58 protein-coding genes, 2 tRNA genes and 1 pseudogene are annotated in these 55,075 nt (G+C 41.8%); 60 read left to right on the top strand and 1 reads right to left on the bottom strand.

What is annotated here, in order from left to right:
* The first annotated feature begins 125 nt into the window (after positions 1–125).
* The 13 genes from IEE86_RS17615 to rsmI all read left to right on the top strand — a co-directional run bounded on the left by IEE86_RS17615 (position 126) and on the right by rsmI (position 9,269).
* Positions 126–317: a sigma factor G inhibitor Gin gene (locus tag IEE86_RS17615; RefSeq protein ID WP_191098333.1), complete on the top strand. Its 192-nt coding sequence runs from the start codon at positions 126–128 to the stop codon at positions 315–317.
* Positions 318–445: 128 nt separating this feature from the next.
* Positions 446–1,060 (top strand): 5-bromo-4-chloroindolyl phosphate hydrolysis family protein, encoded by a 615-nt coding sequence (locus tag IEE86_RS17610; protein ID WP_191098332.1) that lies wholly within the window; start codon positions 446–448, stop codon positions 1,058–1,060.
* Positions 1,061–1,080: 20 nt separating this feature from the next.
* Positions 1,081–2,145, top strand: coding sequence for a toxic anion resistance protein (locus tag IEE86_RS17605; RefSeq protein ID WP_191098331.1), 1,065 nt, complete (start codon positions 1,081–1,083; stop codon positions 2,143–2,145).
* 77 nt (positions 2,146–2,222) lie between these two features.
* Positions 2,223–3,632, top strand: a complete 1,410-nt coding sequence (locus IEE86_RS17600; RefSeq protein ID WP_191098330.1) for an aminotransferase class I/II-fold pyridoxal phosphate-dependent enzyme — start codon at positions 2,223–2,225, stop codon at positions 3,630–3,632.
* Positions 3,629–4,267, top strand: a complete 639-nt coding sequence (tmk, locus tag IEE86_RS17595) for a dTMP kinase (protein WP_191098329.1) — start codon at positions 3,629–3,631, stop codon at positions 4,265–4,267. The genes IEE86_RS17600 and tmk overlap by 4 nt, the downstream gene beginning before the upstream one ends.
* Positions 4,268–4,346: 79 nt before the next feature.
* Positions 4,347–4,676, top strand: a complete 330-nt coding sequence (locus IEE86_RS17590; RefSeq protein WP_012008640.1) for a cyclic-di-AMP receptor — start codon at positions 4,347–4,349, stop codon at positions 4,674–4,676.
* A gap of 12 nt (positions 4,677–4,688) precedes the next feature.
* Complete coding sequence (locus tag IEE86_RS17585; protein ID WP_191098328.1) at positions 4,689–5,129, top strand: YaaR family protein; 441 nt, start codon at positions 4,689–4,691, stop codon at positions 5,127–5,129.
* An 11-nt stretch (positions 5,130–5,140) separates the two neighbouring features.
* Positions 5,141–6,130: a DNA polymerase III subunit delta' gene (gene holB, locus IEE86_RS17580; protein WP_191098327.1), complete on the top strand. Its 990-nt coding sequence runs from the start codon at positions 5,141–5,143 to the stop codon at positions 6,128–6,130.
* Between the two features lie 2 nt (positions 6,131–6,132).
* Positions 6,133–6,960 carry a competence/sporulation regulator complex protein RicT gene (gene ricT, locus IEE86_RS17575; protein ID WP_007496230.1) on the top strand — a complete coding sequence of 276 codons (828 nt, stop codon included), beginning with the start codon at positions 6,133–6,135 and terminating at the stop codon, positions 6,958–6,960.
* Between the two features lie 14 nt (positions 6,961–6,974).
* The gene (gene yabA / locus IEE86_RS17570; protein WP_024425629.1) at positions 6,975–7,328 is read left to right on the top strand and encodes a DNA replication initiation control protein YabA; all 354 of its coding nucleotides are present in this window, start codon (positions 6,975–6,977) and stop codon (positions 7,326–7,328) included.
* A 55-nt stretch (positions 7,329–7,383) separates the two neighbouring features.
* On the top strand, positions 7,384–8,127 hold the full coding sequence (locus IEE86_RS17565) for a tRNA1(Val) (adenine(37)-N6)-methyltransferase (RefSeq protein WP_191098326.1): 744 nt from the start codon (positions 7,384–7,386) through the stop codon (positions 8,125–8,127).
* Positions 8,114–8,413: a GIY-YIG nuclease family protein gene (locus IEE86_RS17560; RefSeq protein WP_191098325.1), complete on the top strand. Its 300-nt coding sequence runs from the start codon at positions 8,114–8,116 to the stop codon at positions 8,411–8,413. Before IEE86_RS17565 ends, IEE86_RS17560 begins: the two co-directional genes overlap by 14 nt.
* Positions 8,388–9,269 carry a 16S rRNA (cytidine(1402)-2'-O)-methyltransferase gene (rsmI, locus tag IEE86_RS17555; RefSeq protein WP_191098324.1) on the top strand — a complete coding sequence of 294 codons (882 nt, stop codon included), beginning with the start codon at positions 8,388–8,390 and terminating at the stop codon, positions 9,267–9,269. The genes IEE86_RS17560 and rsmI overlap by 26 nt, the downstream gene beginning before the upstream one ends.
* Positions 9,270–9,313: 44 nt before the next feature.
* Here the strand turns inward: rsmI and IEE86_RS17550 are convergent, their stop codons facing one another.
* Positions 9,314–9,604: an AbrB/MazE/SpoVT family DNA-binding domain-containing protein gene (locus tag IEE86_RS17550; protein ID WP_087975202.1), complete on the bottom strand. Its 291-nt coding sequence runs from the start codon at positions 9,602–9,604 to the stop codon at positions 9,314–9,316.
* Between the two features lie 517 nt (positions 9,605–10,121).
* Here IEE86_RS17550 and metG point away from each other — a divergent pair.
* The 47 genes and pseudogenes from metG (at position 10,122) to lysS (ending at position 54,853) form a co-directional block, all read left to right on the top strand.
* On the top strand, positions 10,122–12,122 hold the full coding sequence (gene metG / locus IEE86_RS17545) for a methionine--tRNA ligase (protein WP_191098323.1): 2,001 nt from the start codon (positions 10,122–10,124) through the stop codon (positions 12,120–12,122).
* An 81-nt stretch (positions 12,123–12,203) separates the two neighbouring features.
* Positions 12,204–12,971 (top strand): TatD family hydrolase, encoded by a 768-nt coding sequence (locus tag IEE86_RS17540; protein ID WP_191098322.1) that lies wholly within the window; start codon positions 12,204–12,206, stop codon positions 12,969–12,971.
* 244 nt (positions 12,972–13,215) lie between these two features.
* Positions 13,216–14,418: a G5 and 3D domain-containing protein gene (locus IEE86_RS17535; RefSeq protein WP_191098321.1), complete on the top strand. Its 1,203-nt coding sequence runs from the start codon at positions 13,216–13,218 to the stop codon at positions 14,416–14,418.
* A 160-nt stretch (positions 14,419–14,578) separates the two neighbouring features.
* The gene (gene rnmV / locus IEE86_RS17530) at positions 14,579–15,139 is read left to right on the top strand and encodes a ribonuclease M5 (RefSeq protein WP_191098320.1); all 561 of its coding nucleotides are present in this window, start codon (positions 14,579–14,581) and stop codon (positions 15,137–15,139) included.
* Entirely contained in the window at positions 15,132–16,010 is an 879-nt protein-coding gene (gene rsmA / locus IEE86_RS17525) for a 16S rRNA (adenine(1518)-N(6)/adenine(1519)-N(6))-dimethyltransferase RsmA (protein ID WP_191098319.1), read from the top strand. Before rnmV ends, rsmA begins: the two co-directional genes overlap by 8 nt.
* Positions 16,011–16,139: 129 nt before the next feature.
* Entirely contained in the window at positions 16,140–17,024 is an 885-nt protein-coding gene (yabG, locus tag IEE86_RS17520) for a sporulation peptidase YabG (protein ID WP_191098318.1), read from the top strand.
* A gap of 212 nt (positions 17,025–17,236) precedes the next feature.
* Positions 17,237–17,494, top strand: a complete 258-nt coding sequence (veg, locus tag IEE86_RS17515) for a biofilm formation stimulator Veg (RefSeq protein WP_003217979.1) — start codon at positions 17,237–17,239, stop codon at positions 17,492–17,494.
* A 163-nt stretch (positions 17,495–17,657) separates the two neighbouring features.
* The gene (locus IEE86_RS17510; RefSeq protein ID WP_012008653.1) at positions 17,658–17,843 is read left to right on the top strand and encodes a small, acid-soluble spore protein, alpha/beta type; all 186 of its coding nucleotides are present in this window, start codon (positions 17,658–17,660) and stop codon (positions 17,841–17,843) included.
* Between the two features lie 146 nt (positions 17,844–17,989).
* On the top strand, positions 17,990–18,859 hold the full coding sequence (ispE, locus tag IEE86_RS17505; protein WP_191098336.1) for a 4-(cytidine 5'-diphospho)-2-C-methyl-D-erythritol kinase: 870 nt from the start codon (positions 17,990–17,992) through the stop codon (positions 18,857–18,859).
* Between the two features lie 55 nt (positions 18,860–18,914).
* Positions 18,915–19,748, top strand: a complete 834-nt coding sequence (purR, locus tag IEE86_RS17500; RefSeq protein WP_024425638.1) for a pur operon repressor — start codon at positions 18,915–18,917, stop codon at positions 19,746–19,748.
* Positions 19,749–19,786: 38 nt separating this feature from the next.
* Positions 19,787–20,164, top strand: a complete 378-nt coding sequence (gene ridA / locus IEE86_RS17495) for a 2-iminobutanoate/2-iminopropanoate deaminase (protein WP_191098317.1) — start codon at positions 19,787–19,789, stop codon at positions 20,162–20,164.
* A gap of 225 nt (positions 20,165–20,389) precedes the next feature.
* On the top strand, positions 20,390–20,686 hold the full coding sequence (spoVG, locus tag IEE86_RS17490) for a septation regulator SpoVG (protein WP_111292670.1): 297 nt from the start codon (positions 20,390–20,392) through the stop codon (positions 20,684–20,686).
* A gap of 196 nt (positions 20,687–20,882) precedes the next feature.
* Positions 20,883–22,253 (top strand): bifunctional UDP-N-acetylglucosamine diphosphorylase/glucosamine-1-phosphate N-acetyltransferase GlmU, encoded by a 1,371-nt coding sequence (gene glmU, locus IEE86_RS17485; protein ID WP_191098316.1) that lies wholly within the window; start codon positions 20,883–20,885, stop codon positions 22,251–22,253.
* A 22-nt stretch (positions 22,254–22,275) separates the two neighbouring features.
* Positions 22,276–23,229 (top strand): ribose-phosphate diphosphokinase, encoded by a 954-nt coding sequence (locus tag IEE86_RS17480; protein WP_191098315.1) that lies wholly within the window; start codon positions 22,276–22,278, stop codon positions 23,227–23,229.
* A gap of 138 nt (positions 23,230–23,367) precedes the next feature.
* Positions 23,368–23,994 carry a 50S ribosomal protein L25/general stress protein Ctc gene (locus IEE86_RS17475; RefSeq protein ID WP_191098314.1) on the top strand — a complete coding sequence of 209 codons (627 nt, stop codon included), beginning with the start codon at positions 23,368–23,370 and terminating at the stop codon, positions 23,992–23,994.
* A 140-nt stretch (positions 23,995–24,134) separates the two neighbouring features.
* Entirely contained in the window at positions 24,135–24,701 is a 567-nt protein-coding gene (gene pth, locus IEE86_RS17470; RefSeq protein WP_034324477.1) for an aminoacyl-tRNA hydrolase, read from the top strand.
* A gap of 55 nt (positions 24,702–24,756) precedes the next feature.
* Complete coding sequence (locus IEE86_RS17465; RefSeq protein WP_003217967.1) at positions 24,757–24,987, top strand: anti-sigma-F factor Fin; 231 nt, start codon at positions 24,757–24,759, stop codon at positions 24,985–24,987.
* Positions 24,988–25,054: 67 nt separating this feature from the next.
* Positions 25,055–28,588 (top strand): transcription-repair coupling factor, encoded by a 3,534-nt coding sequence (gene mfd, locus IEE86_RS17460; protein ID WP_191098313.1) that lies wholly within the window; start codon positions 25,055–25,057, stop codon positions 28,586–28,588.
* A gap of 139 nt (positions 28,589–28,727) precedes the next feature.
* Positions 28,728–29,264, top strand: a complete 537-nt coding sequence (gene spoVT / locus IEE86_RS17455; protein ID WP_034284159.1) for a stage V sporulation protein T — start codon at positions 28,728–28,730, stop codon at positions 29,262–29,264.
* Between the two features lie 199 nt (positions 29,265–29,463).
* A complete protein-coding gene (locus IEE86_RS17450; RefSeq protein ID WP_191098312.1) occupies positions 29,464–31,068 on the top strand; it encodes a putative polysaccharide biosynthesis protein in 1,605 nt (534 codons plus the stop codon).
* Positions 31,058–32,548 (top strand): bifunctional methyltransferase/pyrophosphohydrolase YabN, encoded by a 1,491-nt coding sequence (yabN, locus tag IEE86_RS17445; RefSeq protein WP_191098311.1) that lies wholly within the window; start codon positions 31,058–31,060, stop codon positions 32,546–32,548. The genes IEE86_RS17450 and yabN overlap by 11 nt, the downstream gene beginning before the upstream one ends.
* Entirely contained in the window at positions 32,545–32,805 is a 261-nt protein-coding gene (locus IEE86_RS17440) for an RNA-binding S4 domain-containing protein (RefSeq protein ID WP_008341839.1), read from the top strand. The genes yabN and IEE86_RS17440 overlap by 4 nt, the downstream gene beginning before the upstream one ends.
* Before the next feature lie 74 nt (positions 32,806–32,879).
* Positions 32,880–33,188 (top strand): sporulation protein YabP, encoded by a 309-nt coding sequence (gene yabP, locus IEE86_RS17435; RefSeq protein ID WP_191098310.1) that lies wholly within the window; start codon positions 32,880–32,882, stop codon positions 33,186–33,188.
* Positions 33,185–33,823 (top strand): spore cortex biosynthesis protein YabQ, encoded by a 639-nt coding sequence (gene yabQ, locus IEE86_RS17430; RefSeq protein ID WP_191098309.1) that lies wholly within the window; start codon positions 33,185–33,187, stop codon positions 33,821–33,823. Before yabP ends, yabQ begins: the two co-directional genes overlap by 4 nt.
* An 18-nt stretch (positions 33,824–33,841) precedes the next feature.
* Positions 33,842–34,216: an FtsB family cell division protein gene (locus IEE86_RS17425; protein WP_034324461.1), complete on the top strand. Its 375-nt coding sequence runs from the start codon at positions 33,842–33,844 to the stop codon at positions 34,214–34,216.
* Positions 34,217–34,298: 82 nt separating this feature from the next.
* Positions 34,299–34,694: a S1 domain-containing RNA-binding protein gene (locus tag IEE86_RS17420; protein ID WP_008357409.1), complete on the top strand. Its 396-nt coding sequence runs from the start codon at positions 34,299–34,301 to the stop codon at positions 34,692–34,694.
* 177 nt (positions 34,695–34,871) lie between these two features.
* A tRNA-Met gene (locus IEE86_RS17415) sits at positions 34,872–34,945 on the top strand.
* Positions 34,946–34,970: 25 nt separating this feature from the next.
* Positions 34,971–35,042: transfer RNA gene (locus IEE86_RS17410), tRNA-Glu, on the top strand.
* A gap of 203 nt (positions 35,043–35,245) precedes the next feature.
* Entirely contained in the window at positions 35,246–37,729 is a 2,484-nt protein-coding gene (gene spoIIE, locus IEE86_RS17405) for a stage II sporulation protein E (protein ID WP_191098308.1), read from the top strand.
* A gap of 77 nt (positions 37,730–37,806) precedes the next feature.
* Positions 37,807–38,544, top strand: coding sequence for a vWA domain-containing protein (locus tag IEE86_RS17400; protein WP_191098307.1), 738 nt, complete (start codon positions 37,807–37,809; stop codon positions 38,542–38,544).
* Positions 38,528–39,535 carry a protein kinase domain-containing protein gene (locus tag IEE86_RS17395; protein ID WP_191098335.1) on the top strand — a complete coding sequence of 336 codons (1,008 nt, stop codon included), beginning with the start codon at positions 38,528–38,530 and terminating at the stop codon, positions 39,533–39,535. Before IEE86_RS17400 ends, IEE86_RS17395 begins: the two co-directional genes overlap by 17 nt.
* A gap of 96 nt (positions 39,536–39,631) precedes the next feature.
* Positions 39,632–41,054: pseudogene (gene tilS / locus IEE86_RS17390) on the top strand (tRNA lysidine(34) synthetase TilS).
* A complete protein-coding gene (hpt, locus tag IEE86_RS17385) occupies positions 41,051–41,590 on the top strand; it encodes a hypoxanthine phosphoribosyltransferase (RefSeq protein WP_008357399.1) in 540 nt (179 codons plus the stop codon). Before tilS ends, hpt begins: the two are co-directional and overlap by 4 nt.
* A 95-nt stretch (positions 41,591–41,685) precedes the next feature.
* On the top strand, positions 41,686–43,587 hold the full coding sequence (ftsH, locus tag IEE86_RS17380; protein WP_191098305.1) for an ATP-dependent zinc metalloprotease FtsH: 1,902 nt from the start codon (positions 41,686–41,688) through the stop codon (positions 43,585–43,587).
* Between the two features lie 162 nt (positions 43,588–43,749).
* Positions 43,750–44,526: a type III pantothenate kinase gene (locus IEE86_RS17375; protein WP_191098304.1), complete on the top strand. Its 777-nt coding sequence runs from the start codon at positions 43,750–43,752 to the stop codon at positions 44,524–44,526.
* 14 nt (positions 44,527–44,540) lie between these two features.
* Entirely contained in the window at positions 44,541–45,416 is an 876-nt protein-coding gene (gene hslO / locus IEE86_RS17370) for an Hsp33 family molecular chaperone HslO (RefSeq protein ID WP_191098303.1), read from the top strand.
* 41 nt (positions 45,417–45,457) lie between these two features.
* On the top strand, positions 45,458–46,366 hold the full coding sequence (locus tag IEE86_RS17365) for a peptidyl-prolyl cis-trans isomerase (protein ID WP_191098302.1): 909 nt from the start codon (positions 45,458–45,460) through the stop codon (positions 46,364–46,366).
* A gap of 77 nt (positions 46,367–46,443) precedes the next feature.
* Entirely contained in the window at positions 46,444–47,367 is a 924-nt protein-coding gene (gene cysK, locus IEE86_RS17360) for a cysteine synthase A (protein ID WP_191098301.1), read from the top strand.
* 124 nt (positions 47,368–47,491) lie between these two features.
* A complete protein-coding gene (locus tag IEE86_RS17355) occupies positions 47,492–48,910 on the top strand; it encodes an anthranilate synthase component I family protein (protein ID WP_191098300.1) in 1,419 nt (472 codons plus the stop codon).
* A gap of 13 nt (positions 48,911–48,923) precedes the next feature.
* Positions 48,924–49,517 (top strand): aminodeoxychorismate/anthranilate synthase component II, encoded by a 594-nt coding sequence (gene pabA, locus IEE86_RS17350; RefSeq protein ID WP_191098299.1) that lies wholly within the window; start codon positions 48,924–48,926, stop codon positions 49,515–49,517.
* Positions 49,514–50,362, top strand: coding sequence for an aminodeoxychorismate lyase (pabC, locus tag IEE86_RS17345; protein ID WP_191098298.1), 849 nt, complete (start codon positions 49,514–49,516; stop codon positions 50,360–50,362). Before pabA ends, pabC begins: the two co-directional genes overlap by 4 nt.
* A gap of 9 nt (positions 50,363–50,371) precedes the next feature.
* Entirely contained in the window at positions 50,372–51,229 is an 858-nt protein-coding gene (gene folP, locus IEE86_RS17340) for a dihydropteroate synthase (RefSeq protein ID WP_191098297.1), read from the top strand.
* Positions 51,222–51,584: a dihydroneopterin aldolase gene (gene folB / locus IEE86_RS17335; RefSeq protein WP_191098334.1), complete on the top strand. Its 363-nt coding sequence runs from the start codon at positions 51,222–51,224 to the stop codon at positions 51,582–51,584. Before folP ends, folB begins: the two co-directional genes overlap by 8 nt.
* The gene (gene folK / locus IEE86_RS17330) at positions 51,581–52,084 is read left to right on the top strand and encodes a 2-amino-4-hydroxy-6-hydroxymethyldihydropteridine diphosphokinase (RefSeq protein ID WP_191098296.1); all 504 of its coding nucleotides are present in this window, start codon (positions 51,581–51,583) and stop codon (positions 52,082–52,084) included. The genes folB and folK overlap by 4 nt, the downstream gene beginning before the upstream one ends.
* Entirely contained in the window at positions 52,036–52,269 is a 234-nt protein-coding gene (locus IEE86_RS17325; protein WP_191098295.1) for a helix-turn-helix domain-containing protein, read from the top strand. Before folK ends, IEE86_RS17325 begins: the two co-directional genes overlap by 49 nt.
* Positions 52,262–53,263 carry a tRNA dihydrouridine synthase DusB gene (gene dusB, locus IEE86_RS17320; RefSeq protein ID WP_191098294.1) on the top strand — a complete coding sequence of 334 codons (1,002 nt, stop codon included), beginning with the start codon at positions 52,262–52,264 and terminating at the stop codon, positions 53,261–53,263. Before IEE86_RS17325 ends, dusB begins: the two co-directional genes overlap by 8 nt.
* A 90-nt stretch (positions 53,264–53,353) precedes the next feature.
* Positions 53,354–54,853: a lysine--tRNA ligase gene (gene lysS, locus IEE86_RS17315; RefSeq protein ID WP_191098293.1), complete on the top strand. Its 1,500-nt coding sequence runs from the start codon at positions 53,354–53,356 to the stop codon at positions 54,851–54,853.
* Positions 54,854–55,075 lie beyond the last annotated feature (222 nt).

The raw sequence follows: 55,075 nt of genomic DNA, 5'->3' as shown, positions 1-55,075 counted from the left end.
ACGAAAAGGAACAAACACTCGATCTGGCATGGATACATATACTAAACTATCATCTAAAACATTCTTAATTTTGTATACAATTGAAAGCGCTAGGGCATACTGAAGCTATAAGTGGAGGTGTCACAATGAGCAAAAAAGAGCGAGAAGCGGTTTGTTTGATTTGTGAAGAGAAAAAGACAAATGGAATTTATTTATATCATCAGTTTTTGTGCCGAGACTGTGAGCGAAAGTTAATTTCTACATCGACCTCGGATCCTAGCTATGCCGATTATGTTAGAAAGCTTAAAAATCTTCATACGCCGCCTTTGTATTCATAGACCATTAGATGGTCTTTTTTTATGAACTCTAAAGGATTGGGCCTGTTTTTTGGAACTTAGTTTGGACATCAACCGTAATAAATAATAAGATAAACAGAGAGCCTGATTATTCATAGGAGTCGATGAACATGAAATCAATCTTTTTCACATTTATATGGGCCATCCTCTCTACTCTTTTCTCGATTGTGATTTTGACTGTCAGTATTGGGGTTTTCCATCATCATGTTGGATTATCAATATTGTATGCGATGATTGGGTGGGGCGGGATGTTTGTAGGAAGCAGATGGATTGCTTTCCAGTTATTTTTAAAGAAACACGGACTGTCTCGTAGTGATTATGTATATATCAAACAGCATTTAAAAGAAGCAGGACAAAAGCTGGTGCGTTTAAAGAAAGCTTTATTTGCTGTGAAGAACGTACAGACGATCAAACATAATTATGAAATCCTTCGGCTTGCACGACGAATCTATACGATTACAAAAAAGGAGCCAAATCGATTTTATGATGCACAGCGGTTTTATTTTGAAAGTTTGGATTCTGTCGTTGAACTAACCGAAAAATATGCACTACTGTATAATCAGCCTAATCGTAGTCATGAACTTGAAATGGCACTGAGCCAAACTCGAGTGACGTTGACAGAGCTGCAAAAGCAATTGACGAATGATTTGCAGCAAGTTTTAGGAAGAGACATAGAAGCTCTTCATATTGAACTTGAAGTCGCAGGTAAAATGATCAAAAAATAAAATGAAAGGGGTCAAACGGGATGAAACCAGAAGATCAAGCCACACCATTACCTGCATCTACTACAGATCTTCAGTTTCGGGTGTTTGATACCTTATCTGATGAGGAGAAACAAGAGGCTATTCAGCGTGCTGACAAGATCCCTGACCATCCGCAAAAGCTGCTTTTCTATGGTACACGAGTGCAGGAGCGATTATTGGAACAATCACAACACATGATGAAATATGTTGAGAAAAAAGACATCGATCAAATAGGAGATGTGCTTGAAGCTTTTTTGCAGCAACTACATTTAGTGGAGCCCGAGGATTTACTGCCAAAAAAGCAGGGCTTTTTTTTGAAATTATTTCAACGGGGGAAGCGTTCTACTCAGGAGATCATTTCTCGTTTTAAACAAGCAGAAGCTCAGATGGATAGATTATCAGCAAGGCTCCGTTACGCAAGAGGCGTATTAATCTCGGATCATAAGTTATTAGAGCGTTTATTTGAAGAAAATCAATCATATTTCCAAGAGATGACGCTACAGCTTGCAGCAGTGGAAGTGAAATTGACACAGGTAGAGCAGCAGGCCCTATCAGAAGCGAAACATTCTCATAATCCGACATTAGAGGAGAAATTGATGAGTCAGGAAGTAAATGAGGAAGAATATTTGGAGAGATTGAAAGAACGGAAGTATGATCTGCTGTTAAGCCGGCAAATTGCACTGCAATGTAATGCTCAAATCCGGATGATTCAGCATACGAATCATACATTAGCCAACCATATTCAATCAACTGTTTCCGCTTCTATTCCTCTATGGATTAACCAAATGTCGATTGCATTAACACATATTCATGAGCAAGCCAATTCAGCCCTTGAGCAGCGAATCCAGCAAACATATGAAAAGGTATCGAAGCAGCAAGGACAGCTTCTTGAAGAGGCATCTCTCACACCTATAGAAACGTTGAAAAAAGTTCAACGTCAATTAGCCGAAACATTACAGGAAACGTTAGAGGTCCAAGAACATGGGAGCCAAGAGCGGGCTCAATTAAAAAGCAACATGTACGAAGCAGAGCAAAAGCTGGCGAATCATAAACCAATAAAGGAATGAGAAACCATCTTTCGGTTCACATGTTTGAACGTTATAATAGACATAAGATATTGTTTAAGTGAAAAGGGTCGATTAGTTTGAAAACACCTTTATATACAGCATTAGCACAACATGCGGAAAAGAGACCTTATTCTTTTCACGTTCCAGGACATCACAACGGAGATGTCTTTTTTGATGAGGCACGGTCTTATTATGCATCTATCCTTGAGCTGGATGTGACTGAGCTTGAAGGGTTAGATGATCTCCACCACCCGACTGGTGTGATTCAAGAGGCAGAGGAATTATTGGCAAAGCTATATGGTTCAGATCGAAGCTTTTTCCTTGTGAATGGTACAACCGTCGGAAATTTGGCGATGGTGATGGCTTCATGTGGGCCTGGAGACGAGATTTTTGTGCAGAGAAATTGTCATAAGTCTGTTTTCCATGCGATTGAGCTTGCAGGAGCAACACCTATGATGTTAGAAACTGAGATTGATCCAAAGTTGCACGTGCCAACACATGTTGCTTACGAAACAGTCAAAAAAGCCATGGCAAAACATCCTAACTGCCGGGCAATCGTTTTGACTTATCCGAATTACTACGGACATGCAGCTGATTTATCCAAGCTGATTCATATGTGTCATGAAGCAGGCATGATTGTTTTGGTTGATGAGGCACATGGTGCGCATTTTGTATTAGGCGGCGCCTTTCCTCCATCTGCTCTTTCCTACGGAGCGGACGTGGTGGTACAATCAGCACATAAAACCCTTCCAGCGATGACGATGGGTTCCTATCTTCATCTTCAAGGGAACCGAATTGATGCGAAACGCATGAAAACACTGCTAACGATGCTTCAAAGCAGTTCACCTTCTTATCCGATTATGGCCTCTTTAGATGTGGCGAGAGCTTATGTCGAGGAGATCAAGGAAAAAGGGAAATTGGCTGGAATCATAAGAGGGCTGGAAGAACTGAAAGAACAGTTTAACCGTCTGACTTATCTCGAAGTGATCGAGTCTGACTCGCTACCTATCGATCCATTAAAATGCGTTATTCGTTCAACAACAGGGCTGACAGGCTATGAACTAAAACAAGTACTTGAATCGGTGGAGATTCACCCAGAACTTGCGGATGAACACCAGGTCTTGCTTGTTTTAGGTCTAGAACAGGGTGAGGATATTCCTTTTTCAGTCATAGAGCAGGCCCTTGAGCAAAGTGAATCATTGCTCGAAAAAAATGAGCATCTTCAAAAGGGAACGTCATCTATAGAGATCGATCATCAAAGACAAGACATAGAAGCCGTCCCATTTGAAAAAGCAGCAGGCCGGATCAGTGCAGAATCGGTCATTCCCTATCCGCCGGGCATTCCTTTGATGATTAAGGGAGAGCGTATTGAGGCAGAGCAAATTTCGACGTTAAGCCGTTTGCTTGGACATTACGTTCATATTCAAGCAAGTCAGGTGATTCATCAGAGAAAATTATATGTTTATATAGAAGAGGAGACACTATGAGCGGTATGTTTATTACGTTTGAAGGGCCAGAGGGTGCCGGAAAAACGACAGTGATTCGAAAAGTGTACGAGGAAATGGAACGACAAGGATATGCAGTGATGGCGACACGGGAGCCGGGCGGCATCGAAATTGCAGAGCAGATTCGTGAAGTCATTTTAAATGAAAAAAATACAAAAATGGATGCGAAAACAGAGGCATTGCTTTATGCAGCAGCAAGAAGGCAGCATTTGGTTGAAAAGGTAGAACCGGCATTGCAGCGCGGAGACACGGTCCTATGTGATCGTTTTGTCGATAGCTCACTTGCTTATCAAGGGTATGCGAGAGGGCTTGGAATTGAAGAAGTAAAATCAATTAACGATTTTGCCATTAATGGTACAATGCCGCAAATGACCATTTACTTTTCCATTACACCTGAGGAAGGCCTCAAACGAATCGATGCCAATCAAGGAAGAGAAAAAAATCGATTAGACATGGAGACCCTGAATTTCCATGAGATGGTCAGAGAAGGCTATGAATTGCTGATTGCGCAATCACCAGAACGATTCCGTGTAGTGGATGCGTCTCAGCCGATGCAGGCTGTCTATGAAGAAGTGCTTCAGTTGATCCAGGACACATTAAAGAAAAATCAAAAATGACCTAATTCCCAATCGTTGTTATAATATAGAGGAAGACATCGGCATGTCACCTGTGCCTAAAACGAAGGAGGCCAATCAAATGAAATTAATTGTTGCCGTTGTACAGGACCAAGATAGCAGCAAGTTGTTGAAGATATTGACTGAACATCAATTCGGCGTGACAAAATTAGCTTCAACTGGTGGGTTTTTAAAGTCTGGAAATACGACTTTTATCATTGGTTGTGATGATGTCCGGGTGGATAAGGCATTACAGCTTATAAAGGAAAATTGCCGTAAACGTGATCAAATGATCGCACCCGTATCACCAATGGGTGGAAATGCAGATTCATACGTACCATACCCTGTTGAGGTTGAAGTTGGTGGAGCTACTGTCTTTATTCTGCCAGTTGAACAATTTCATCAATTTTAAGGATGGGTTGCTGTGAAAATTAATCAAGATATGCGGCTGCTTTTAGAAAAGCGTGAGCTTCAAGCGATTAAAGGAGGCCAGACAGCTGGTTCTTTTAAAGCTTCTATGGAGACGCAAAGCGGCAAAATGCGATTAGAACAACTGACGGTCATGTTGAGTGATATCGAAGTGTTCGGTAAAAAGCTGACAAAGTCTCGAAACCTAAAGGATTTGGCGAGGTTTAAAGGACTGGTGAGACGCTTTGTAAAAGAGACAGTCGATAATGGATTGAATATAGAGACGTCAAGAAGCTTTGACCTTTATGGCAACACGCGAACACTCGCTTTAGTCAAAGCATTAGATGAAAAGCTTCTTGAATTAACAGAGGATATGATGGACCAAGAGAAACCCTCTATTGATTTGCTTGAACGTATTGGAGAAATAAAAGGTTTATTGATTAACCTTTACACATAGAGAGTGATAACATGGCAATTAGCTGGGATGACATGAATGATTTGCAGCCGCGCGTCATGCGGCTGATTTTTAATAGTATTGATAAAGACCGACTGGCTCATGCTTACTTATTTGAAGGAAAAAAAGGGACAGGAAAGCTAGATGCGGCGATGCTTTTGGCTAAGAGCTTTTTTTGCTTGGAAGCAGGAGTGAAACCATGTGAGTCCTGTCAAAACTGCAAAAGGATTGAGTCAGGAAACCATCCAGATTTACATGTAGTGCAGCCTGATGGTCAATCAATTAAGAAAGCGCAAGTGCAGGCGTTGCAGGAGGAGTTTACAAAAGCAGGTGTAGAATCGCACCGGAAAATGTATATCATTCTTCATGCGGACAAAATGACGGTCAATGCCGCGAACAGTTTATTGAAGTTCCTAGAGGAGCCTAACCGGGAAACGATGGCGGTTTTAATCACTGAGCAATCGCATAAAATGCTGGATACGATTATTTCAAGATGTCAAATGCTCAGCTTTCAGCCGTTGCAGCCTCAATCTTTGGAGCAGCAGCTTTTACAAGAAGGCGTATCACAGCATCTTGCAAGGCTTTTGTCGAATTTAACGAATAATTTAGCAGAAGCACTCGAATTAAGTCGAAATGATCAGTTTGCAGAGTCGAGAGCGAAAGTGATAAAATTGTATGAAGTCTTACACCAGCGAAAAGAACATGCATTTTTTTATATACAGGATCAATGGATGCCTTTTTTCAAAGAGAAAGACCTTCAAGAAACAGGTCTGGATATGCTTTTATTTATATATCGTGATGTATTGTCGATTCAAATAGGAAATGAAGATAAAGTCATTTATCAAGACTTATTCCAGACAATGAAGCAGCACGCGCTGCATTCCACACAGCAGATGGTGACGAATCAGATCCTTGCTGTATTAGAAGCGAAAAAGAGACTTCAATCCAACGTGAATGCCCAAGGGCTAATGGAGCAATTGGTGTTGATGTTGCAGGAGGGATAAGTTTGTACAACGTAATTGGTGTTCGCTTTAAAAAAGCGGGCAAAATCTATTATTTCGATCCTAATGGATTTCATATAGAAAATGATAGTTGTGTCATTGTCGAAACGGTCAGAGGTGTTGAGTACGGACAAGTGGTCATCGCGAATAAAAAAGTAGATGAACATGATGTCGTCCTGCCTCTACGTAAGGTGATTCGTGTAGCAGACGAACGAGATCGGCTCATCGTTGAGGAAAACAAAGAAGCAGCGATGGCAGCCTTTGATACATGTCTTCAGAAAGTAAGCGAACATGGCTTAGAAATGAAGCTCGTCGATGTTGAATTTACATTTGACCGAAACAAGGTCATCTTCTACTTCACAGCGGACGGCAGAGTCGATTTCCGCGAGCTGGTAAAGGATCTTGCATCGATCTTCAAGACAAGAATTGAACTTCGCCAGATTGGTGTAAGAGACGAGGCAAAAATGCTAGGCGGTATTGGTCCTTGTGGACGAATGCTTTGTTGTTCGACATTCTTAGGAGATTTCGAACCAGTGTCCATTAAAATGGCAAAGGATCAGAACCTGTCGTTAAACCCTACGAAAATTTCAGGGCTTTGCGGCCGTTTGATGTGCTGCTTAAAATACGAGAATGATGAGTATGAAACAGCGAAAGAACAATTACCGGACATCGGTGAAACGATTCAGACGTCTAATGGCTCTGCAAAGGTAGTAGGGCTCAATATTTTAGAACGAATTTTGCAAGTTGAATTAACCGGGCAAGAAAAAGTGATAGAATATACTTGGGAAGAATTATTACAAGAAGGCGTTGTATCTGCACAAACAACTGAGTAACGAGGTGTGCCACCTTGGATAAAAAGGAACTATTTGATACGGTGATCAATTTAGAAGAACAAATCGGTTCTCTTTATCGCCAGCTAGGTGATTTGAAAAATCATATCGGTGAAGTGATTGAAGAAAATCACCAGCTTCAGATGGAGAATCAGCACTTGCGTGAACGTCTGGATCAGTCCGATCGAGACAAATCATCTGAGGCGGAGAATGATTCTGCTCAGAAGCCAAGTCATTCTGATATAGGAGAAGGTCATGATAACCTTGCTCGGTTATATCAGGAAGGCTTCCATATTTGTAATGTACATTATGGGAGCATTCGTAAAGAGGGAGACTGTTTGTTCTGTCTGTCATTTTTAAATAAAAAATGAGAAAAGGCTTCCGCTGAATCGGGAGCCTTTTTCACAGGAAAAGAAAGGATACATCATGGTTTCGTTAAGAGAAGATGAACGTTTAGATTACTTGCTCGCAGAAGATATGAAAATTATTCAAAGTAAAACGGTGTTCGCCTTTTCATTGGATGCGGTGTTATTAGCAAAATTTGCGTATGTACCGATTCAAAAAGGGGAGATCATTGATCTTTGTACCGGAAATGGTATCGTGCCATTGCTGCTTTCAACTCGATCTAAGGCTTCAATTACAGGTGTTGAAATTCAAGAACGCCTATTTGATATGGCAAAGAGAAGTGTGGAGCATAATCAATTAGAACATCAGATTGAGTTGATTCATGGAGATTTGAATGATATGCCAGAACGCTATGGCAATCATAAAGTAGATGTGATCACATGTAATCCACCATATTTTAAGACACCCTCTAAGGATGAAATCAATGAAAATGAATATTTGGCGATTGCACGGCATGAAATTCATTGTACATTAGAAGATGTGATTCGTGTTTCTTCCACTTTGCTGAAGCAAGGGGGCAAACTGGCAATGGTTCACCGCCCAGGACGGCTGCTTGAGATGATTGAAATGATGAAAAAATACCGAATTGAGCCAAAGCGAATTCAATTTGTTTATCCGAAACAGGGGAAAGAAGCCAATACAATCTTAGTAGAAGGTATAAAAGATGGAAAACCAGATTTGAAAATCCTGCCGCCCCTCTTTGTTTATGGAGAAGACCAAGAGTATACAGAAGAAATCAGGACGATACTATATGGAGAAGCATAATCATTACTTTTATGTATTGAAATGTGCAGATGGCAGTTTGTATGCTGGGTATACAAATGACTTACAAAAAAGGCTGGCGACCCACAATAGTGGAAAGGGAGCAAAATATACAAGAGCGAGACGGCCGGTTGAGCTTTATTACCATGAATGTTTTTCTACCAAAAGAGAAGCCATGCAGCAAGAATATCGTTTCAAAACGTGGACACGTCAAAAGAAAGATATTTATATAGAAGAAATGCGAATGGAAAAGGAGGCGGCACATGAAAAAGACACAGAAAAGCTTTGACGGTCAATCAGACATGGGTATTCTTTATCTCGTACCAACCCCAATTGGGAACTTAGAAGATATGACATTTCGTGCGATACAAACGTTAAAAGATGTAGACTATATTGCCGCAGAAGATACAAGACAAACGAAAAAGCTTTGTCATGTCTATGAGATTGATACACCGTTAACGAGTTATCATGAGCATAACAAAGGCAGCAGTGGTTACAAGTTAATCGAGTGGTTAAAAGAAGGCAAAAACATCGCACTCGTGAGCGATGCAGGTTTACCGACGATTTCTGATCCAGGAGCGGAAGTGGTTCGAGACTTTACAAGCATCGGAGGCTATGTCATTCCGCTACCTGGTGCAAACGCAGCATTAACGGCGCTCATTGCGTCTGGGATCGCACCACAGCCATTTTTCTTTTACGGTTTTCTTGATCGTCAAAAAAAGGAAAAGAAAAAACAGCTGGAAGCATTGAAGAAACGCCAAGAAACGATCATTTTCTATGAAGCGCCCCACCGGTTAAAAGAGACGCTGACTGTGATGAAGGAAGTGTGGGGGAACCGGAACATTGCGATTACGAGAGAGCTCACGAAAAAATTCGAAGAGTTTATTCGTGGAGATTTAGAGTACGTGCTGACGTGGGCGGCGGAACAACAAATTCGCGGCGAATTCTGTCTTGTGGTACAAGGAAATGATCAGGATGAAGAAGAACTGAATGAAGAAGTCTGGTGGAAGTCCTTATCTGAAAAAGAACACGTGATCCATTACATAGAGGAAGGATTGACGTCGAAGGAAGCGATTAAACGTACAGCTGTCGAGCGCGGTGTACCAAAGCGTATGATATACGATGCTTATCACATTGAACAATAAAGAAAGGTTCTTGCAAACGATGCAAGAACCTTTTTATATGAACCTTATTTTTGTGATTGAAGTTGGTTTTGGATTTCGTTAATGATTTGCTCTGCACCTTCACGGCTAAGAACTAATTTACCATTAGCAAGTTTAAGGTTATCGTCTGATACTTCACCTGTTACTTGGCAAGTCATGTTTGGTTTATATTTTTTTAGGATAATTTTTTCATCATCAACATAAATTTCCAAAGCGTCTTTTTCAGCGATTCCTAGTGTACGGCGAAGTTCGATTGGAATCACCACGCGCCCTAATTCGTCAACTTTACGTACAATACCTGTAGATTTCATCTTCATTCTCCTCCCAAAGAGTTCTTATTCTTAATATAATATTATCTTCGTCATTATTCGACAAATTCCTTACATTCCTAGCATAACAAGGTTTCCATAAATCGTCAATCATTTTGTTTACTATTGTTTGTAAAATATGACTCTTAAAGTCAAGGACCTTGAAACTATTGGTGTATAAGGATTTTGTGGACTTCATCTATGGAAATATGCGAAATGACGAGAACAGATTGACAAGACTTTTGCCCTAAATTAGCCAATTGTAAATCTGGAAATAGATTTTATACGACAATATTCGACAAAATGTCGAGCGGTTTGTCGTTTTTTTCGAAAAACTCATCTTTTTCGATCATTTCATCTTCTTCTATGTATATATGCTTGATCTTAAAGGCTAAGATGGTATCATAGAGAAAGCACAAGTGCAAAATATAATGAAATGATCTAACATTTTAATGAAGTGAAGATAACCGCTCTCGTCCATTGGGCGGGAGTTTTTGACATTTACACACAAGCAGGAGGTTCCGACATGCCGGAAAAGAAAAAAACGTTTTATCTGACAACACCTATTTACTATCCGAGCGGAAAATTACATATTGGACATGCTTATACGACTGTGGCAGGGGATGCCATGGCTCGTTATAAACGTCTGCAAGGCTATGATGTGATGTATTTAACGGGTACAGATGAGCACGGACAAAAAATTCAACAAAAAGCTGAAGAACAAAATATTACACCGATCGAGTATTTAGATCCGGTCGTTGCAGACATTCAATCATTATGGAAGAAACTCGACATTTCAAATGATGATTTCATTCGTACAACGGAAAAAAGACATACGAAAATCATAGAGCAAGTCTTCCAAAAATTGCTTGATCAAGGGGACATCTATTTAGATCAATATGAGGGCTGGTACAGTATCCCTGATGAAACATTTTATACAGAAACGCAGCTTGTAGATGTTGAACGAAATGAGAAAGGCGAAGTCATTGGCGGGAAAAGCCCTGACAGCGGCCACCCTGTTGAATTGATTAAAGAGGAATCATATTTCTTCCGTATGAGTAAGTATGCGGATCGTTTACTAGACTATTACGAAAAGAATCCATCGTTCATTCAACCTGAATCCAGAAAGAATGAAATGATCAATAACTTCATCAAACCAGGTTTAGAGGATTTAGCTGTATCAAGAACAACCTTCGATTGGGGAATTAAAGTACCTAATAATCCGAAACACGTGATTTATGTATGGATTGATGCATTATTTAACTATTTAACAGCGATTGGATATGGAACAGATCAGGATGAAAAATATAAAAAATATTGGCCTGCCAACGTGCATCTTGTAGGGAAGGAAATTGTCCGTTTCCATACCATTTATTGGCCGATTATGCTGATGGCACTTGATCTGCCACTGCCGAAACAAATTTTTGCACACGGCTGGCTGCTCATGAAAGATGGCAAAATGTCGAAATCAAAAGGGAACGTCGTAGACCCGGTCACATTAATTGATCGCTATGGCCTCGATGCCCTTCGTTATTATCTGCTTCGCGAAGTACCATTTGGTGCAGATGGTGTGTTTACGCCAGAAGGATTCGTGGAACGTGTAAACTATGACCTTGCCAATGATTTAGGAAACTTGCTTAACCGTACGGTTGCGATGGTTCAAAAATATTTTGACGGTACGTTAAGCAGCTATAAGGGTCCTGTCAATGAATTTGATGAGGAGCTTAAAGCGATGGCTGAACAAACAGTGAAAGCCTACGAAGAAGCAATGGAAAACCTTGAATTCTCAGTGGCCCTTTCAAATGTTTGGACATTAATCAGCAGAACCAATAAATATATTGATCAAACAGCTCCATGGGTGTTAGCGAAGGATGAAACGAAACGAAAAGAACTGCATTCTGTTATGTATCATTTAGCCGAATCACTTCGAATCACAGCCGTGCTATTAACACCATTCTTAACTAAAACGCCTGAGAAAATCTTCTTCCAGCTTGGAATTGAAGATGAGAAGCTCAAAAGCTGGGACAGCATTCTTTCTTTTGGTGCGATTCAACAGACAACGGTACAAAAGGGAGAGCCATTGTTCCCGCGTTTAGAGGTTGAAGAAGAAGTGGCGTACATTAAAGAGAAAATGCAAGGAAGTGCGCCTAAGATAGAGGAAGAGAAAGCGGAAATAGAAGAAACGGAATTACCTGAACTGGGAGCAGAGATTGCCTTTGAGGATTTTTCGAAAGTCGATCTTCGTGTAGCACAAGTATTGGAAGCAGCACCAGTGAAAAAAGCGGATCGTCTCTTAAAGCTTCAGCTTGATTTTGGATTTGAAAAAAGACAAATTGTCTCAGGGATTGCCAAGCATTATCAACCAGATGAATTGGTAGGGAAGAAGCTTGTCTGCGTAGCGAATCTCACACCAGTTAAACTAAGAGGAGAAATTTCTCAAGGGATGATTTTAACTGGGGAAACTGGTGGGAAATTGCAGGTCCTTGAAGTAGATCAATCTCTAGCGAATGGAACGAAAATTTTATAAATTAACAAAGGTGTTCCACGTGTAACATTTCGTCGAACACCTTTTGTTTTTTAGAAGAATTGTCGAAAGGAGCAATCAACGATGTTATTTGATACACATGCACATTTAAATGCGGAACAATACAATGAGGACTTAGAGCAGGTAATCGAAAGAGCGAAAAGCGAAAAAGTCGAGAGAATCGTGGTGGTAGGCTTTGATCGACCGACGATTACGAGAGCGATGGACTTAATTGAAGAATATGACTTCATTTATGCAGCAATCGGCTGGCATCCAGTCGATGCTATTGATATGACAGATGATGACTTGGCTTGGATTAAAGATTTATCTCAGCATGAAAAGGTCGTTGCCATCGGAGAAATGGGTCTGGATTACTATTGGGACAAGTCGCCAAAAGATGTGCAAAAGGAAGTCTTTAGACGTCAAATTGCTCTTGCGAAAGAAGTGAATCTTCCAATCGTTATTCATAACCGTGACGCAACGGAGGATGTCGTGACGATCTTAAAGGAAGAGGGAGCAGCTGATGTTGGAGGTATTATGCACTGTTTTACAGGAAGCCTCGAAATCGCAAAAGCCTGCATAGATATGAACTTTTATATTTCATTCGGTGGACCTGTGACATTTAAAAATGCCAAAAAACCGAAGGAAGTTGTAAAGGACATACCAAGTGACCGACTTTTGATCGAAACAGACTGCCCATACTTAACACCAGTGCCATTTAGAGGGAAACGTAACGAGCCAAGTTATGTGAAATATATCGCAGAACAGATTGCGGAGCTGCGAGAAATCAGCTTTGAAGAGCTTGCTGAATTGACAACAGAAAATGCGAAAAAAGTTTTCCGCATAAACTGACAGTATATGATGTCAATCCTTGTTTAAGCCTGTCCAATTGTGAAACATAACGAAAAAGTTCTACACGTTTGCGCCTCCTCATAGGATAAGTTGTCGATAAGTCTTTCTTCCCTTCCTTCCATAAATCTCCCATAATAGGTTTACAATCGAGCATTTTTGTACAGTGGGTGGAAGGGTTGACAGGTTTTGAGATACTCTATATAATCTCTCCGAGGAGAAGGAGGCGTTTTTCATCGTACAAAAAATGAAAAATCTGTTTTCTGTCAAGCTGGGAAAAGGCAAGGTTTTATTACTAGTCGCTTGCTTGCTTTTAGCTGGAACTGGGACGGCTTACGGTGCGCATGAGTTCACTAAGCAGTCTATTACCATCTCAATCAATGGTAAAGAAAAGACAATTCGTACACATGAAGAGACAGTAGCACAGCTGCTTTCAGACCTTGGGATAAGGACCAGGGCGGAGGATCATATCTCTCCAAGTCTAAATACAAAGATTCAAGACAATATGAACATTGTGTATGATGCGGCTATTCCGGTTCATCTGACCCTAGATGGGAAAGAGAAAACGATATGGACAACAGATCAGACGGTTGGAGCATTATTGAAGAATGAGAAGATAGATGTTGGGAAGCACGATCAAGTGACTCCAGGAAAGAATGACAAGATTAAAAAGGATATGAATCTTGTGGTTCAGCAGGCCTTCCAGGTCAGCTTAAAGGATGGAGGAAAGGATAAAAAGGTGTGGACCACTTCGACTACGGTCGCTGACTTTTTAAAGCAACAAGAGCTGAGGCTCAAGAAGCACGATAAGATCAAACCTGCGTTACATAGTAACATTTCTAAAAAAAGCGCAGATATCCAGATCACTCGGGTGGAAAAAGTCACCGATGTAGTGGAAGAGAAGATTGCCTTTGACACCAAACATAAAAAGGATCACTCTCTTGAAAAAGGAAAAGAGAAGGTGCTTAAAAAGGGTGAAGAAGGTAAATTGAAGAAGCACTATGCCATTGTGAAAGAAAACGGCAAAGTGGTGTCTAAAGAATTAATCAAAGAAGTGACTGAAAAAGATAGCAAGGATCGTTTAGTGGCCATTGGTACACAAGTATCCAAAAGGGAGCCTAAAGCTTCCCCTGTGGTTTCAAGAAGCAATGAATCGTCAGGAAAAGAATTCTATGTGACGTCGACAGCCTATACAGCGAGCTGTGCTGGATGTACGGGCAGAACGTCGACAGGCTTTAATTTGAAGTCAAATCCGGGTGCAAAGGTCATAGCAGTTGATCCGAGTGTCATTCCGCTAGGCTCTAAAGTGTATGTGGAAGGCTATGGATATGCCGTTGCATCAGACACTGGATCTGCTATAAAAGGGAATAAAATTGATGTGTTCGTCCCAAATAAGTCGGCAGCTTATCAATGGGGAAATAAACGAGTGAAAATTAGAGTGCTCAAATAAACACATCAAATCATTTATATGAACAGAGGGCTTTGCGCACCCTCTGTTTTTTTGGTTATAATAGAAGCACTGTTTTCTAATTAATTAGACGCAAAAACAGCATGAAAGGTTTCGTTTTTTGACCAAAAAATGTTTATTGTTTTTGCAAGCGGAGGAATACATGAAAATCAAAGAAATCATTGTGGTGGAGGGTCGTGATGACACTGCCAGAGTGAAGATGGCCGTTGATGCAGATACGATCGAAACAAACGGATCTGCCATTGGCGATTCAGTCATTCAACAAGTGCGACTTGCTCAGGAGACGAGGGGGGTCATTATTTTAACAGATCCTGATTTTCCTGGTGAGAAGATCCGTAAAACCATCGCAGAAGCGGTTCCTGGCTGTAAGCATGCCTTTTTGCCAAAGCATCTTGCTAAGGCGAAGCGAGACAAGGGAATTGGCGTCGAGCACGCCTCCTTGGACAGCATTCGGGAATGCCTTGCCCATGTCCATGAGGAAATGGAAGAATCGGAGAGCGACATTACATTAGACGACTTATTTGATGCAGGCCTTATCGGAGGCGATGCATCGAAGCGCCGCCGCGAACGACTTGGCATGCTTTTAAATATAGGATATACGAATGCGAAGCAGCTGCAAAAGCGCCTTCACATGTTTCAAATATCCAAACATGATTTTATTGCGGCCTTAAAGACCGTCATGCAGGAGGAAGCCGATGAATAAAGATATTGCGACACCCATCAGAACGAAGGAAATACTGAAGAAGTACGGTTTCTCTTTTAAAAAGAGCTTAGGGCAGAACTTTTTAATTGATACAAATATTTTAGATCGTATCGTTGATCACGCAGAGATTACGGATGAGACCGGCGTGATTGAAATTGGACCTGGTATTGGCGCATTGACAGAACAGCTGGCTAAACGAGCAAAGAAAGTGACTGCTTTTGAAATCGACCAGCGTTTATTGCCCATTTTAAACGATACGCTTTCTCCATATGATAATGTCACCATCATTCACCAAGACGTATTAAAGGCGGATGTAAGAAAGGTCATTGAAGAAAACTTTGCTGACTGTAAAGAAGTAATGGTTGTAGCAAACCTGCCGTATTATGTGACGACACCGATTATTATGAAATTGCTTGAAGAGAACCTTCCATTGAAAGGAATTGTGGTCATGCTGCAAAAAGAAGTAGCAGATCGTATGGCTGCTGTCCCTTCATCAAAGGAATATAACTCGCTTTCTATTGCGGTTCAATTTTATACAGAGGCGAAAACGGTTATGGTTGTACCTAAAACTGTTTTCGTTCCCCAGCCAAATGTCGATTCGGCTGTTATTAAACTAACCGTTCGTGAAACGCCTGCTGTCTCAGTAGATAATGATGCATTTTTCTTTCAGCTCATCCGTGCGAGCTTTGGCCAGCGCCGGAAAACATTAATGAATAATCTGATGAACAATCTTCCTGATGGTAAAAAACATAAAGCCATCATCGAAGAAGCCCTTCAATCAGCTGACATTGACGGAAAGCGCCGCGGAGAATCATTATCTATAGAGGAATTTGCTCGCTTGTCGAACGTCTTACAAAAAGCCCTGTTTTAAGGGCTTTTTCTCTTGTTTTTCACCACTTCATCTGTTCGGGCATAGGCTAGAAAGAACAGCACATATGAAAGACGACTTCAACGCAAGACGATATCAACAGGATATGAGCCTGATTGTGGAGTGAAAAGCATGCAATTTCAAATAGGAGATATGGTGACGAGGGCATCCTATCAAATGGATATTATGTTTCGTATCATTCGAATTGATGAGACAGATCAGCACGAAGCCACTGCCATATTGCATGGGAATGAAGTGAGGCTGATTGCTGATGCAAAGATGTCAGACTTGGTCTTGATTCAAAAAGAGGAGCAGCTGACAAGAGAGAAGGACGACGAACGAAAAATTAACGAATCGCTCGACTTGCTCAGGCAGGATTATCAGCTGCTACGTGAAAAACAAGAATATTATACTTCTGGACAATATCAGCACCAGGAGCAGTATTTTCACATGCCTGGAAAGGTTCTTCATTTAGATGGAGATGCTTCCTACTTAAAGAAATGCTTAGACGTATATGAACGAATTGGTGTGCCTGTCTATGGCGTGCATTGCCATGAGAAGAAAATGCCAAGCATGATTGATTCTTTAATCGATCAATATCGACCTGATATTTTGGTCATCACAGGACATGATGCGTATTCTAAGCAAAAAGGCGGTGTACATGATATCGGTGCCTATCGCCATTCTCGTCATTTTGTTGAAACGGTTCAAAAGGCAAGAAGGAAAATTCCGCATTTAGATCAACTTGTGATCTTTGCAGGTGCCTGTCAATCTCATTTTGAATCATTGATCCAAGCAGGTGCCAATTTTGCAAGCTCACCTTCTCGTGTCAACATCCATGCGCTCGACCCCGTCTATATTGTTGCGAAGATCAGCTTCACTCCATTTGTAGATCGAATCAACGTGTGGGATGTGCTCCGGAATACATTAACAAGAGAAAAGGGTCTCGGAGGAATCGAAACGAAGGGTGTTTTAAGGATAGGTATGCCATATAAAAGAGACCATGAATCGACATAACCCGACTGATTTCAGTCTGGTTTTTTTATATTTAAAAAGAAATGTCAGACGGATACATAATTCACGGGAATTTGAGAAAAATAGGGAGAAGAAAAGGTAGAAGTTTGTCAAAATTATTTTGTTGACAATGGCTCGTGTTCGTTGATATAATTTAATTTTTATTTGACAAAAACGGGTCGTTGTTGTATAATTATCTCAGTGAGGTGGATGCAATGGCGAAGACTTTGTCCGACATCAAAAGATCGCTTGATGGTAACTTAGGTAAACGTTTGACGTTAAAGGCTAACGGGGGCCGCCGTAAAACAATTGAGCGTTCGGGCATTTTAGCTGAAACGTACCCTTCTGTATTTGTGATTCAATTAGATCAAGATGAGAATTCGTTTGAAAGAGTTTCTTACAGTTATGCAGATATACTGACTGAGACGGTCGAATTAACGTTCGATGATACCGCTAGCTCAGTCGCCTATTAATGGGCAGTGAACTTCTTGTTTACTGCTTTTTGTTTTGCCTTTTTTTCTGTATGGGAGCCTGTCCATTATTTGAAAGGGGTAAAAGAAAGAATTCGATACAAAATAAGAAAGCCACAAAAGCAGTGGCATTGATTCGAATTCTCGACTAAAGGGGCTGTTTCGTTTGGGTAGACGCCGAGGCATTATGTCAGATGAGTTCAAATACGAGCTGGCGAAGGATCTTGGATTTTATGATACCGTCAAAAATGGAGGCTGGGGAGAGATTCGCGCACGTGACGCAGGTAATATGGTCAAACGTGCCATTGAATTAGCTCAACAGCACATGGCTCAGGATGAGAATCAACGATAGATAAATGGTCAGGGATACCTAGGGTGTCTCTGGCTTTTTTTGTTCGAAAAGTCAGTGTGCTAGGCGCAAAAGCCAATATTCATCAGATCCATCAAATGTGATACAATATTGATACTTATGTTTAGATGGAGAAGTAGGTGAAATGTTTGCGTATTTTAGAAAAAGCACCGGCAAAAATTAATCTTTCACTTGATGTTCATGGAAAAAGACCGGATGGATATCACGAAGTGGAGATGGTGATGACAACAATAGACCTTGCAGATCGACTAGAGCTGACGGAGCTGGACAAAGATGAAATCCGTGTATCATCTCATAATCGATTTGTGCCAGATGATCAGCGTAACTTAGCTTATCAGGCGGCTAAATTACTAAAAACAAGGTTTGGTATTCAAAAGGGCGTATCAATTGTCATCACAAAAGCAATTCCTGTCGCAGCAGGTTTAGCTGGAGGTAGCAGTGATGCCGCAGCAGCGCTTCGCGGCTTAAATCGTTTGTGGGAGTTAAATCTCACGTTAGATGAACTAGCTGAGCTTGGAGCGGAGATTGGCTCAGATGTCTCTTTCTGTGTACACGGAGGGACAGCGCTAGCGACAGGACGCGGAGAGAAGCTGAAGCATATTGCGACACCTCCGCATTGCTGGGTGATTTTAGCGAAGCCGGTGATTGGGGTATCTACAGCTGAGGTCTACAGACAATACGACGCAAGCAAAGTAGAACACCCAAATGTACAGCGTATGATAGAAGCAATTGAAGCGAAAGATTATAAAGAGATGTGCGGGTCACTCGGTAACGTTCTGGAGTCTGTGACATTAAAGATGTATCCAGAAGTAGATATGATTAAGAGGCAAATGAAGCGATTCGGTGCAGATGCCGTTTTAATGAGCGGAAGCGGCCCAACTGTATTTGGCTTGATTCAATATGAATCGAAGGTACAAAGAATATATAACGGACTGAGAGGATTTTGTGATCAAGTATACGCTGTCCGCATGATCGGCGAACAAAATGCCCTTGATTAAATCCGTATATTAAGTTATATTATTCATAAATTATTCGGGTTCTGGGGGTAAGTTCATGAAGTTTCGTCGAAGCGGCAGATTGGTGGACTTAACAAATTATTTGTTAGCCCACCCGCACGTATTAGTTCCGTTAACATTTTTTGCAGAGCGATATCAATCTGCGAAGTCCTCCATTAGTGAAGACTTAACGATTATTAAACAGACCTTCGAACAGCAGGGCATAGGCACATTACTGACTGTCCCTGGAGCTGCTGGCGGAGTGAAATATATTCCAAAGATTCACCTGAAAGAAGCAGACGATGTCGTAAACGATATCGGAGAGGCTTTATCGACTCCTGAACGTGTACTTCCTGGCGGTTACTTATATTTAACCGATGTTCTCGGCAATCCATCGATTCTTGCAAAAATCGGTAAGCTTTTTGCAACCATCTTTGCGGACCGTGCGATTGATGTTGTCATGACCGTTGCAACGAAAGGTATTCCAATTGCCTATTCTGTTGCAGGTTATTTAAATGTACCTGTTGTGATTGTTAGAAAAGACAATAAGGTAACTGAGGGATCAACTGTTAGTATTAATTATGCGTCAGGCTCTTCTAACCGAATTCAAACCATGTCACTTGCAAAGCGCAGCTTAGATAAAGGGTCCAATGTTCTGATCATTGATGACTTTATGAAAGCGGGCGGAACCATTAATGGCATGATGAATTTGCTTGAGGAATTTAACGCAAATGTTGCAGGGATCGGTGTTCTTTTAGAAGATGAGGGCGTAGATGAACGTCTTGTCGATGAATATGTATCGCTTTTAAAGCTGTCAACCATTGATATGAAGCAGAAGATCATCGAGATCAATGAAGGCAATTTCCACGAGTTTTTTCATTCGAAAGCTTAAGTTTTGATCAAACATGTATTTGAATGGGAGAGATTGATATGACAAAAGTTGTTCAAACCAAAAACGCACCAGCAGCCATTGGACCTTACTCTCAAGGAATTATTGTCAATAACATGTTTTACAGCTCAGGCCAAATTCCATTAACGCCAGCTGGAAATTTCGTAAACGGAGACATTAAAGAACAAACACATCAAGTATTTCGTAATCTTGAGGCTGTACTTGAAGCAGCAGGCGCTTCATTTGAAACTGTCGTGAAGGCCACTGTTTTCATTAAGGATATGGACCAATTCGCTGAAGTGAATGAAGTCTATGGTGAGTATTTCCATACTCATAAGCCAGCACGTTCATGTGTAGAAGTAGCAAGACTTCCAAAGGATGCGCTTGTAGAAATTGAAGTTGTTGCATTAGTGAAATAAACAGACAGTCTTAATGAAAGCCGTTTGGTATCATCATATGCAGGAAAAGGCATCATCATGATGTCTTTTTTTCACGCAACAGATGTAAGCGTCGCCATTAAAATGACAAAAAATGTATAAATATCCCGATATTTCAAAAAAAGTTTAAAAAAAGAGCAGGAGAATCACCACGATCGTTGAATACCTAAGTAATGCTTTTATATTGGGAAAAGGTGGTGAACTACTGTGGAAGTTACTGACGTAAGATTACGCCGCGTGAATACCGATGGTCGCATGAGGGCGATTGCATCCATCACGCTGGACCACGAATTTGTTGTTCATGATATTCGTGTGATTGATGGAAACAATGGGTTGTTTGTTGCAATGCCTAGCAAACGCACGCCTGATGGAGAGTTTCGCGATATTGCACATCCAATTAATTCAAGCACTCGGGGTAAAATCCAAGATGCTGTTTTAAATGAATATCATCGCTTAGGCGAAGAGGAAGAAACAGTTGAATATGAAGAAGCTGGAGCTTCTTAATCATATGTAACCTAAAAGACAGCTTTAAGAGAAAATGAATGTTTTCTTTTAAATGCTGTCTTTTTTGCGTTTTTTCTCTTGTTTCTTATATGCTTCATCCATTAGAAAATTATTGTACTTCCCCTTGTATCCTTGAAATCAGTCCTTATTTAGGATATATTTTTCTATGGATAATAGGGATATTGGAGGCCAATCAATGGATAAGCGGTTCGCAGTGATTTTAGCAGCGGGAAAAGGAACGAGAATGAAGTCAAAGCTATACAAAGTACTTCATCCAGTTTGCGGAAAGCCAATGGTCGAGCATGTGGCAGATGAAGCGCTAAAGCTTTCTTTAGCCAAACTTGTGACGATTGTCGGTCATGGAGCAGAGGACGTCAAAGAGCAGCTTGGAGAAAGAAGTGAATATGCACTTCAAGAAGAACAGCTGGGAACAGCCCATGCCGTCAAACAAGCAAAGTCGTTCCTTGCGCAGGAAAAGGGAACAACCATTGTCATTTGTGGAGATACGCCATTATTGACAGCGGAAACAATGGAAGCCATGTTAAGTGAGCATCAAAAACTTCAAGCGAAAGTCACAATTTTAACAGCACGTGCGGATGATCCAACAGGCTATGGCCGTATTATTCGTGACGAAACAGGTGCTGTTGTGAAGATTGTAGAGCATAAAGATGCGAATGATGCAGAACGTCAAGTGAATGAAATTAATACAGGGACCTATTGCTTTTCAAATGAAGATCTCTTCCGTGTGATTGAGCAAGTGTCGAATGAAAATGCACAGGGTGAATATTATTTGCCAGATGTCATTGAAATTTTAAAGAATGAAGGTCAAACAGTTGCAGCTTATCAAACACCGCATTTTGAAGAAACACTTGGAGTAAATGATCGTATTGCTCTATCACAAGCAGAGCAATTCATGAAGCGACGTATTAATCATCAGCATATGAAGAATGGTGTGACCTTGATTGATCCTGAGAACACGTACATCTCGCCAGATGCTGTCATCGGTGAAGATACAATCATTTATCCTGGAACGGTCATCAAAGGGAATGTAAAAATTGGTGCAGACGCCACTATTGGGCCGAACACTGAAATTGTTGATAGCCTTATCGGAGATCGAACAGTGATTAAGCAATCTGTCGTCTGCGATAGTGAGGTTGGAGTCGATGTGACAATGGGGCCGTTTGCTCATATTCGCCCGTTGTCGAAAATTGGCAATGAAGTGAAGATCGGAAATTTTGTCGAAATCAAAAAAACGGTTTTCGGTGACCGCAGCAAAGCATCTCACCTAAGCTATATTGGAGATGCAGAAGTCGGAACGGATGTAAACCTTGGCTGTGGATCAATTACAGTCAACTATGATGGGAAGAACAAATTCTTAACAAAGATTGAAGACGGCGCCTTTATTGGCTGTAATTCCAATCTCGTTGCACCAGTCACTGTTGGAAAAGGGGCATATGTTGCAGCCGGTTCAACGGTTACAGAAGATGTGCCGCAGGATGCATTGTCTATTGCTAGAGCAAGGCAAGTCAATAAAGAAGATTATGTGAAAAATATTCATAAAAAATAATCCAAATACCCGGAGGTTTACCATGTCTAATCGTTATGCTGATGCGAATTTAAAGATATTCTCTTTGAATTCAAACCCTGAACTTGCTAAAGAAATTGCCGATCGTATCGGAGTTGATGTAGGAAAGAGCTCTGTTAAACGTTTTAGTGACGGTGAAGTCCAAATCAATATTGAAGAAAGTATTCGCGGCTGTGATTGTTATGTCATTCAATCAACAAGTGCGCCAGTTAATGAGCACATTATGGAGCTTCTCATTATGGTTGATGCGCTAAAACGTGCTTCTGCGAAAACTGTCAACATTGTGATCCCTTACTACGGATATGCACGTCAAGATCGTAAGGCAAAACCTCGTGAGCCAATCACTGCGAAGCTTTTTGCCAACTTACTTGAAACAGCTGGTGCTACACGTGTGATTGCACTTGATCTACATGCGCCGCAAATCCAAGGTTTCTTTGATATTCCAATCGATAACTTAATGGCTGTGCCAATTTTAACAAATTATTTCGAACAGAAAAACTTAAATGATATCGTCGTTGTGTCTCCTGACCACGGTGGTGTGACACGCGCGCGTAAAATGGCAGACCGCCTGAAAGCGCCAATCGCAATTATCGACAAACGTCGTCCAAAGCCAAATGTTGCTGAAGTGATGAACATCATTGGGAACATTGAAGGCAAAACGGCAATTCTGATTGATGATATCATTGATACAGCTGGTACCATTACACTTGCAGCAAATGCGCTTGTCGAAAATGGAGCAGCTGAAGTATATGCTTGCTGTACGCACCCAGTATTGTCTGGACCAGCAGTAGAACGCATCACAAACTCTAAAATCAAAGAATTGGTTGTCACTAACAGTATTCACTTAACAGATGACAAGAAAGTTGATAAATTTATTCCACTTTCAGTTGGGCCTTTGCTTGCAGAAGCCATCATCCGTGTACATGAAGAAGAATCTGTGAGCTACCTTTTTAGCTAATTCTTTTATTGAAAAAGGCCCTAGGCATCAGCTTAGGGCCTTTTTGCTTTCATCAATCACAGTCAAACATGTTTAAAATGATTCGGTTATGGGTAATTATGAGAGTAGTGACAAAAAAGAAATAGGATGGTGCTGAATATGGCAACTTTAAAAGCAAATAAAAGAACTGATTTCAAACGTTCCACACTGCAAAAAATCCGTCATTCAGGACACGTTCCTGGTGTCATTTACGGAAAAAATACAGACAACCTGGCTGTTTCATTAGACAGCATTGATTTATTAAAGACCTTACGTGATGAAGGGAAGAATACAATCATCACATTAGATGTGAGCGGTGAAAAAAAATCTGTGATGGTCACAGAATTACAAACAGATCCGCTGAAAAATGAGCTGGTCCACGCTGATTTCCAAGTGGTCGACTTACAGCGAGAAATTGAAGCAGATGTACCTGTACAGCTGATTGGTGAGTCTAAAGGGGTAAAAGATGGCGGTGTGCTTCAGCAGCCACTATTTGAACTATCTGTTACAGCAAAACCGAAGGATATCCCGCAACATATTGAAGCTGACATTACAAACTTAGAAGTGAATGATGTACTAACAGTCGGTGATTTATCTGTTCAGTCATCTTATCAAATTAATAATGATCCAGAAGAAGTCGTTGCATCCATTCTGCCGCCTCAGCAATCCGAGGTTCCTGAGCCAAATAGCGAAGAGGAAACACAAGAACCTGAAGCTATTAAAGAAAAGGATAACGATGGCGAATAACGAATCATTTAGAGACGTAACCCTCCCGCGGTTACGTCTTTTGTGCTAGAATGAAAAGAATTCATACGTTTTTGCATGAGGCAATCCTATTGGCTCATTTTTTAGGCGTGTGCATTGTGATAAAGGAGGTTATCGGTTTCATGATTGCATTCGTTGGATTGGGTAATCCAGGACGAGAATACGAAAAAACAAGACATAATGTCGGTTTTATGACAATAGATGAATTATCAAAAAAATGGGACATCCCATTAAATCAATCAAAATTCCATGGACAATTTGGAACTGGGTTTGTTTCAGGACAAAAGGTTCTACTTGTTAAGCCGCTTACATATATGAACTTATCAGGAGAATGCGTGCGTCCACTTTTGGATTACTATGATATTCCCCTTGAACATTTAAAAGTCATCTATGATGATCTTGATTTACCAACTGGCCGGATTCGTCTGCGCACAAAGGGAAGTGCAGGAGGACATAATGGGATTAAGTCGTTGATCCAGCATTTAGGTTCACCAGAATTTGACCGTTTCCGTATCGGGATTGGCCGCCCGCAAAATGGCATGAAGGTCGTCGATTACGTACTAGGACGCTTCTCAGAAGAGGAACAGCCTGACATCGCGTCAGCTATTCAAGCGTCTGTTGAAGCTTGTGAGGCGGCTTTAACAAAGCCATTTTTAGAAGTGATGAATGATTTCAATAAGAAGGTATAAGAATCATATGCAAGGCACATACTGATCATAAAATCTCAGCATGGGAGGATCACGTATGGCTTTGCATTATTACTGCCGGCACTGTGGTGTAAAGGTTGGCAGTCTAGATGAATCCGCTGTTCAAAGTGAAGCGCTTGGATTTCATCACTTAACAAATGAGGAAAGAAACGATATGATTTCTTATAGGGAAAATGGTGATTTACATGTACAAACCATTTGTGAAGATTGCCAAGAGGCGCTTGAAAGAAATCCTGATTACCATCAGTATCATACTTTTATTCAATAAAAAGCTTTGGTGTAGATATTAGACCAAAGCGTTTTTCTGTTTGAAACAAGCAGGGAGGAGGAGCCAAATGAAAAACATACAATCATTTATCAAACAAAGTGACGATTTTCAGTCCATTTTGAATGGACTAAAAGAAGGGTTAAAAGAACAACTACTTGCCGGACTATCAGGCTCCGTCAGATCTTTATTTACAGCCGCCATATCAGACGAGCTAAAGCGGCCGATGTTTATTGTGACCCACAATTTGTATCAAGCGCAGAAGGTCACAGATGATCTAGCAAATGTGATGCCAGATCGCTCGGTCCTTCTTTATCCTGTCAATGAACTCATTGCATCAGAGATTGCTGTGGCAAGTCCAGAGCTTAGAGCCCAGCGTCTAGATGTCCTGAATCGACTAGCGAATGGAGAAAACCCCATTATCGTTACCCCGGCAGCTGCGGTGCGCAGAATGCTTCCGCCAGTCGAGCTCTGGAAGGAGAGTCAGATCCATTTAAAGCTAGGTGAAGAAATTGATTTGGAGGCGTTTTCAAAACAACTCGTGCAAATCGGTTATGACCGGACGTCTATGGTTGCTGCGCCCGGAGATTTTAGTGTGCGCGGAGGGATCATCGACATTTATGCGTTAACAGAAGATCATCCGATTCGTATTGAATTGTTTGATACAGAAGTAGACTCGATTCGGACCTTCCACTCTGACACGCAGCGTTCACTAGAAACGCTTCAAGAGATCAAGATAGGCCCGGCAAAAGAACTGATTGTGAGAGGCCCTGAACGAGTGAGAGCCATTGAACAGCTTGACCAAGGACTTGCGAAGAGCTTAAAGAAATTCAATTCAGACCAGCAAAAAGAGCTGCTGCATCAACATATTTCTGCTGATCGAGAGAAGCTGTTAGAAGGCATCGTAACACAGGAAATGACGAAGTACCTGTCCTATTTCTATGAAAAGCCTGCTAGTTTGCTAGATTACACCTCACAGGATGCGATTATTATTTTAGATGAAATCAGTAGAATTCAGGAGATGGAAGAACAGCTTGAGCAGGAAGAAGCTGATTGGACAATTAGTCTGCTTGAAGAAGGTAATATTCTTCATGATCTATCTCTTTCCTTCTCGTTCCAAGAACTGATCAATCAGCAATCAAGGTCCATTCTCTACTACTCCTTATTCTTGAGACATGTCCAGCAGACAAACCCGCAAAACATCGTCAATGTATCTAGTAAGCAAATGCAGAATTTCCATGGACAGATGAATGTACTTGCGAGTGAAATTGAACGCTACAAAAAACAACAATACACGGTTGTTTTTTTAGGTGCAGATGAAGAGCGAACAGAAAAGCTTTCGTCTGTCTTACACGATTATGACATTGAAGCCGCTCTTGCCAAACCGGATGCTGATCTTGTAAGCGGGCAAGTGTATATTTTACAAGGTGAGCTGCAAACAGGCTTTGAACTGCCATTGTCGAAAATTGCTGTGATCACAGAAGGTGAGCTCTTCAAGAAACGTGTGAAGAAGCAGGCCCGTAAGCAAAAGCTGACAAACGCAGAGCGAATCAAGAGCTATTCAGAGCTTCAAGTCGGTGATTATGTGGTGCACATTAACCACGGAATCGGGAAGTATTTAGGAATCGAAACGCTTGAGATCGGCGGCATTCATAAAGATTATTTAAATATTCATTATCAAGGAAGCGACAAGCTTTATGTACCGGTTGAACAAATTGATCAGGTGCAGAAATACGTAGGATCAGAAGGAAAAGAACCCAAGCTGTACAAACTAGGCGGCAGTGATTGGAAACGCGTGAAGAAAAAAGTGGAATCTTCTGTTCAGGACATTGCAGATGATCTCATTAAGCTGTATGCAGAACGTGAGGCAAGCAAAGGGTATGCCTTCTCGCCTGATCATGAGATGCAGCGCCAGTTTGAATCGGCGTTCCCTTACCAGGAAACAGACGACCAAATTCGTTCTATTCATGAAATCAAACAAGACATGGAGCGGGAACGTCCGATGGATCGCCTGCTTTGTGGCGATGTGGGATATGGAAAAACAGAGGTGGCTATTCGTGCGGCCTTCAAAGCGATTGCTGACGGAAAGCAGGTTGCACTGCTTGTCCCGACAACGATTTTAGCGCAGCAACATTTTGACACGATTATGGAACGATTCCAAGACTACCCTGTCAAAATCGCTCAGCTTAGCCGTTTCCGTACGCGGAAAGAAACAACTGAAACGTTAAAAGGGCTGAAGAACGGAACCATTGATATGGTCATTGGGACACACCGCCTCCTTTCAAAGGACATTGTCTACAAGGATTTAGGACTCCTAATCATTGACGAGGAGCAGCGTTTTGGCGTCACGCATAAAGAAAAAATTAAGCAGATGAAAGCCAATATCGATGTCCTGACATTAACGGCTACGCCAATACCGCGTACGCTTCATATGTCGATGCTTGGTGTGCGAGACTTATCCGTTATTGAAACACCGCCTGAAAACCGATTCCCTGTTCAAACCTATGTTGTCGAGTACAATGGCGCATTAGTCAGAGAAGCGATCGAGCGAGAGCTAGCACGCGGCGGGCAAGTATACTTCCTTTACAACCGTGTTGAGGATATTGAACGGAAAGCAGATGAAATCTCAATGCTTGTCCCAGACGCAAAAGTCAGCTATGCGCACGGGAAAATGAGTGAGAACGAGCTAGAATCAGTCATGATCAATTTCCTTGAAGGTGAATCTGATGTATTGGTCAGTACAACCATTATTGAAACGGGCGTCGACATTCCAAATGTGAACACACTCATTGTCCACGATGCTGATAAAATGGGGCTTTCTCAGCTGTACCAGTTAAGAGGACGAGTCGGGCGCTCGAACCGAGTTGCTTACGCTTATTTCACTTATCGAAAAGACAAAGTTCTTTCTGAAGTAGCAGAGAAGAGACTTCAAGCCATTAAAGAATTCACAGAGCTCGGATCAGGATTTAAAATTGCGATGCGTGATTTAACGATTCGAGGAGCCGGGAATTTACTTGGTGCACAGCAGCATGGATTCATTGATTCTGTCGGGTTCGACTTGTATTCTCAAATGCTGAAAGAAGCGATTGAAGAAAGAAGAGGCGACACGACAGCTCAAGAAAAATTTGAGCCGGAAATCGATCTACAAATTGATGCTTACATCCCTGACACATATATTTCTGATGGTAAGCAAAAGATCGAGATGTATAAACAGTTTAGAGCAATTGGGTCGATTGAAGAGCGAAAAGAGCTTCAGGATGAAATGATTGACCGATTCGGTGAATATCCTCAAGAGGTCGCTGATTTGTTCACTATTGCGACGATGAAGGTGTACGCTGTGCAGGAACGTGTCGAGCTAATCAAGATGGAGAAAGGCATTGTTAGACTCACCCTAGATGAGAAAGCCAGCAGTGAAATTGATGGGCAAAAATTATTTGAGCTCGGCAGTAAATATGGACGTGATATTGGCCTTGGAATGGAAGGCAGCAAGCTGATTATTTCTGTCCAAACGAAAGGCAAGAAGACCGGGGAATGGCTGGAGATCGTTCTTAGCATGTTACGAGGTCTTCAAAGTGTGAAAAAAGAAACCATTCCATCTTCATAAAATTTTGTTGGTCTCTCGTGTATATTACGTTTGATGTGACGGATACTAAACTCAGGGTCAAGTGGTGAATGTTGCATAAAGTGGACGCTTTTGTTCCATTCACCCAACACATCATCAAACGAAAGAGAGGCAGCAGTGAATGAAAGCAACTGGAATTGTACGCCGCATCGATGATCTAGGTAGAGTGGTTATTCCGAAGGAGATCCGCAGAACATTGCGCATCCGGGAAGGAGATCCACTTGAGATTTTTGTCGACCGCGATGGAGAAGTGATTTTGAAGAAGTATTCACCGATTAGTGAGCTAGGAGACTTTGCGAAGGAATATGCTGATGCATTATTCGATAGTTTGGGTCATTCCATCCTGATCTGTGATCGTGATACGTATATTGCTGTATCCGGCAGTTCGAAAAAAGAGTATTTAAACAAATCCATCAGTGATTTACTTGAACGAACAATGGATCAGCGTAATTCTGTGTTAGAGGAAAGTAAGAAAGAAATCCAACTTGTCGATGGTATTGATGATGACGTATCGTCTTATACCATTGCACCTATTGTTGCAAACGGAGATCCAATTGGCGCCGTCGTCTTATTTTCAAAGGAGCGTTCAATGGGAGAAGTGGAGCATAAAGCGGCAGAAACGGCAGCTGGCTTCTTAGCCCGTCAAATGGAACATTAGGTCTAATAATATCATTTTGATAAAACGAAAAAATGCCGATGAAATCATTTGATTTTGTCGGTGTTTTTTATATGGAATGAAACAAACAAAGGAATGTGTCGTCTACTTCTTAGAAAGAAACGGTTCTTCGGTAACGTATGATATAATGAGTGCGTTTAATTGTAGATCTATTTTTTGATTGAATATAAAGGAGTCATCCATGAAAAATGCTGTGAATCAGCCGCATTGGCTTTTCCAAGGTGCGGTAATTTTGACCATCGCAGGCTTGCTATCAAAGGTACTCAGTGCCGTTTATCGTGTCCCTTTTCAAAACATCGTAGGAGACACAGGTTTTTATATTTATCAGCAGGTTTATCCCTTTCTAGGCATTGCCATCATGCTTGGGACAACAGGGTTTCCTGTTATGGTGTCCAAGCTCCTGAGTGAGCATGGAGAAGAGAATCGACGAATCATTACAAGGGTATCCTTGGTGTATATCACTTTATTGAGTTTGGTCTTATTTCTTTGTCTTTACATAGGAGCAGGCAGGATTGCGAACCTCATGGCGGACAGCCATTTAATTCTGCTCATCCAGATGAGTGCATTTGTTTTTCTATTTCTGCCGCTCACTGTGATGCTGAGGGGTGTTTTTCAGAGTGACGGCATGATGCTCCCAACCGCTATTTCTCAATTGGTTGAGCAGCTGATGAGGGTAGGCGTTCTACTTGTTTTATCCTTCTATTTCGTGAGGCACGGCTATTCGCTTTATGAAACAGGAGCAGGTGCAGTGTTCTCCTCTATAGCGGGAAGTGCGGCCTCACTCATCCTGCTTCTTGTCATTTGGCTGACGTATCGAAAACAGTCTCCTGTCAGTATGTCAGGCAAACAGGCGACACTTCGGATAAAAGATGTTTTAAAGAGTTTGGCGTTGTATACAGTGACAATTTGTGTCAGCGGATTGCTTATTTTGTGGATGCAAATGATTGATGCCTTTCACCTCTATGCTTTGCTGCGCAGTGAGGGTCTGAGTGAAGCGGCGGCAAAGGCGGCAAAAGGTGTGTATGACCGAGGTCAGCCTTTCTTGCAGCTAGGGACGGTGTTTGCCATTAGTATCGGAACCTCTCTAGTTCCATTTTTATCGACAGCCATGAGGAAAGGGGAGCATGAAGCGATTCGGCAAAAAGTCCGTACATCGTTTAAGACAACATCAGTATTAGGAATTGGTTCAGCGGTTGGGCTGATTTGTATTCTATCGTCAGTGAATACAATGCTTTTTCGTAATGACTTAGGGACAGATGCGCTGCAAATATTCTGTATATCGATCGCATTTACGTCGATTGCGATTACGCAGACCGCTTTACTTCAGGGGCTTGGGCATACCGTGTATCCGGCTGTTGTGGTGATCTTTAGTGTGCTCGTAAAATGGGGTCTGACGCTGACGCTTGTGCCGCTATTTGGCATACACGGCGCCGCATGGTCAACTGTATGTGGCTTTCTTTCAGCAGCCGTGCTCAATGCGGTTTACTTGAAGCGGAAAGGGTGGATTTCAATGAGAGAGCTGCTCCCAGTGAAAATTCTTATATCAGCGGCCTTCATGGCCATTGTTTTAATAGGGTATCAGGCCTTGTTTTCTTGGGTCATTCCCTTTGAAAAACGTCCGTTTTCCGTTTTAGAGAGCCTGACGTCAGTTTTTATTGGTGGTTTCGCCTTTTTATATAGTATTCTTAAGCTAGAAGTATTTACGGACGAGGAATGGAGACTCATTCCATTAGGAGAAAAGATTTTATATTTTAAACAGATGAGAGGGAATAGAAATGGCAGGTAAGATTACCGTCGTCGGTCTCGGGGCAGGCGACATGGATCAGCTGACGCTCGGTGTATATAAGCAGCTGAAGCAGGCGACAGAAGTATTTATGAGAACGCAGGATCATCCGCTTACCGCAGAGCTGATGCAGGAGGTCCCATCTCTGACCTTTTTTGATGAGATATATGAAAAGCATGATCAGTTTGATTCGGTGTATCAAGAAATCACCGAAATTTTATTTGCAAAGGCTGCGGAAAAGGATATTGTGTACGCAGTACCAGGCCATCCATTTGTCGCAGAAAAGACCGTACAGCTGCTTGTCGCTCAGCAAAAAGAGCGCGGGGTTGAGGTGTCTGTCGCTGGTGGACAAAGCTTTCTAGATGCGACATTTAACTCCTTGCAGATTGACCCCATTGAGGGATTACAATTTGTTGATGCAGGGGATATGAGAGCCGATGATCTGAAATTAACCCAGCATGTCTTGATTTGTCAGGTGTATGATCAGATGACAGCTTCGAACGTGAAGCTCACGCTGATGGAGAAGCTACCTGACGATTATGAAGTCTATATTGTGACTGCCGCTGGAAGCAGTCAGGAACAGATTACCGCCGTTCCTATATTTGAACTTGATCGAGATGTGTCGATAAATAACTTAACGAGTGTTTATGTACCTCCGATTCAAGATGAACAGCTGCTTTATCAACAATTTGACACTTTCCGTGACGTCATTCGTACATTAAGAGGTCCAGGCGGCTGTCCGTGGGATCAAAAACAAACGAATGAGTCGCTCAAACCGTACTTAATTGAAGAGTGCTATGAACTGCTTGAAGCGATAGATGAAGACGACCCAGATCATATGGTGGAAGAGCTCGGAGATGTGCTGCTGCAAGTTTTACTTCACGCACAAATTGGCGAAGATGATGGCTATTTCTCAATCGATGACGTCATCCAGCATGTCACAGAAAAAATGATTCGGCGACATCCACATGTGTTTGGTGATACGAATGTCTCTGAGGCAGCAGATGTGGTTGCCAACTGGGAAAAAATCAAGCAGCAGGAGAAGCCAGAGCGGGCAGGAGAAGCATCTATTTTGCAATCTATCCCGGCGACGCTTCCAGCGTTAACAAAAGCATATAAGCTCCAAAAGAAAGCCGCTAAGGTGGGCTTCGATTGGACGGACGTAGAAGATATTTGGAACAAATACGAAGAAGAAAAGCAGGAATTCCTTGTTGAAGTGGCAGAGAAAACGGCCGAGGGTGCAACGAAGCAAATGAAAGATGAATTTGGAGATCTTTTATTTGTACTTGTCAATATTGGCAGGTTCTATCAGCTTGAGCCTGAAACAGCTCTCTCTTCCGCAAACACAAAATTCATGCGGCGCTTTCAACATATCGAACAAAAAGCAAAGGATATGGGACGTTCATTAGATGACTTAACGCTAGAGGAAATGGACGATCTATGGAATGAAGCCAAACGTATAGAAAGAGGTGAACACATATGAGACTAGATAAATTTTTAAAAGTATCTCGTTTAATTAAAAGAAGAACTTTGGCAAAAGAAGTAGCCGATCAAGGCAGAATTTCCATTAACGGAACACAGGCGAAAGCAAGCTCTGACGTGAAAGAAGGAGACGAGCTTCAAATCCGCTTTGGTCAAAAACTTGTGACTGTTCAAGTCAACGAGTTAAAGGACACGACGAAAAAAGAAGAAGCCGCTGGCATGTATACTGTGCTAAAAGAAGAAAAAACAGCAGAATAGGGCTTGTTCTAAATGATCCTCCTATCACATACAATGCAGTAACAATGCAAGTATGAGATATGGGGGATGTATAAATGAATCAATATTATAATCAACCTCAAGGCACGAAGCTGTCATCAGAAGCGGAGCACAATATCACCATGCGAAACAGAAAGCATTTAGATATTACCGGCGTCAAACAGGTAGAAAGCTTTGATAATGAAGAATTTCTACTTGAGACGGTCATGGGGGTTCTTGCGATCCGCGGAGAAAATCTGCAAATGAATAATTTAGACGTAGAAAAAGGCGTTGTGTCCATCAAAGGGCGTGTCTTTGATTTAATCTATGTAGATGAGCAGCACGGGGAGAAAGCTAAAGGATTTTTTAGCAAGCTGTTTAAATGACGCTGACAGTCCAGTTTTATACGATGCTTTCGATGGCGGCGATGGGCATCTGGCTGGGCGCATCGCTGGATACGTACAAGCTGTTTGTGAACCGGGAGAAAACAGCAAAATGGCTTCTGGCCATACATGATCTCCTTTTTTGGATCGTGCAAGGTCTCCTATTCTTTTATGTGCTGCTGCTGACAAATGAGGGAGAATTCAGGCTTTATATCTTTCTGGCCGTTGCTCTAGGTTTCTCAATGTATCAGGCATTGATGAAACAGCTATATATCAATATTCTCAAGTTTATTATGATGTGTATTTATCAGACCGTTCTCGTCCTTAAACGGCTAGTCATGTCGATCATCTTCCAGCCGATCCGTTGGATGGTCAAATTGATCATAAGTGCTATACTGTTCTTGTTCCACTCGCTTTTACGTCTTGTTCGTTTTGCGTTTCGGCTCGTGTGGAAGGTGCTATGGATTGTTTGTTATCCGCTCATCTGGTTACTCAATGTGACCATTATTCATCGGATTCCCGAAAAATGGCGAACATCCGTTAGATTGTTTTTCTCAAAAGGAGCAGGAGTTTTACAAGGGACCAAGAAATTGTCTCATACCATCAAAACGAAATGGAAACAATTCTGGACAAAGTAAGAGAGGAGGCCTTCATCCTTGAACAAGAGAAAAAGAAATATCGCACAAATTCAAAATGATTACCAAAAACAAATGGAACAGCAAGCTCAGCGCTTAAAACGCAAACGCCGTGGACTCCTAAGAAGGCTTACCGTGTTTGGTGTGATTGCGCTCATGTTTGCTGTGCTAGTGACAAGTGCTCTCTGGTCGCAATCTTCCGCATTAAAAGAAAAAGAAGAGAAAAAGGTTGCGCTAGAAAAAGAATTGAAGCAATTACAAACAAAGCAGGAAGATATTTCTGATGAGATCAAGAAGCTCAAAAGCAAGGAATACGTACTCGAACTGGCACGACGGGACTATTATATGTCCAAAAAAGGCGAAAAAATCTTTGATGTGGGCAATAAGAGCGATTAGCCTTGTTGACACTTAAAATTCAGTTTATGTATAATTGAACAAATGAGATTTTTTTATAAGTCTAAGGAGGAGCACTTTTTTTATGTCGATTGAAGTTGGCAGCAAGTTACAAGGGAAAGTTACGGGCATTACAAATTTTGGAGCTTTTGTGGAGTTGCCAGGAGGTTCAACTGGTCTCGTTCATATCAGTGAGGTAGCCGATAACTATGTAAAAGATATTAATGAGCATTTAAAAGTCGGTGAACAAGTTGAAGTGAAAGTGATTAACGTTGAAAAAGACGGTAAAATCGGCTTGTCCATTAAAAAAGCAAAAGATCGTCCTCAACAACAATCAAGACCGAGCAGAAATGATTTCCGTCCGAAGGAATCGTTTGAGCAAAAAATGAACAAATTCTTAAAAGATAGCGAAGACCGCTTAACATCTTTAAAACGAAACACGGAATCAAAACGTGGGGGGCGCGGAGCAAGAAGAGGTTAACTTGTTGCTGCTTTCTATATATTTTTACAACAAAGCATCTGCTGTTCAGCGGGTGCTTTTTTTCTTTATCAACTCGACACTTTTTGAGTTTTCGTCATTTAATTTAAAACTTTCTATTGACGGACAAGCGAATCCTTTGTATTATAGTTCTTGTGCTTCTTAGCGCATTTTCATTATGGCGGTGTAGCTCAGCTGGCTAGAGCGTACGGTTCATACCCGTGAGGTCGGGGGTTCGATCCCCTCCGCCGCTATCCTTTTAAGTAGAACATTAAGCAAGGCCCGTTGGTCAAGCGGTTAAGACACCGCCCTTTCACGGCGGTAACACGGGTTCGAATCCCGTACGGGTCATCTTTCGAGCAGCTTTCTATAGGAAAGCTGTTTTTTTGTGCTTTCGTAAAATTCTGATGAAAGACATCGACTTTCATGAAAGTATGCCTCTTTGACGAATAAAGAGTCGAACGTTTTATGGAAACGACAACTTCTTTTGACAAAATTTCTTTTTCACCTTCGCTATAATGACAAACAACGAATATCAGGTGGGGGATGAAAAGATGGAAAAACTAGAAAGAAGAACTGATTTAACAGGAGCGGGCTTTGAAAGAATCAGTGCAGGTTTGAAAAAGATGAAAAATCTGTTTCTTCATCATACGCATTCTCTTTTTTTCTATAAAGGGTTTATTTATGTTGTTCTTGGCTTTTTATTAGGACGAGCCTTTATTTTATCTGAAATTATGCCGTTTGCTTTGCCTTTCTTTGGTTCCATGCTGCTCATTAAAAGGGATAAGGCGATGCTCGCTTGTCTTGCTTTACTCGCTGGGGCGATGACCATATCACCTCAAAACGCATTATTTGTGTTTGCGTCATTGATCGTATTTCTTCTCATGTCAAAAGTTGTTTCTTACATCATCAAAGATCCAGTAAAAACATTACCAGTTGTCATTGTTCTTTCGATGCTAATCACCCGAGGTGCTTTTGTTTACCTTGAGCAAGGCGCAGTGCAAAGCTATGATTACGTCATGGCAGGCGTTGAAGCAGGACTTGCCTTCATATTGACATTAATTTTTCTTCAAAGTCTACCCATATTTACAGTCAGGAAAATCAAACACTCCTTAAAGGTCGAAGAAATCATATGTTTTATGATTTTAATTGCTTCTGTTTTAACAGGCTTAGCGGGCATTTCCTTTCAAGGAATGCAGGCGGAGCATATTTTGTCGCGTTATGTAGTGCTTACCTTTGCCTTTATTGGCGGAGCCAGTATTGGGTGTACGGTTGGTGTCGTGACAGGTTTAATTCTCGGTCTCGCCAACATTGGAAACCTGTATCAGATGAGTCTTCTTGCCTTTTCAGGCTTATTAGGCGGATTGCTAAAAGAGGGAAAGAAAGCAGGAGCAGCCATTGGTTTAATTGTGGGTTCCTTGCTCATTTCACTGTACGGGGAAGGATCAGCAGGTCTTGTGACCACGCTCTATGAATCACTCATTGCTGTTGCACTATTTCTACTCACGCCACAATCAGTGACCTCTAAGGTGGCGAAATATATACCTGGTACCGTAGAGCATGTACAGGAACAGCAGCAATATGCGCGGAAAGTACGAGATGTGACAGCAAAAAAAGTAGATCAATTCTCGAATGTATTTCATGCGCTGTCTGAGAGTTTTGCAACATTTTATGATTCCATTCCTGAAGAGAAGAAGCAGGAAGAGGATGTAGATCTTTTTTTAAGTACGATCACAGAACGATCCTGTCAAACGTGCTATAAGAAAAATAAATGCTGGGTGCAGAACTTTGATACAACCTATGAACTGATGAAACAAGTTATGCATGAGTCTGAGGAAAAAACGTATGAGCATAACCGGAAATTGAAAAAGAAATTTAGCCAGCACTGCTCAAAATCAACACATGTCGAGGAATTGATCGAGGAGGAGATTGCTTACTACAAAGCAAATCAGACCCTTAAGAAAAAGGTCCAAGACAGCAGGCGCCTTGTGGCAGAACAGCTGATGGGTGTCTCACAAGTGATGGAGGATTTTTCCCGGGAAATAAAACGGGAAAGAGAACAGCATTTTATTCAGGAAGAGCAAATGATAGAAGCGCTTCAGAACTTTGGAATTGAAATTCAACAAGTAGAAATTTATAGCTTGGAACAGGGGAATGTCGATATAGAAATGAGAATTCCATATTGCCAAGGTCATGGGGAATGTGAAAAAATTATCGCTCCAATGCTCTCTGATATTTTAGAGGAACAGATTTTAGTAAAAGCGGAACAATGTGCAGAGCATCCAACAGGCTATTGTCATGTTGTATTTGGTTCTGCAAAATCGTATCGAGTCACTACAGGCGTAGCGCATGCAGCGAAAGGTGGAGGCTTAGTATCCGGAGACAGCTATAGCATGATGGAGCTGGGTGCAGGTAAATATGCCGCAGCAATTAGTGATGGGATGGGGAATGGAGCAAGGGCTCATTTCGAAAGCAATGAAACGATTAAGCTTTTAGAAAAAATATTGGCGTCTGGTATCAACGAAAAAGTGGCAATCAAGACCATTAATAGTATTTTATCTTTACGGACGACTGATGAAATCTACTCAACATTAGATTTATCAATCATTGATTTACAGGATGCAAGCTGCAAGTTCCTAAAGATTGGTTCAACCCCTAGCTTTATTAAAAGAGGTGACCAGATAATGAAAGTGCAAGCTAGCAACCTGCCGATTGGGATTATTGATGAGTTTGACGTGGAGGTTGTAAGCGAACAGATGAAGGCAGGAGATCTGCTCATTATGATGAGCGATGGCATTTTCGAAGGGCCAAAGCATATAGAAAATCACGATTTATGGGTAAAACGGAAAATGAAAAGCTTTAAAACGGAGGATCCGCAAGAGATTGCTGATTTGTTAATGGAGGAAGTCATTCGAACAAGAGCGGGTCAAATTGACGACGATATGACGGTTGTTGTCATTAGACTCGACCACAACACGCCAAAATGGGCATCCATTCCGACTGGAACTTTCTATCTTGAGAAACAAGAGATTTCTTAAAATATCGTATAATATGAATTTCTTCTGGCGATGATGGGGGGTATAAGCATTCAGTTACAATCCCAGGAGGAATGAAGATGCGAAAAGGTCACGTAAACCAAATCCTATTGATTACAGATGGCTGCTCAAATCACGGGGAAGATCCACTTGCGATTGCCTCATTGGCAAAGGAACAAGGGATTACAGTCAATGTCATTGGCATTATGGAAGAAAACAGACACGATCATGAAGCAATGAAAGAGGTAGAGGGGATTGCTCTCGCAGGCGGAGGCATCCATCAGGTTGTGTACGTGCAGCAATTGTCTCAAACGGTACAAATGGTTACAAAAAAGGCGATGACACAAACTTTGCAAGGTGTCGTCAATAAAGAATTGCAGCAAATTCTCGGCAAAGATGCAGACATTGAAGAGCTTCCGCCTGATAAACGCGGAGAAGTGATGGAGGTTGTCGATGAGTTAGGTGAGACTGTTCATCTTCAAGTGCTCGTGCTTGTTGATACAAGTGCAAGTATGAAACCGAAGCTGCCGACCGTCAAAGAAGCACTCATTGATCTCTCCATTAGTTTAAATTCAAGAATTGGTGAGAATCAGTTTGGGATGTGTGTATTTCCCGGGAAAAACTCAGATGCAGAAATTGTGTTGAATTGGACGCCTCGATTCGATTCATTATCATCTATTTTCCCAAAGCTGACCACTGGAGGAATTACTCCGACTGGGCCAGCGCTCCGAGAAGCACTCCAGCATTTCAAATCCGTTCGTTCACGTAGAGGGCTACTTGAAGCAAAGGAAGAGCATGATGATGAATTCGGCTTCTAACATCCCGCTGGGCACGGTGATTAAAGGGAAATGGCACCACCATCATTACCGCATTGTAAAAGAGCTGGGAAAAGGGGCGAACGGTGTTGTCTATCTAGCCGAATCGCCAAACGGGCAAGTGGCCCTTAAAGTGAGTGATGACAGTATGCTCATTGCATCTGAAGTCAATGTATTAAAATCCTTTTCAAAGGCTCCTGTGAAAACCATGGGGCCTTCTTTTTATGATATGGATGATGCCATTTATCCTGGCATGCCTCAAAAGCGTTCATTTTATGTGATGGAGTATGTCAGAGGGCCGCTGCTGCTCGAGTTCGTTAAACAAAAAGGTGATGAGTGGATCGTCGTCTTAATGATTCAGCTTTTGTCTAATCTGGCTCATTTACATAAGGAAGGCTGGATATTTGGGGACTTGAAGCCAGATAACCTCATTGTTTCAGGTCCTCCAGCTGCTATTCGGTGTATTGACGTTGGAGGAACAACGAAGGCAGGCAGAGCAATCAAGGAATATACCGAGTTTTTTGATCGAGGCTACTGGGGATTTGGTACAAGAAAGGCAGAACCTTCCTATGATCTATTTGCCTTAAGTATGGTGATGGTGAACTGTGCGTATAAAAAGGAATTCAAAAAAGGGGCAGAACCAGAAAAGCAGCTTTATCGAGCGATTGAAGGACATCCTTTATTAAAACGATATGAAAGGGTGTTGAAGGCAGCCCTTCAAGGTAAGTACCAATCAGCGGGAGATATGAAGCGTGCCATGCTGAAAGAAGGACAGCTGCTCGCTTCAAGAAAAACACCCCAAAGGAAGCAAGCACAAAAAAAGAGGCAAAAGCAAGCTGTTAGTCAACATCAGCAGGTGACTTCACGATCGAGAGTTGCTGCGGCAAAAAGAACGTCAGTACGCAAAAAATCTGGCGGGCTTTTTGAAACTATTCTCATCGTGTGCAGTGTACTCGCTCTTTACTGTGCATATGTGGTTTTATTCCTATTGTAGAGCTGTAAAAAAGCAGGCTTCTTCTTTGCTTGGAGCTACTGAAAGTGATAGGATATGTATATCTTTAAATTACCTGCTCTTTGCGAGGAGGCAGTTGTGAATAGAATTGAATCTTTTTTGAAAAAACATGATGTTTTCCTTGAAAATACGACAGTCATTGTCGGGGTTTCCGGCGGACCGGATTCTATGCTTTTACTGCATGAACTAAACAAGCGTCGAAAAGGTTCCTTTCAGCTGATTGCAGCCCATGTAGATCACATGTTCAGAGGAGAAGAATCCTTTGCTGATTTGGCCTTTGTTGAAGCTTACTGCAAGGAGCAAGAGATCCCTTTGAAATCGGCCCGCATACAGGTCACCCAATATGCAAAAGAAAACCGCTTAAACAAACAGGCAGCTGCAAGAGAGTGCAGATATGCTTTCTTTCGTCAATTGATGGAGCAGTACAATGCGCAATTTATAGCGCTTGCACATCATGGAGACGACCAAGTAGAAACAATGATGATGAGGCTGACGCGAGGGACTGTTGGGATAGGCCTCGCAGGTATACAAGCAAAACGACCTTTTCAAGAAGGTTGGCTGATTCGTCCGCTGATTGGATATTCTAAGGACGAAGTGCTAAAAGCTTGTAAGCAAGAACATGTTCCCTATGTCATTGATCAAAGCAATCACACAGATGACTACTTGAGAAACCGGATAAGAAGACACATTCTTCCCGTGTTAAAGGAAGAGGCGCCTCATGTACATGAAAGCTTTCAGTTTGTAAGTGACATGCTGACTGAGGATGAGCAATACTTACAGGCATTAACAAAGGAACAAATGAACCAAGTGATAACGAATCAATCGCCTAAGCAAATCGAGATCAAAACGAAGCCTTTGCTTGACCTGCCTTTGCCTTTACAAAGAAGAGGCATTCAACTAATATTAAACTATCTTTATGAAAACACTCAATCAGCGTTTTCAAACCAGCATATTCTAGGGACTTTGGACTGGTTATCTCATACGGAACAACCGTCTGGATCATTAGATTTGCCAAAGGGTTTACAAGCTGTCAAGTCTTATGACCACTGTATGTTTACCTTTGAACGATCGCTTGTAATAGATCCGTCCTATACCCATCGCTTAAAGGGTGAGTTAGGAGAGGAGCTTTTTCTCCCAAATGGACAGTCTATCGTGGTATCAAATCAAGTTCCGAAGGATGCACGGGACGGGAATCATTTTTTCTTGCTTCAAAAAGATCATGTTCGTCTCCCTTTGATCATTCGCTCACGAAAAAATGGTGATCGAATCAAACTTAAAGGGATGAATGGATCAAAAAAGGTGAAGGATATATTTATTGATAAAAAAGTGCCTCTTGCAGAAAGAGACAGCTGGCCGATCGTCACTGACTCGGATCATCAAATCATCTGGATACCAGGTCTGAAAAAATCCGTTTTTGAAGAAATTGATATGACAAACAGCGATCTCATTGTATTACAATATAGACAGCACGAAAATTTGTAGGGGGCAAGCAAAAGCATGAAACAAGATATTGAAAAGATTTTGATCTCAGAAGAAGAGATCCAGCAAAAAGTGAAGGAACTGGGTGCAACATTAACCAGCGATTATGATGGTAAATTTCCCCTGGCTATTGGTGTTTTGAAAGGGGCTCTTCCATTCATGGCAGACCTGATCAAACACATTGATACATATTTAGAACTTGATTTTATGGATGTATCTAGCTATGGAAAGTCTACCGTATCTTCTGGAGAAGTGAAGATCATCAAGGATCTAGATACTTCTGTTGAAGGAAGAGATATTTTAATTATGGAAGATATCATCGACAGTGGGTTAACTTTGAGCTATCTGGTAGAGCTTTTCCGATACCGTAAAGCAAACTCCATTAAAATTGTGACATTGCTTGATAAACCAAGCGGCCGCAAAGCAGACATCAAAGCAGATTATGTTGGATTTGAAGTGCCAGATGCATTTGTTGTCGGCTATGGATTGGATTTCGCTGAACGTTACCGAAACCTCCCGTATATTGGAGTGTTAAAACCATCTGTTTACGAAGGCTAATCAGCATGCGTATACATGAGGTTATTGGTTGTATTGGAATGATTTTCTATGATACTATTGAACATAGTTGTGCTTACTGTGGGAGGAGGTAAGGAATGAATCGGGTTTTTCGTAATACGATTTTTTATATACTTATTTTATTACTTGTAATAGGGGTTGTTAGTTGGTTAGGATCCCCTAATCAAAAGCCTGAGAACATGTCTTACAGCAAATTTTCGCAAAATTTAAGTGCGGGAAAAGTGGAGAGTATCTCCATTCAGCCTGTAAGAGGGGTTTATGAAATTCGCGGTCAATTAGATGGCGCGAAGAAAGATGAATACTTCATTACCCACGTTCCAGATGGTCAAGGTGTTGACCAAATTTACAGTGCACTGAAGAATACAGATGTAAAAGTAGAACCAGCACCTGAAACAAATGGATGGTTGCAAGTTTTGACAACCATCATTCCGTTTATCATCATCTTTATCCTGTTCTTCTTCTTATTGAACCAAGCTCAGGGCGGTGGAAGCCGAGTCATGAACTTTGGTAAAAGTAAGGCAAAGCTTTACACAGAAGAGAAGAAGCGTGTGAAATTTAAAGATGTTGCCGGTGCGGATGAAGAAAAGCAAGAGCTTGTAGAAGTAGTAGAATTCCTGAAGGATCCGCGTAAATTTGCGGAGCTTGGCGCAAGAATCCCTAAAGGGGTTTTACTAGTAGGACCTCCAGGTACAGGTAAAACGTTGCTTGCGAGAGCATCTGCAGGAGAAGCAGGCGTTCCTTTCTTCAGCATCAGTGGTTCTGACTTCGTCGAGATGTTCGTCGGTGTCGGTGCATCACGTGTACGTGATTTGTTCGAAAATGCGAAAAAGAATGCACCTTGCTTAATCTTTATTGATGAGATTGATGCAGTTGGGCGTCAGCGTGGAGCAGGTCTTGGCGGCGGTCATGATGAACGTGAACAAACGCTTAACCAGCTTCTTGTTGAAATGGATGGTTTTAGTGCCAACGAAGGGATTATTATCATCGCTGCGACGAACCGAGCAGATATCTTAGATCCTGCATTGCTACGTCCGGGACGTTTTGACCGTCAAATTACGGTTGACCGCCCAGATGTCATTGGCCGTGAAGAAGTACTGAAGGTTCATGCGAAAAACAAACCGCTTGATGATACAGTCAACTTAAAAGCCATTGCAAGCAGAACACCAGGGTTCTCTGGAGCAGATCTTGAGAACTTACTAAACGAAGCAGCACTAGTTGCTGCCCGTCATAACAAAAAGAAAATCGATATGCGTGATATCGACGAAGCGACTGACCGTGTGATCGCTGGACCAGCGAAGAAAAGCCGTGTCATTTCGAAGAAAGAACGTAATATCGTGGCTTACCATGAAGCAGGTCATACTGTCATTGGACTGATCCTAGACGAAGCGGATATGGTGCATAAAGTAACCATCGTTCCTCGTGGTCAGGCAGGCGGGTATGCGGTTATGCTTCCAAGAGAAGATCGTTATTTCCAAACGAAGCCAGAGCTTCTTGATAAAATTGTCGGATTACTCGGCGGTCGTGTTGCAGAGGAAATTACATTTGGTGAAGTAAGTACAGGCGCTCACAACGACTTCCAGCGTGCAACAGGCATTGCAAGAAGAATGGTGACGGAGTTCGGTATGTCTGATAAACTTGGTCCGCTTCAATTCGGTCAAGCACAAGGCGGTCAAGTGTTCCTTGGTCGTGATTTCAACAACGAGCCGAATTATAGTGAAGCGATTGCTTACGAAATTGACCAAGAAGTTCAGCGTTTCATCAAGGAGAGCTATGAACGTGCGAAACAAATTCTCACTGAGAATAAAGATAAGCTAGAAATCATCGCACAAGCCCTTCTAGAAGTTGAAACATTAGATGCTGAGCAAATTAAATCTCTTTACGAAACTGGAAAGCTTCCAGAGCGTATATACGCAGATGACGAAGAGAAAAACGATGATGTGAAAGTAAACATCAAGAAAAAAGAAGATGAGGAGATTTAATCTCCTTCTATGAAAGCTGCCGGGATCACCGGCAGCTTTTTTTATTTCAATTCGTGAATGGATCGGTTTCGAATTGTTTACAAATGGAACTCGATTCGTGTATGGTATGATAGAAAGTCGAAAAATGATCTTTTTGAGAAACTATTCAAAGTGGTGATGAAGTTGTTACTCGTGATAGATGTAGGAAACACAAATACCGTTTTAGGTGTTTATCATAAAGGCGATCTAAACTACCATTGGCGAATTGAAACAAGCCGTCATAAAACAGAAGATGAATTTGGTATGGCCATCCGGTCTTTATTTGACTATGTCGGGCTGATGTTTGACCAAATAGAAGGGATTATCATCTCCTCTGTTGTCCCGCCAATGATGTTTGCGCTAGAAAGAATGTGCGAAAAGTACTTTCACATTTCACCCCAAATTGTAGGGCCTGGGATGAAGACTGGATTAAACATTATGTGCGACAATCCAAAGGAAGTTGGTGCTGATCGAATTGTCAATGCGGTGGCGGCGATTCATCTATATGGGGCGCCTCTTATTGTGGTAGACTTTGGAACAGCCACAACCTACTGCTATATCAATGAACAAAAACAATACATGGGTGGAGCCATTGCACCGGGTATTACTATCTCAACAGAGGCTTTATATACAAGAGCGGCTAAGCTGCCGAGAATTGAAATCGTCCGCCCAGATCACATCGTTGGAAAAAATACCATTAGCGCGATGCAATCAGGTATCCTGTATGGATATGTCGGCCAAGTCGAGGGAATAGTGAAACGGATGAAGCAGCAAGCCAAAGAAACACCGAAAGTCATTGCAACAGGCGGTTTATCTACATTGATTGGAAATGAATCAGACTGTATTGATATTGTCGATCCGTTCTTAACATTAAAAGGACTCCAATTAATTTATGAACGTAATCGTGTCGGTGTACTATAGGAGGTTTAAATCAAATGGATTACTTAGTTAAAGCGTTAGCATATGACGGTAAAGTCCGTGCATATGCTGCAAACACAACAGATACAATCAATGAAGCGCAAAGAAGACACCATACGTGGCCAACTGCGTCAGCAGCGATTGGGAGAACCATGACGGCTACAGTCATGATGGGTGCTATGCTCAAAGGCGAGAATAAGTTAACCGTCAAAATAGAAGGCGGCGGACCAATCGGAGCCATCATCGCTGATGGAAATGCAAAAGGCCAGGTTCGCGGATATGTGTCTAACCCACAAGTTCACTTTGACTTAAATGAACATGGCAAGCTAGATGTCAGACGTGCAGTTGGCACAACAGGAACACTAAGTGTTGTGAAAGATATTGGGCTGAAGGATCATTTTACAGGACAAACGGAAATCGTCTCAGGTGAAATTGGAGATGACTTCACTTATTACCTAGTCTCATCTGAGCAAGTACCTTCCTCTGTAGGTGTAGGCGTCCTTGTCAATCCAGACAACTCGATTCTCGCAGCAGGTGGTTTTATCATACAATTGCTACCTGGAACAGAAGATGCAGTCATTGAAAGGCTAGAAAAACGTTTATCAACAATCGAACCAATTTCTAAACTCATTGAAAAAGGAATGACACCAGAAGAAATTTTAGAAGAAGTACTTGGTGAAAAACCTCAAATTTTAGAAACTGTACCTGTCGAATTCTCTTGTAATTGCTCAAAAGAACGGTTTGCTAATGGCATTATCAGCCTAGGACAAGCCGAAATTGAGGATATGATTGAACAAGATGGACAAGCAGAAGCTCAATGCCATTTTTGTAACGAAACGTATGTATTTACAAAAGAAGAGCTAGAAGAGCTACGTGAAGAAATAACCCGCTAAGCTCTAAGCAGCGGGTTTTCTTTTTAGAAAGGAGACGAAAGATGAGACTAAAAGCAAGAGTGGTATGGACATTTATCCTTGTGTTGCTCATGATCAATGCCGTTGTCATTGCATATGTATTAACAAAGTCACAAATGTCACAGGCTTCTACAAGCGGGAAGAGCGGCGAAGAAATTGCGTCCATTGGAAAAGAGAAGGTGACGCGTCAGGAATGGTTAAAGAAGATGGAAGACCGCTACGGAAAGGCAACACTTGAACAAATGATCAATCAGAAGGTGGTCAATCAGCTTGCCAAGGAAAACAAGCTGGAGGTGTCTTCAAAAGAGATCAATCGTGAATTACTCATGCTTAAAGCGGTTTCTAATAATTTCTACGAAGATGGACATACAAGTGAAAAGGAATGGAAAGAGCAAATTCGTTATCAAATTTTATTAGAGCAGCTCTTAACGAGAGACGCCGTCGTTTCTGAAAAAGAAGCCAAAGCCTTTTATGAAAAAAACAAGGACCTGTATCAATATGATGATTCATACCGTATTCGCCATATCGTCGTGAAGACAAGAGGCGAGGCAGAAAGCGTGTTGAAGGATTTAAAAGGCGGATCTAGCTTCGAAGCCGTGGCGGCTGAACGCTCGATTGATCGCTACACCTCACCCTATGGCGGAGATCTTGGCTTTGTGACAGAAGAGCAAGAGAGTATCCCAGCCCTATACATACAAGAAGCCCAAAAGCTTCAACCAGATGAATGGACGAAAGAGCCGATAGAGACCAAAAATGGGTATGCCATCATTCAATTAAAAGAAAAATTAAATGGCCGTTCCTTCTCCTATGAAGAAGTCAAAGATCAGATCAAAAGACAGATCGCCATGGAAGATCTAGGTGAAAAGGCGAATGTCAAAACCCTGTGGAAAGAAGCAAAAGTCACATGGTTTTACGATGGAGAGCAGGACTAAAAGCATTGACAAAATTTTTTGAAATTGATAATTTAATATTAATACAATAAAATTACTCGGAGATAGAGGTGTTAGTGATGGCTCGTATTGCAAATTCAGTTTTTGAACTAATAGGAAATACACCAGTCGTTAAATTAAACCGTTTAGTAGAAGAAGACAGTGCGGATGTCTACTTGAAACTTGAATATATGAACCCAGGCAGCAGTGTGAAAGATCGTATTGCGTTAGCAATGATCGAAGATGCTGAAGCAAAGGGTATATTAAAAGCTGGCGACACGCTCATTGAGCCTACAAGTGGAAACACGGGAATCGGTCTTGCGATGGTAGCGGCAGCTAAAGGAATCAATGCGATATTGGTTATGCCAGACACAATGAGTCAGGAGCGCCGCAACCTTTTACGCGCTTACGGTGCAGACCTTGTATTAACACCAGGTGCAGAAGGAATGAAAGGTGCTATCAAAAAAGCGGAAGAGCTGGCAGAAGAGCACGGTTATTTCATGCCTCAGCAGTTTAGCAACGAAGCCAATGCGGAGATTCACCGCCGCACAACTGGAAAAGAAATTCTTGAACAGTTTGATGGTGAGCTTGATGCGTTCATTGCAGGTGTTGGCACGGGCGGGACGATTACAGGGGCTGGTGAAGTCCTGAAAGAAGCCATCCCATCTATTCAGCTTTATGCGGTAGAGCCAACAGATTCTCCGGTCTTATCAGGAGGAAAGCCAGGTCCGCATAAAATTCAAGGAATTGGAGCAGGGTTTGTTCCTTCCATCTTGAATACAGAAGTATATGACGGCATTATCCAAGTGAAAAACGAAGATGCATTTGAGCTTGCAAGAAAGGCAGCAAAAGAGGAAGGAATCCTTGGCGGTATTTCTTCAGGAGCAGCCATTTACGCAGCGCTTCAAACAGCGAAGAAGCTTGGTAAAGGGAAAAAAGTGTTAGCGATCATCCCAAGTAATGGAGAGCGTTACCTCAGCACACCTCTTTATCAATTCGATTAAACCACTCACCCCAGCATTTGCTGGGGTTTTTTCATGAATTCTGAAGATGGAAAGCAAATACTATTTTCTAAATAAAATGGATTGCATTACAATAAGATTAATGAAAATGAAAAAGGATGATAACATGACACAACGCAGGCCGATGGGCATCAAAATTCCTTTTGCGAAAGATGCATTCTTGAAAAGATACGAACAACTAGCTGCACATGAAACACACCATGTCCTCCTTGAAAGTGCACGTGGCGGAACATACAGCATTGCGGGCATTCACCCCATTGCTAAAGCGAAGGGGAAAGACGGGATGACAACCATCCATTATCAAGATGAGGTGCTGTTTAAAGAAGGCGATCCATTCAGAGCCTTTACGGAGTGGTTCCAAACCCTTCACACTGAAACGAACGAGGAATACCCTGACTTTCAAGGCGGGGCGATTGGCTTTTTAAGCTATGACTATGCAAGATATATCGAGCATTTTAAGATGCTGTCAATTGATGACCTTAACACACCTGATCTGTATTTCCTCGTGTTTAATGATGTTGCGGTCTTTGATCATGAAGAAAATGTGCTATGGCTGATCACTCACACAGAGGGAGCAGAACCTGTGAGTGAAGCTCATCAAAGACTCGAAGAATTGAAGCTAAGCTGGACAAGTACTTCAGAAGAATCCGTACAATCACCTGTCAGTGTATCTTCTTCAGAATTTGTGCCAGCAGCACCTTTTACTGAAGAAACCTTTGGAGAAGCAGTAGAGAAAATTAAGCAATATATCGCAAACGGTGATGTGTTCCAAGTGAATCTATCCATCAGACAAGACGAACCGCTTCATACTCACCCGTATGATTTATACAAAACATTACGTCAAGTGAACCCATCTCCTTATATGTCTTATCTGCACACGCCTGATTTCCAGATTGTTTGTGGATCTCCAGAGCTGCTTATTAAGAAAAAAGGCACTCAACTAGAAACAAGACCGATTGCCGGCACAAGATCACGAGGCAAGGACGATGCTGAGGATCAAGCGCTGGCAAAGGAACTCATTGAAAATGAAAAAGAACGGGCAGAGCATGTAATGCTCGTTGATCTTGAGCGAAATGACCTTGGACGCGTGTCTACTTACGGCTCTGTAAAGGTGAATGAGTTTATGGCCATTGAAAAATATTCACACGTGATGCACATTGTATCGAATGTACAAGGGGAGCTGCGTGCTGAATGTGATGCAGTAGATGTCATGCATGCAGTATTCCCAGGCGGAACGATCACTGGTGCTCCAAAAGTGAGAACGATGGAAATTATAGAAGAACTTGAGCCAACAAGACGTGGGCTTTATACTGGATCTATAGGCTGGTTTGGATTCAATCAAGATATGCACTTTAATATCGTCATTCGTACGGCATACTGTACAGAAGGCAAAGCCTTTATGCAGTCAGGGGCTGGTATTGTGATTGATTCTGTATCAAAGCACGAATATAAAGAATCCATTAAAAAAGTCTATGCAGTAAAAAAAGCATTACAGCTGAGCAAAGAAGAGACTATTTTGAGTTAGAGGTGAGCAGAGTATGATATTAATGATTGATAATTATGATTCATTTACGTACAACCTGGTCCAGTATTTAGGAGAGCTTGGAGAAGAATTGATCGTGAAACGGAATGATCAAGTAACCATTCAAGAAATCGAAGAGCTTAATCCAGATTTTCTGATGATTTCTCCAGGGCCATGCAGTCCTGATGAAGCGGGAATTAGTATGGAGGCAATCAAGCACTTTGCCGGAAGCATTCCGATCTTTGGTGTGTGTTTAGGTCATCAATCCATCGCGCAAGTCTTTGGCGGAGATGTGATCCGTGCAGAGCGGTTAATGCATGGTAAAACGTCAGAGATTGAACATGACGGCAAGGGAGTCTTCACCGGACTCCAAAATCCGCTCGTCGCCACGAGGTATCATTCATTAATTGTGAAAAACGAGACGCTGCCGGAGTGCTTTATCGCAACAGCTAGCACAAAGGAAGGCGAGCTCATGGCCATTCGCCATAAAGAACTGCCAATTGAAGGTGTTCAGTTCCATCCTGAATCCATTATGACGTCCTTCGGAAAAGAAATGCTTAAAAATTTCATTGAAACCTATCGTAAAAAGGGGCATGAAGTAAACGCATGATCATTTATCTGAACGGTCAGTATATAGAGGAGAAAGACGCGACTCTTTCTCCTTTTGATCATGGTTTTCTATATGGCATCGGTGTATTCGAAACATTTACCAGCCTGGCAGGACAAGTTTTCCTGTTAGATTGGCATCTTGAAAGGCTCAATCAATCGTTATGTGACCTTTGCATCGAATCCACAATAGAGAAACCATTTGTACTCGACATCATTCATACCTTACTGAACAAAAACCATATAGCAGGTGGTCATGCGAGAATTCGCCTCAACGTCTCTGCGGGCAGAGGTAGAGGTAATGGATTTTCTGCAGATCCTTATGAAGAGCCTGTCGTTTTCGTCATGATCTCTCCATTCCGGCCCGAATCTATTTTAGATGAGAAGCAGGGAGTCATTCTTCAAACGAGGAGAAACACACCGGAAGGGCCAAGACGCCTCAAGTCTCATCATTATATGAACAACCTGCTCGCTAAAAGAGAAGTAGGGAACGACCCGTCGATAGAAGGCATCTTTTTAACAAAAGAAGAGGATGTGGCAGAAGGAATTACCTCGAATGTATTTTGGCGAAAAGAAGATGTGGTCTATACACCGTCACTTGATACAGGTATCTTAAGCGGGGTAACCCGTCGATATTGTATAGAGATGCTTCATGCTATGGGGGCCTCGCTGGAAGAAGGGCGGTACCCAGTGTCACATTTACTATCGGCTGATGAGGCATGGATGACCAATTCTGTCCAGGGAATTGTGCCTTTCGGGCGTATAGGAGAGACTGTGTTGACAAACCGAACGATCTCAACACAGCTGAGAACACAATATACAAAAGAACGTCTAGAATATAAAGAGTAGGTGGACACAATGACACAACAAGTGATAAAACAGCCTAAAATCATACAAGCCAAGCACCACACCCTTAGTTATGAAGAAAAGACATTGGTCATGGGCATTTTAAATGTCACACCTGACTCTTTTTCAGATGGAGGAAAGTTTAATCAAATAGATAAAGCGCTAGCTCATGCAGCGCAGTTGATGGAAGACGGAGCACATATCATCGATATTGGCGGAGAATCGACTCGGCCGGGAGCGGCACTTGTCTCAGAGCAAGAGGAGCTTGCAAGAGTGATTCCAGTGATTGAGAAGATCACAAAAGAATTAGACGTGCCTATTTCCATTGATACGTATAAAGCCCGTGTCGCAGATGAGGCGGTGAAAGCGGGAGCCTCCATCATTAATGATGTATGGGGAGCAAAAGCTGATCCTCAAATGGCACATGTGGCAGCGAAGCACAATGTGCCAATCATTTTAATGCACAATCGACCAGAGCGAAATTACACACACCTGATTCCAGATATGATCGCAGATTTGAAAGAAAGTGTTCAAATTGCCAAACAAGCGGGTGTCCATGATGACATGATCATATTAGATCCAGGTGTCGGATTTGCGAAAAATAAAGAGGACAACCTGATGGTCATGAATGAGCTCGAACATTTTTGTCATCTTGGTTATCCGCTGCTTCTTGCTACATCTCGAAAACGATTCATCGGCGCTGTCTTAGACCTGCCGCCTGAAGAACGTACAGAGGGAACGGGGGCCACGGTCTGTCTTGGGATTCAAAAGGGCAGTGCGATGGTTCGTGTACATGATGTGAAAGAAATTGCGAGAATGGCAAAAATGATGGATGCCATGCTGAATAAAGGAGGCGCTTATCATCGATAAAGTATATGTAAACGGTATGGAATTTTACGGCTATCATGGAGTATTTGCTGAAGAAAATAAATTAGGGCAGCGATTCCGTGTAGACTTAACAGCTTCACTTGATTTAAGCAAAGCAGGACAAACGGACGACTTAAACGAAACCATCAACTACGCAGAGCTCTACCAAATCTGCAAAAGCATTGTAGAAGGAGAGCCGGTTAACCTTGTTGAAACGCTGACAGAAAGAATTGCAAACCAAGTGTTAAAGGACTTTCATGCAGTTCAGGAATGTACAGTGAAGGTGATTAAGCCAGACCCGCCAATTCCAGGACACTATCAGTCCGTTGCCATTGAAATGACGAGATCACGCACATGAACAATACCGCATACATCGCTTTAGGTTCGAACATCGGTAAAAAGGAAACCTATCTAAAAGAAGCAGTCAAAAAACTGCACGAACACCCAGATGTTCAAGTGGAGTCGATTTCATCTATATATGAAACAACACCGGTAGGCTACGAGAACCAAGATGACTTTTTGAATATGGCTGTGAAAATTTCCACCTCGCTTCGTCCAGAAGAACTGCTAGCACTTACTCAGAACATTGAACAAGAGTTAGGCAGAACAAGAGAAGTGAGATGGGGTCCGCGAACGGCTGACCTTGACATTTTACTTTATAATCGTGAAAATATTGAAACAGAACAACTTGTAGTGCCGCATCCTAGAATGTACGAACGTTTATTCGTTCTTGTTCCGATGAGTGAGATTTGCCCAGAAATCGGCGAAGTACAAATAAATGCCGTAACAGACCAAGAAGGTGTTAGCATATGGAAAAAGACATATGGGGTAGAAGAATTCGTGCATACCGAAAGCTAAAAGGGTATACTCAGGAAGGGTTCGCCAAAAGACTGGGTATCTCTGTCTCTGTCTTAGGAGAAATTGAGCGAGGCAATCGATTACCAACAAACCAAATGGTTGGTCAAATAGCAGATGCTTTAAATATAACGGTGGAAGAACTTTCACCAATACTCGAAGAAGAAAGGAGGGGGAAAGATGTTTAAAATCGGAGATATCGAGATAAAAAACAAAGTGGTGCTCGCACCAATGGCTGGTGTATGTAACTCTGCTTTCAGACTCACTGTCAAGGAGTTTGGAGCAGGCTTAGTCTGCGCAGAAATGGTCAGTGACAAAGCGATTCTGATCAACAATGCCAGAACGATGGGAATGCTATACATTGATGAACGTGAAAAGCCTTTGAGCCTTCAAATATTTGGAGGAGAAAAGGACACACTCGTAGAAGCGGCAAAGTTTGTAGACCAGCATACCACGGCGGACATTATTGATATCAATATGGGCTGTCCTGTACCGAAGATTACAAAATGTGATGCAGGAGCGAAATGGCTGCTTGATCCAAACAAGATTTATGAAATGGTCTCAGCTGTTGTAGAAGCAGTAGACAAACCTGTTACGGTAAAAATGAGAATGGGCTGGGACGAAGACCATATCTTTGCTATTGAAAATGCCCGTGCTGTTGAACGAGCAGGTGGACAAGCTGTTGCACTTCACGGCCGGACCCGCGTGCAGATGTACGAAGGGACAGCGAATTGGGATATCATTAAAGAGGTAAAACAATCTGTTTCAATTCCTGTGATCGGGAATGGCGATGTCAAAACCCCTCAAGATGCAAAACGAATGCTTGATGAAACAGGTGTGGATGCTGTCATGATCGGAAGAGCCGCACTAGGAAACCCGTGGATGATTTATCGTACGGTTCACTATTTAGAAACGGGCGAACTGAAAGAAGAACCAAACGTGCGTGAAAAAATGTCTGTGTGCAAACTTCACTTAGACAGACTCATTGACCTGAAAGGCGAACATGTCGCTGTCAGAGAAATGAGAAAGCATGCAGCGTGGTACTTAAAAGGTGTCCGAGGCAACGCAGACGTTAGAAATCAAATCAATCAAAGTGAAACGAGAGCGGAGCTTGTACAAGTTCTTGATGACTTTACGATCGAAGCCGAGGCAAAAGAGCTTCAAAGTATAAAAGTAGGATAAGACTATTTTTCTTTTTGTAGCTCACTGCTAGTGCGTGTACTGGCAGTTTTTCTGCTTTTCTCTGCAAAATACATTATTGGAGTGATATAAATGAGTAATGAAGGGCTTAATAACGAAGAATTAAATGACCAATTCCAAGTTAGACGTGACAAAATGAATAAAATGAGAGAAGAGGGTATCGATCCATTCGGTGAACGATATGACCGTTCTCATCAATCTGCGCAAATTATTGCCGAATATGACGAGTTTTCAAAAGAAGACTTAGAAGAAAAAGCGGCTCAAGTAACAATCGCTGGCCGTATGATGACAAAGCGTGGAAAAGGAAAAGCTGGCTTTGCACACATTCAAGATTTAGAAGGGCAAATTCAAATCTATGTTCGCAAAGATAGTGTAGGAGAAGAAGCCTACGAATTATTCAAAAGCTCAGATCTAGGCGATATCATCGGTGTAACAGGAACTGTGTTTAAAACGAATGTAGGAGAACTTTCTATTAAAGCGTCTAGTTTTGAGGTTCTCACAAAAGCACTTCGCCCGCTTCCTGATAAATATCACGGATTAAAGGATGTAGAACAACGCTATCGTCAGCGCTACCTTGACCTGATTGTCAATCCAGAAAGTAAGCAGACGTTCATCATGCGAAGCAAGATCATTCAATCCATGAGAAGATACTTAGATTCTAAAGGATACCTAGAAGTTGAAACACCAACAATGCATAGCATCCCTGGTGGTGCATCAGCACGTCCTTTCATTACTCACCATAATGCACTTGATATGCCGCTTTATATGCGTATTGCGATCGAGCTACACTTAAAACGCCTAATTGTCGGTGGTCTAGAGAAAGTATACGAGATTGGCCGTGTATTCCGTAACGAAGGTGTATCAACTCGTCATAACCCAGAATTCACTATGATCGAGCTGTACGAAGCTTACGCAGATTACAAAGACATCATGAACCTAACTGAAAACCTGATTGCTCATATTGCCGAAGAGGTTCTAGGGACAACAACGATTCAATACGGAGAAGATGAAATTGACCTCAAGCCTGAATGGAAGAGACTCCATATGGTTGAAGCGGTCAAAGAAGCAACTGGTGTAGATTTCTGGCAGGAGATGTCTGTAGAAGAAGCGAAACAGCATGCTGCTGATCACGGAATTGAAATCACGAAAAACATGACAGTGGGTCATATCATCAATGAGTTCTTCGAGCAAAAAGTAGAAGAAACATTGGTTCAGCCTACATTTATTTATGGACACCCAGTGGAGATTTCTCCTTTAGCGAAGAAAAACCCAGAAGACCCTCGCTTCACAGATCGCTTTGAGCTATTTATCGTACGCCGTGAGCATGCAAATGCATTTACAGAGCTAAACGATCCAATTGATCAAAGAGAACGCTTTGAAGCTCAATTAAAAGAACGTGAAGAAGGAAATGACGAAGCGCATCTAATGGATGACGATTTTGTTGAAGCATTAGAATATGGTATGCCGCCAACAGGTGGACTAGGAATCGGTATTGACCGATTAATCATGCTATTAACAAATTCTCCATCAATCAGAGATGTACTGCTTTTCCCGCAAATGAGAAACCGTTAATACATCAATCAAAGCGCCATGTTATCCGTGGCGCTTTTTATTTTTCATAAAATGAAACTTTTTTTAAAAAAACTATTGCAAGGAAAGAATCAAGATGGTATATTATTATTCGTTGCCGCAAAACAGCAATGAGGTTAAAAAAAGAAATTGAAAAAGTTCTTGACTTTAACCGATACGAAATGTTAAGATATTAAAGTCGCTTACGAGCGATAACGAACATGA

Source organism: Bacillus crepusculi, from assembly GCF_014764715.1.
Classification (GTDB): domain Bacteria; phylum Bacillota; class Bacilli; order Bacillales; family Bacillaceae; genus Bacillus.
This window is presented reverse-complemented; position numbering and strand designations above follow the sequence as displayed.

What these genes read in the sequence shown, in the direction of transcription:
- IEE86_RS17615 (WP_191098333.1), top strand. Translation starts at nt 126, where the DNA reads ATGAGCAAAAAAGAGCGAGAAGCGGTTTGTTTGATTTGTGAAGAGAAA.
- IEE86_RS17610 (WP_191098332.1), top strand. Translation starts at nt 446, where the DNA reads ATGAAATCAATCTTTTTCACATTTATATGGGCCATCCTCTCTACTCTT.
- IEE86_RS17605 (WP_191098331.1), top strand. Translation starts at nt 1,081, where the DNA reads ATGAAACCAGAAGATCAAGCCACACCATTACCTGCATCTACTACAGAT.
- tmk (WP_191098329.1), top strand. Translation starts at nt 3,629, where the DNA reads ATGAGCGGTATGTTTATTACGTTTGAAGGGCCAGAGGGTGCCGGAAAA.
- IEE86_RS17590 (WP_012008640.1), top strand. Translation starts at nt 4,347, where the DNA reads ATGAAATTAATTGTTGCCGTTGTACAGGACCAAGATAGCAGCAAGTTG.
- holB (WP_191098327.1), top strand. Translation starts at nt 5,141, where the DNA reads ATGGCAATTAGCTGGGATGACATGAATGATTTGCAGCCGCGCGTCATG.
- IEE86_RS17565 (WP_191098326.1), top strand. Translation starts at nt 7,384, where the DNA reads ATGGTTTCGTTAAGAGAAGATGAACGTTTAGATTACTTGCTCGCAGAA.
- IEE86_RS17560 (WP_191098325.1), top strand. Translation starts at nt 8,114, where the DNA reads ATGGAGAAGCATAATCATTACTTTTATGTATTGAAATGTGCAGATGGC.
- rsmI (WP_191098324.1), top strand. Translation starts at nt 8,388, where the DNA reads ATGAAAAAGACACAGAAAAGCTTTGACGGTCAATCAGACATGGGTATT.
- IEE86_RS17550 (WP_087975202.1), bottom strand. Translation starts at nt 9,604, where the DNA reads ATGAAGATGAAATCTACAGGTATTGTACGTAAAGTTGACGAATTAGGG.
- metG (WP_191098323.1), top strand. Translation starts at nt 10,122, where the DNA reads ATGCCGGAAAAGAAAAAAACGTTTTATCTGACAACACCTATTTACTAT.
- IEE86_RS17540 (WP_191098322.1), top strand. Translation starts at nt 12,204, where the DNA reads ATGTTATTTGATACACATGCACATTTAAATGCGGAACAATACAATGAG.
- IEE86_RS17535 (WP_191098321.1), top strand. Translation starts at nt 13,216, where the DNA reads ATGAAAAATCTGTTTTCTGTCAAGCTGGGAAAAGGCAAGGTTTTATTA.
- rnmV (WP_191098320.1), top strand. Translation starts at nt 14,579, where the DNA reads ATGAAAATCAAAGAAATCATTGTGGTGGAGGGTCGTGATGACACTGCC.
- rsmA (WP_191098319.1), top strand. Translation starts at nt 15,132, where the DNA reads ATGAATAAAGATATTGCGACACCCATCAGAACGAAGGAAATACTGAAG.
- yabG (WP_191098318.1), top strand. Translation starts at nt 16,140, where the DNA reads ATGCAATTTCAAATAGGAGATATGGTGACGAGGGCATCCTATCAAATG.
- veg (WP_003217979.1), top strand. Translation starts at nt 17,237, where the DNA reads ATGGCGAAGACTTTGTCCGACATCAAAAGATCGCTTGATGGTAACTTA.
- purR (WP_024425638.1), top strand. Translation starts at nt 18,915, where the DNA reads ATGAAGTTTCGTCGAAGCGGCAGATTGGTGGACTTAACAAATTATTTG.
- ridA (WP_191098317.1), top strand. Translation starts at nt 19,787, where the DNA reads ATGACAAAAGTTGTTCAAACCAAAAACGCACCAGCAGCCATTGGACCT.
- glmU (WP_191098316.1), top strand. Translation starts at nt 20,883, where the DNA reads ATGGATAAGCGGTTCGCAGTGATTTTAGCAGCGGGAAAAGGAACGAGA.
- IEE86_RS17480 (WP_191098315.1), top strand. Translation starts at nt 22,276, where the DNA reads ATGTCTAATCGTTATGCTGATGCGAATTTAAAGATATTCTCTTTGAAT.
- IEE86_RS17475 (WP_191098314.1), top strand. Translation starts at nt 23,368, where the DNA reads ATGGCAACTTTAAAAGCAAATAAAAGAACTGATTTCAAACGTTCCACA.
- pth (WP_034324477.1), top strand. Translation starts at nt 24,135, where the DNA reads ATGATTGCATTCGTTGGATTGGGTAATCCAGGACGAGAATACGAAAAA.
- IEE86_RS17465 (WP_003217967.1), top strand. Translation starts at nt 24,757, where the DNA reads ATGGCTTTGCATTATTACTGCCGGCACTGTGGTGTAAAGGTTGGCAGT.
- mfd (WP_191098313.1), top strand. Translation starts at nt 25,055, where the DNA reads ATGAAAAACATACAATCATTTATCAAACAAAGTGACGATTTTCAGTCC.
- spoVT (WP_034284159.1), top strand. Translation starts at nt 28,728, where the DNA reads ATGAAAGCAACTGGAATTGTACGCCGCATCGATGATCTAGGTAGAGTG.
- IEE86_RS17450 (WP_191098312.1), top strand. Translation starts at nt 29,464, where the DNA reads ATGAAAAATGCTGTGAATCAGCCGCATTGGCTTTTCCAAGGTGCGGTA.
- yabN (WP_191098311.1), top strand. Translation starts at nt 31,058, where the DNA reads ATGGCAGGTAAGATTACCGTCGTCGGTCTCGGGGCAGGCGACATGGAT.
- IEE86_RS17440 (WP_008341839.1), top strand. Translation starts at nt 32,545, where the DNA reads ATGAGACTAGATAAATTTTTAAAAGTATCTCGTTTAATTAAAAGAAGA.
- yabP (WP_191098310.1), top strand. Translation starts at nt 32,880, where the DNA reads ATGAATCAATATTATAATCAACCTCAAGGCACGAAGCTGTCATCAGAA.
- yabQ (WP_191098309.1), top strand. Translation starts at nt 33,185, where the DNA reads ATGACGCTGACAGTCCAGTTTTATACGATGCTTTCGATGGCGGCGATG.
- IEE86_RS17420 (WP_008357409.1), top strand. Translation starts at nt 34,299, where the DNA reads ATGTCGATTGAAGTTGGCAGCAAGTTACAAGGGAAAGTTACGGGCATT.
- spoIIE (WP_191098308.1), top strand. Translation starts at nt 35,246, where the DNA reads ATGGAAAAACTAGAAAGAAGAACTGATTTAACAGGAGCGGGCTTTGAA.
- IEE86_RS17400 (WP_191098307.1), top strand. Translation starts at nt 37,807, where the DNA reads ATGCGAAAAGGTCACGTAAACCAAATCCTATTGATTACAGATGGCTGC.
- IEE86_RS17395 (WP_191098335.1), top strand. Translation starts at nt 38,528, where the DNA reads ATGAATTCGGCTTCTAACATCCCGCTGGGCACGGTGATTAAAGGGAAA.
- hpt (WP_008357399.1), top strand. Translation starts at nt 41,051, where the DNA reads ATGAAACAAGATATTGAAAAGATTTTGATCTCAGAAGAAGAGATCCAG.
- ftsH (WP_191098305.1), top strand. Translation starts at nt 41,686, where the DNA reads ATGAATCGGGTTTTTCGTAATACGATTTTTTATATACTTATTTTATTA.
- hslO (WP_191098303.1), top strand. Translation starts at nt 44,541, where the DNA reads ATGGATTACTTAGTTAAAGCGTTAGCATATGACGGTAAAGTCCGTGCA.
- IEE86_RS17365 (WP_191098302.1), top strand. Translation starts at nt 45,458, where the DNA reads ATGAGACTAAAAGCAAGAGTGGTATGGACATTTATCCTTGTGTTGCTC.
- cysK (WP_191098301.1), top strand. Translation starts at nt 46,444, where the DNA reads ATGGCTCGTATTGCAAATTCAGTTTTTGAACTAATAGGAAATACACCA.
- IEE86_RS17355 (WP_191098300.1), top strand. Translation starts at nt 47,492, where the DNA reads ATGACACAACGCAGGCCGATGGGCATCAAAATTCCTTTTGCGAAAGAT.
- pabA (WP_191098299.1), top strand. Translation starts at nt 48,924, where the DNA reads ATGATATTAATGATTGATAATTATGATTCATTTACGTACAACCTGGTC.
- pabC (WP_191098298.1), top strand. Translation starts at nt 49,514, where the DNA reads ATGATCATTTATCTGAACGGTCAGTATATAGAGGAGAAAGACGCGACT.
- folP (WP_191098297.1), top strand. Translation starts at nt 50,372, where the DNA reads ATGACACAACAAGTGATAAAACAGCCTAAAATCATACAAGCCAAGCAC.
- folK (WP_191098296.1), top strand. Translation starts at nt 51,581, where the DNA reads ATGAACAATACCGCATACATCGCTTTAGGTTCGAACATCGGTAAAAAG.
- IEE86_RS17325 (WP_191098295.1), top strand. Translation starts at nt 52,036, where the DNA reads ATGGAAAAAGACATATGGGGTAGAAGAATTCGTGCATACCGAAAGCTA.
- dusB (WP_191098294.1), top strand. Translation starts at nt 52,262, where the DNA reads ATGTTTAAAATCGGAGATATCGAGATAAAAAACAAAGTGGTGCTCGCA.
- lysS (WP_191098293.1), top strand. Translation starts at nt 53,354, where the DNA reads ATGAGTAATGAAGGGCTTAATAACGAAGAATTAAATGACCAATTCCAA.